The sequence below is a fragment of the Nannocystis pusilla genome (genome assembly GCF_020073745.1).
Taxonomy (GTDB): domain Bacteria; phylum Myxococcota_A; class Polyangia; order Nannocystales; family Nannocystaceae; genus Nannocystis; species Nannocystis radixulma.
Genome location: NZ_JAIRAU010000034.1, coordinates 1 through 41,707 on the forward strand (window position 1 = coordinate 1; position 41,707 = coordinate 41,707).

The 41,707-nt window shown below is 71.5% G+C and carries 32 protein-coding genes; 15 read left to right on the top strand and 17 right to left on the bottom strand.

What is annotated here, in order from left to right:
* Window positions 1–1,425, top strand: a 1,425-nt coding sequence (gene murD, locus K7C98_RS25745; protein ID WP_224194418.1) for a UDP-N-acetylmuramoyl-L-alanine--D-glutamate ligase, incomplete at its 5' end; no start/stop codon positions are given.
* A gap of 12 nt (window positions 1,426–1,437) precedes the next feature.
* On the top strand, window positions 1,438–2,295 hold the full coding sequence (locus K7C98_RS25750; protein WP_224194419.1) for an MBL fold metallo-hydrolase: 858 nt from the start codon (window positions 1,438–1,440) through the stop codon (window positions 2,293–2,295).
* Window positions 2,296–2,598: 303 nt separating this feature from the next.
* Here the strand turns inward: K7C98_RS25750 and K7C98_RS25755 are convergent, their stop codons facing one another.
* Both K7C98_RS25755 and K7C98_RS25760 read right to left on the bottom strand, forming a co-directional pair.
* The gene (locus K7C98_RS25755) at window positions 2,599–2,763 is read right to left on the bottom strand and encodes a hypothetical protein (RefSeq protein ID WP_224194420.1); all 165 of its coding nucleotides are present in this window, start codon (window positions 2,761–2,763) and stop codon (window positions 2,599–2,601) included.
* Between the two features lie 12 nt (window positions 2,764–2,775).
* Window positions 2,776–4,188, bottom strand: coding sequence for an amidase (locus K7C98_RS25760; RefSeq protein ID WP_224194421.1), 1,413 nt, complete (start codon window positions 4,186–4,188; stop codon window positions 2,776–2,778).
* Window positions 4,189–4,335: 147 nt separating this feature from the next.
* On the opposite strand from K7C98_RS25760, the gene K7C98_RS25765 reads away from it, so the two are divergent.
* A complete protein-coding gene (locus K7C98_RS25765; protein WP_224194422.1) occupies window positions 4,336–4,566 on the top strand; it encodes a helix-turn-helix domain-containing protein in 231 nt (76 codons plus the stop codon).
* Window positions 4,567–4,626: 60 nt separating this feature from the next.
* Here the strand turns inward: K7C98_RS25765 and K7C98_RS25770 are convergent, their stop codons facing one another.
* Together K7C98_RS25770 and K7C98_RS25775 are read right to left on the bottom strand one after the other, a co-directional pair.
* A complete protein-coding gene (locus K7C98_RS25770) occupies window positions 4,627–6,255 on the bottom strand; it encodes a proprotein convertase P-domain-containing protein (protein ID WP_224194423.1) in 1,629 nt (542 codons plus the stop codon).
* Window positions 6,256–6,392: 137 nt separating this feature from the next.
* Window positions 6,393–7,205, bottom strand: a complete 813-nt coding sequence (locus K7C98_RS25775) for a hypothetical protein (RefSeq protein ID WP_224194424.1) — start codon at window positions 7,203–7,205, stop codon at window positions 6,393–6,395.
* Window positions 7,206–8,440: 1,235 nt separating this feature from the next.
* Between K7C98_RS25775 and K7C98_RS25780 the strand changes: the two genes are divergently transcribed.
* On the top strand, window positions 8,441–10,135 hold the full coding sequence (locus tag K7C98_RS25780) for a metallophosphoesterase family protein (protein ID WP_224194425.1): 1,695 nt from the start codon (window positions 8,441–8,443) through the stop codon (window positions 10,133–10,135).
* Between the two features lie 6 nt (window positions 10,136–10,141).
* Here the strand turns inward: K7C98_RS25780 and K7C98_RS25785 are convergent, their stop codons facing one another.
* Together K7C98_RS25785 and K7C98_RS25790 are read right to left on the bottom strand one after the other, a co-directional pair.
* Window positions 10,142–10,903: a hypothetical protein gene (locus K7C98_RS25785; RefSeq protein WP_224194426.1), complete on the bottom strand. Its 762-nt coding sequence runs from the start codon at window positions 10,901–10,903 to the stop codon at window positions 10,142–10,144.
* A gap of 62 nt (window positions 10,904–10,965) precedes the next feature.
* Window positions 10,966–11,898: a hypothetical protein gene (locus K7C98_RS25790; RefSeq protein WP_224194427.1), complete on the bottom strand. Its 933-nt coding sequence runs from the start codon at window positions 11,896–11,898 to the stop codon at window positions 10,966–10,968.
* Between the two features lie 183 nt (window positions 11,899–12,081).
* Between K7C98_RS25790 and K7C98_RS25795 the strand changes: the two genes are divergently transcribed.
* Window positions 12,082–14,541, top strand: coding sequence for a protein kinase domain-containing protein (locus K7C98_RS25795; RefSeq protein ID WP_224194428.1), 2,460 nt, complete (start codon window positions 12,082–12,084; stop codon window positions 14,539–14,541).
* Window positions 14,542–14,705: 164 nt separating this feature from the next.
* Here the strand turns inward: K7C98_RS25795 and K7C98_RS25800 are convergent, their stop codons facing one another.
* From K7C98_RS25800 to K7C98_RS25810, 3 genes are all read right to left on the bottom strand, one after another.
* The gene (locus K7C98_RS25800; protein WP_224194429.1) at window positions 14,706–15,656 is read right to left on the bottom strand and encodes an ADYC domain-containing protein; all 951 of its coding nucleotides are present in this window, start codon (window positions 15,654–15,656) and stop codon (window positions 14,706–14,708) included.
* A 377-nt stretch (window positions 15,657–16,033) separates the two neighbouring features.
* The gene (locus tag K7C98_RS25805; RefSeq protein ID WP_224194430.1) at window positions 16,034–17,737 is read right to left on the bottom strand and encodes a cytochrome b N-terminal domain-containing protein; all 1,704 of its coding nucleotides are present in this window, start codon (window positions 17,735–17,737) and stop codon (window positions 16,034–16,036) included.
* Complete coding sequence (locus K7C98_RS25810; RefSeq protein WP_224194431.1) at window positions 17,737–18,267, bottom strand: ubiquinol-cytochrome c reductase iron-sulfur subunit; 531 nt, start codon at window positions 18,265–18,267, stop codon at window positions 17,737–17,739. The genes K7C98_RS25805 and K7C98_RS25810 overlap by 1 nt, the downstream gene beginning before the upstream one ends.
* A gap of 123 nt (window positions 18,268–18,390) precedes the next feature.
* Here K7C98_RS25810 and K7C98_RS25815 point away from each other — a divergent pair, with 123 nt between their 5' ends.
* From K7C98_RS25815 to K7C98_RS25825, 3 genes are all read left to right on the top strand, one after another.
* Window positions 18,391–19,296 carry a class I mannose-6-phosphate isomerase gene (locus tag K7C98_RS25815; protein ID WP_224194432.1) on the top strand — a complete coding sequence of 302 codons (906 nt, stop codon included), beginning with the start codon at window positions 18,391–18,393 and terminating at the stop codon, window positions 19,294–19,296.
* A gap of 578 nt (window positions 19,297–19,874) precedes the next feature.
* On the top strand, window positions 19,875–20,762 hold the full coding sequence (locus K7C98_RS25820) for a hypothetical protein (protein ID WP_224194433.1): 888 nt from the start codon (window positions 19,875–19,877) through the stop codon (window positions 20,760–20,762).
* Between the two features lie 409 nt (window positions 20,763–21,171).
* Window positions 21,172–22,065, top strand: a complete 894-nt coding sequence (locus K7C98_RS25825; RefSeq protein ID WP_224194434.1) for a hypothetical protein — start codon at window positions 21,172–21,174, stop codon at window positions 22,063–22,065.
* A 37-nt stretch (window positions 22,066–22,102) separates the two neighbouring features.
* Here the strand turns inward: K7C98_RS25825 and K7C98_RS25830 are convergent, their stop codons facing one another.
* Entirely contained in the window at window positions 22,103–23,134 is a 1,032-nt protein-coding gene (locus K7C98_RS25830) for a synaptic vesicle VAT-1 family membrane protein (protein WP_224194435.1), read from the bottom strand.
* 99 nt (window positions 23,135–23,233) lie between these two features.
* On the opposite strand from K7C98_RS25830, the gene fumC reads away from it, so the two are divergent.
* The 3 genes from fumC to K7C98_RS25845 are packed head-to-tail and all read left to right on the top strand — an operon-like array spanning window position 23,234 to window position 26,390.
* Entirely contained in the window at window positions 23,234–24,649 is a 1,416-nt protein-coding gene (fumC, locus tag K7C98_RS25835) for a class II fumarate hydratase (RefSeq protein WP_224194436.1), read from the top strand.
* 7 nt (window positions 24,650–24,656) lie between these two features.
* Window positions 24,657–25,772, top strand: a complete 1,116-nt coding sequence (locus K7C98_RS25840; protein WP_224194437.1) for a glycosyltransferase family 2 protein — start codon at window positions 24,657–24,659, stop codon at window positions 25,770–25,772.
* Window positions 25,773–25,790: 18 nt separating this feature from the next.
* The gene (locus K7C98_RS25845) at window positions 25,791–26,390 is read left to right on the top strand and encodes a class I SAM-dependent methyltransferase (protein ID WP_224194438.1); all 600 of its coding nucleotides are present in this window, start codon (window positions 25,791–25,793) and stop codon (window positions 26,388–26,390) included.
* Window positions 26,391–26,821: 431 nt separating this feature from the next.
* On the opposite strand, the gene K7C98_RS25850 is transcribed toward K7C98_RS25845, so the two are convergent.
* Window positions 26,822–27,757, bottom strand: coding sequence for a ketopantoate reductase family protein (locus tag K7C98_RS25850; RefSeq protein WP_224194439.1), 936 nt, complete (start codon window positions 27,755–27,757; stop codon window positions 26,822–26,824).
* 113 nt (window positions 27,758–27,870) lie between these two features.
* Here K7C98_RS25850 and K7C98_RS43895 point away from each other — a divergent pair, with 113 nt between their 5' ends.
* From K7C98_RS43895 to K7C98_RS25860, 3 genes are all read left to right on the top strand, one after another.
* Window positions 27,871–27,993, top strand: a complete 123-nt coding sequence (locus K7C98_RS43895) for a hypothetical protein (RefSeq protein ID WP_263429815.1) — start codon at window positions 27,871–27,873, stop codon at window positions 27,991–27,993.
* A gap of 258 nt (window positions 27,994–28,251) precedes the next feature.
* Window positions 28,252–29,607, top strand: a complete 1,356-nt coding sequence (locus K7C98_RS25855) for a hypothetical protein (RefSeq protein ID WP_224194440.1) — start codon at window positions 28,252–28,254, stop codon at window positions 29,605–29,607.
* A 6-nt stretch (window positions 29,608–29,613) separates the two neighbouring features.
* Window positions 29,614–31,650 (top strand): tetratricopeptide repeat protein, encoded by a 2,037-nt coding sequence (locus tag K7C98_RS25860; protein WP_224194441.1) that lies wholly within the window; start codon window positions 29,614–29,616, stop codon window positions 31,648–31,650.
* Window positions 31,651–31,805: 155 nt separating this feature from the next.
* Here the strand turns inward: K7C98_RS25860 and K7C98_RS25865 are convergent, their stop codons facing one another.
* Window positions 31,806–32,441 (bottom strand): GIDE domain-containing protein, encoded by a 636-nt coding sequence (locus tag K7C98_RS25865; protein WP_224194442.1) that lies wholly within the window; start codon window positions 32,439–32,441, stop codon window positions 31,806–31,808.
* A 195-nt stretch (window positions 32,442–32,636) separates the two neighbouring features.
* Entirely contained in the window at window positions 32,637–34,073 is a 1,437-nt protein-coding gene (locus K7C98_RS25870; RefSeq protein WP_224194443.1) for an SBBP repeat-containing protein, read from the bottom strand.
* A 280-nt stretch (window positions 34,074–34,353) separates the two neighbouring features.
* Between K7C98_RS25870 and K7C98_RS25875 the strand changes: the two genes are divergently transcribed.
* A complete protein-coding gene (locus K7C98_RS25875; protein ID WP_224194444.1) occupies window positions 34,354–34,530 on the top strand; it encodes a hypothetical protein in 177 nt (58 codons plus the stop codon).
* Window positions 34,531–34,650: 120 nt separating this feature from the next.
* Here K7C98_RS25875 and K7C98_RS25880 read toward each other — a convergent pair whose 3' ends face one another.
* From K7C98_RS25880 to K7C98_RS25895, 4 genes are all read right to left on the bottom strand, one after another.
* The gene (locus tag K7C98_RS25880; protein ID WP_224194445.1) at window positions 34,651–36,090 is read right to left on the bottom strand and encodes an SBBP repeat-containing protein; all 1,440 of its coding nucleotides are present in this window, start codon (window positions 36,088–36,090) and stop codon (window positions 34,651–34,653) included.
* A gap of 265 nt (window positions 36,091–36,355) precedes the next feature.
* Window positions 36,356–39,862: a serine/threonine-protein kinase gene (locus tag K7C98_RS25885; protein WP_224194446.1), complete on the bottom strand. Its 3,507-nt coding sequence runs from the start codon at window positions 39,860–39,862 to the stop codon at window positions 36,356–36,358.
* A 64-nt stretch (window positions 39,863–39,926) separates the two neighbouring features.
* Window positions 39,927–40,574, bottom strand: coding sequence for an RNA polymerase sigma factor (locus tag K7C98_RS25890; RefSeq protein WP_224194447.1), 648 nt, complete (start codon window positions 40,572–40,574; stop codon window positions 39,927–39,929).
* Between the two features lie 11 nt (window positions 40,575–40,585).
* A partial coding sequence (locus K7C98_RS25895) for an oligosaccharide flippase family protein (RefSeq protein WP_224194448.1) occupies window positions 40,586–41,707 on the bottom strand: 1,122 nt, incomplete at its 5' end.

The following is a 41,707-nucleotide window of genomic DNA, read 5'->3' on the forward strand; positions in this document are numbered from 1 at the left end:
GTGACCCGCGAATCACTCCCGCCTGTCGGCTCCGCCGGCCCCTCCGATTCACCCGCCGACCGCGAATTCGCCCGCACCACCGCGCTCGTCATCGGCGCCGGCGCCAGCGGCCGCGCGGCCGCCGAGCTCATGGTCTTCCTCGGCGCCCGCGTCCGCCTCTACGACCAGAACCCCGACGCGACCGTCCCGGCCGGCGTCGTCCCGCTGCTCGGCGCCGCCGACCTCCCGCCCGGGGCCCTCGCCGGCGTCGACCTCATGGTCCTGAGCCCCGGCGTCCCGCCCGCGCGGTTTCGCGCCGCCCAGCAGGAGTTCGCCCCGAACGCCCGGGTCCACGGCGAGATGAGCCTCTCCCTGGCGATCGCCGCCGCCCGCTTCGGTCGCCTGCCCACCGTCCTGATCACCGGCACCAACGGCAAGAGCACCGTCACCGCCCTGACCGGCGCCCTGCTCGCGGCCGGCGGCATGCGGCCGTTCGTCGGCGGCAACCTCGGCGTCCCCCTGGCCGCGGCCCTGCTCGAGCTGCTGCGCAGCGGCGCTCCCCGGCCCGACGCCCTCGTCCTCGAGTGCTCCAGCTTCCAGCTCGAGACCCTCGACCGGGCCGCCACCGACGTGGCGATGGTCCTCAACATCACCCCCGACCACCTCGACCGCTATCCCACCCTCGCGGACTACGCCGCCACCAAGGCGCGCGTGTTCACCGGGCTCGACGGCGGCGGCCTGGCCCTGCTCGACGCCGGCGACGGCTGGACCCCCTTCCTCCGCGAACGCGTCGGCGCCGGCCGCCTCGTCCTGGTCGACGACCCGGACGGCGCGCGCGTCCTCGGACCTGGCCCCGGGGACAGCCTCGTCCTGCCCGGCGGCGACGCCGTCCCGCGCCGCGCCCTGCCGATCCCCGGCCGGCACAACAGCAAGAACGCGCTGTTCGCCCTGCTCGCCGCCCGCCACCTCGGCGTCGGCCTCGACGCCTGCGTGCGCGGCCTCGAGGGTTTCCACGGCCTGCCGCACCGCATGACCTTCGTCCGCGAGCGGGCAGGTGTCCGCTTCTACGACGACTCCAAGGCGACCAACGTCGCCAGCGTGCTCGCCAGCCTCGACGGCTTCGACCGCCCCTTCGTCCTGATCGCCGGGGGCCGGGCCAAGGGCGACGACCTCACGCCCCTGCGCGACCTCCTGCGCCGCAGCGGCCGCGCCCTGGTCGCCATCGGCGAGTCGGCCGACGCCTTTCACGCGCTCGCCGCGGGTGTGGTCGAGGCGCGGCGGGCGACGTCGATGGCCGAGGCGGTCGAGGTCGCGGCCGCGCTCGCCGGTCCGGGCGACGCCGTGATCCTCTCCCCCGCGTGCGCCAGCTACGACTGGTTCAAGAACTACGGCGAGCGGGGCGACACCTTCGCCCGCCTGGTGCGGGCGCTGTCTGCGGAGAAGTGATACACCGCCCGCATGCGGCTCGACAGCGTGCGCGGCAACACCCAGAGGCTCGACGGCGGCGCGATGTTCGGCAACGTCCCGCGGGCCATGTGGCAGCGCTGGGCCCCGCCTGACGACCTCAACCGGATCTTGCTGGCCTGCCGCTGCCTGCTGGTCCGCGACGACCGCGGCCGCACGATCCTCTTCGAGGCCGGCATCGGCGCCTTCTTCGAGCCCAAGCTGCGCGACCGGTTCGGCGTCGTCGAGCCCGAGCACGTCCTCCTCCGCTCGCTCGCCGACCTCGGCGTCCGCCCGGACGACATCGACATCGTCGTCCTGTCGCACCTCCACTTCGATCACGCCGGCGGACTGTTGACCGCCTGGTCCGAAGGACAGGCGCCCGCCCTGGTGTTCCCGCGCGCCAGCTACGTCGTCGGCGAGGACGCCTGGCAGCGGGCCCTGCACCCGCACGCGCGCGACCGGGCCTCCTTCATCCCCGGCCTGACCGACCTGATCCTCGCCACCGGCCGGCTGGAGCGGGTCCGCGGCGAGACCAGCGAGCTGCTCGGCCCCGGCTACACCTTCACCGTGTCCAACGGGCACACACCGGGCCTGCTGCTCGCCCGCATCGACACCCCGCACGGCCCGATCACCTTCATGGGCGATCTCGTGCCCGGCGTCCCGTGGGTCCACCTGCCCATCACCATGGGCTACGACCGCTACCCCGAGCTGCTCATCGACGAGAAGGAGGCGCTGCTCGCCCGGATCCTCGCCGACGACGGCACTGTCTTTTTCACTCACGATCCGAATGTCGCGGCCAGCAAGCTCACCCGCGACACCAATGGCAAGTTCACCGCGACATCACCGGTCGCCGAGCTCCACTGGGTCTGACATCGCTGTCACATCGGGCGCTGTCAGAGCGACATTTTTTCACTGCGCTTCGTCGGGGCGGAGCGCGTCGCCCCGGATCACACAAGGGCCCGAGACGGCCGACGAGCGGCCGCCGCGGGGTTTCAAGGCTAAGCGAGCGCCAGCAGCTTCTTCTGCAACCGGCGGACCGAGCGCGGCGCCGTCATGAGGTAGTAGACGCCGGTCAGCACGTAGAGGGGCAGCTTGGAAGCATTGGGGGGGGTCATGGCACGTTCTCCGCGATAAGGTCTTCGTCGTTGTAGCGGCACCGAGCCGCTTCATGGATCACTCGACGTCCGACACCATGCTGATCTCGCACGCCTCGATGGTCTCTTGCAGATCACGCATCGAGATGGCGATCGGACTCAGTCCAAACGCCTGACATTCCCGTGAGCTTCCACTGAAAATTTCTGCCGGGCCGAGGTGACGGACGGCGCGGCCGGCGGCCATTTAAACAGGCCGTTACGACATGGCTGGAGAGACAGGTACTCGCGGCCGCCCGGGGAACAGCGCCTCGACCTCGCGGGCGACCGCCAGGACCCGGTCCTCGCGGCCGAGCGGCCCGACGAGCTGGACCGCGATCGGCAGGCCCTCGCGCGAGCGGGCCACCGGGAGCGCGATCGCCGGCTGTCCGGTGATGTTGAACGGCGCCGTGAACGCCCCGTAGACCGCGTAGGCGCGGAACACCGCCTCGCCGTCGGGTCCGCCCCAGGCCCCGATCGGCGGCGGTGGTCCCACCACCGCCGGCGTCAGCACCAGCTCGGCGTCACCCACCCACGCGAGCACGCGCTCGCGCAGCGCCTCGAACGCCGCGCGCGCCAGCGCCGGCGAGTTGCGCCGACCGGCCTCGACCAGCCAGCGCGTCGCCGGCTGCAACCGATGCGCGCGCACCATCGGCACGTCGGCCAGCAGGTGCTGGTAGATCGGCAGGAAGTCGTCGACCGAGCCGCGCGCCATCTCAAACTCCTCGACCCGGTGTCCCACCTCCGCCAGCGCCTTGCCGACCGCCCGCGCCGCCTCGGCCCACTGCGGCTCGGCCGCGGCGATCGGCGAGTCGACCGCCAGCTTGATCCGCAGCCGCGGCGACGGCTCCGTCATCTGTCCGTAAGGACATGGCGGAGGAGACAGCCAGTGCGGCTTGCCGACGGTCAGCCCGGCCATCACGTCGAGCAGCGCCGTCGCGTCGGCGACCGAGCGTGCCAGCGGGCCGCAGGTGTAGAGCAAGCGGCGGTCGTCGCGGCCGAACGCGTTGGCCACCCGCCCGCGCGACGGCTTGATCCCGACCAGCCCGCAGAACGCCGAGGGGATCCGGATCGAGCCGGCGCCGTCGCTGCCCTGCGCCCACGGCAAGAGCCCGGCCGCCACCGCCGCGCCCGAGCCCCCGCTCGACCCGCCGGCCGTGCGCGACGGATCCCACGGGTTGCGCGTCGGCGGGTGCGTGTCCGGCTCCGTCACCGGCAACGCCCCGAGCTCCGACGTCGCCAGCTTCCCGAGCACGACCAGCCCCGCGCCGCGCAGCTTCGCCACCGTCGCGTCGTCGACCGGCGAGACCAGCGGCCACACCCCGTGCGAGCCCATTCGCGTCCGCGAGCCGCGGACGAAGTTCAGGTCCTTCACCCCGATCGGCACCCCGAGCAGGGGCGGCACCGAGGCGAGCGCGCCGCGCCGCGCCGCGCGGTCGAGCGCATCGTCGGCCACCTTCGCCGCCCGCCGCGCGCGCCCGTCGAACACCGACACGAAGGCCGACAGCGCCGGGTTGAAGGCGGCGATGCGGTCGAGGTACAGCGCGACCAGCTCCTGGCTGCGGATCTCGCGGCGCCGCAGCAGGCGCGCCTGTTCGAGGGCAGATGCGTGGACGAGTTCGGCGAGCGACATCGGCCGCGCAGTCTTGCGCCGGCGGACCCCGCGATCAAGCTCCATCCTCGCGGAAGCGAGCCCTGAGGCGCCAGAGCCCGCCCGGGCGGCCATTGTGTGGCCGGCGCGGCTTGGGTAACGTCACCGCGGGGAACGGGGAGGGTACCGATGGTCCCGCGTGGGGATAGAAAAAGCGCGAAGCCTCGCTCAGACAACGCCGCAGCGCTCGACCTGCTCACGGTCGACGAGGTCGCGAGCATGCTCAAGACCAGCCGCAAGGCCATCTATCACCGCATCAGTCGCGGCCAGATCCCCTCCGTCAGGCTCGGGCGCAGCGTCTTCATCCGCCGCAGCGACCTCGCCGCCTGCCTCGTCCCCGGCGCCTTCAACGACCCCTGAACCCTCGCGGCCCGTCCCGGAGCTCCCCCTCTCCTCGCCGGCTTCGCCGACTCGCGGCCCTCACTTCGCCCGCGTCAGTCGCAGGCGCGCCAGCTGCAGCGTCGCCGTGAAGCCGCCGCAGCTGTCGCCGACGCACACCTGCCACTCGCCCGGCGCCGGCGAGCCGGCCAGGCTCGCCAGATCGGGCCCGATCGCCGCGCCCGGGTTCGGCGTATAGCTGCAGGCGTTGTCGTCCTTGCAGATCGTCCCGTCGGTGTCGAGCCCGTCGCCCATCAGCTCCGCGTCCTTCTTGCCCTGCAGGCCGAACGTCAGCGGCGCCGCGGCGCTCAGGTTGGAGTTGTCGCCGCTGCACTGCGACCCGTCGTCGGCCGCCTCGGCCAGGCCCGGGCGGCTCACCAGCGTCACCGTCTCCGCGGCCGGCGAGATCAGCTTGATCGTCAGGTCGCCCGCGTAGCCGGTCTGGACCCCGACCTCGACCTCGACCGCCTCGACCACGTCGAACCCGCTGGCCGGCACCGTCAGCGTCGCGCACGCCATCGACGCCGGCGTCCCGTCGTAGGCGCCGTCCTCGATCGCCGCCCCGAGGTCGACCTCCGCGAACTCGTCGACCTCGGTCACCCCCGGGCAGTCCTCGGGGTCGACCACCATCTCCGGGCACAACGGCTCGAGCGCCTTCTGCAGCGCCGCCGCGTCCTCGTCGTCGGCCGTGACCGTCGCCAGCGCCGCCGCCAGATGCGACAGCATCGTCACGAAGTCCGCCGACGTGATCGGCGCCCCGCCCAGCATCTCGTTGGTCACGCCCATGTGCACCGGCTGCATCGCCCGGCACGGCGTCGCCGCGCCGACCCCCGGCTCGAGCCCCGGCGGCGGGTCCACCTCCCCGCCGTAGACCGCCGGCCCGTCGACGCCCGCCAGCTGTCTCACGAGACATGTCTCGAAGCGCACCTCATCGGCGCCGGCGAAGAACCCCGACAGCGTCGCGTCGCCCAGCACCCCTGCCAGCCACGAGTCGACCAGCGCCTGCAGGCCCGGCTTGCGACCGAGGCGCTGGTACAGCGTCGCGTCGCTCCCGGCGTCCTCGACCACCTCGGCCTCCAACGCCGCCAGCGCGCCCGTGAGCGCCGCCTTGTCGGCGTCGGTGAGCAGCGGCGCCGAGCCAGCCTGGTGGCTGTCGAGCGCCGTCGCCACGTCGGCCACGAAGTCGGCGAAGTCGATCGCCGACACCCCGAGCTCCGCGTGCGCCGCCGTCATCCCCTTGCAGGTGTAGGTCGCGCCCGGGCAGCCGGCGATCGTCGCCAGTTGGTCGACAAGGCAGTCGATGAAGCGGCCGCCGTCGAACTCGGCGTTGAGGAAGTAGGCGTTGATCCGGTCGTCGGCCACCACCGCGCCGGCGATCGCCACCGCCAGCGCCTCCGCGCCCTGGGGCCCGCCCAGGCGCAGGCACAGCTCGGCGTCGACCGTCTCGGTGGTGCTGCCGATCGTCGGCTCGCTCGCGCTCGTCGCCTCGCCCTCCGTGGTCGTGCCGACGCTCGACGTCACCGGCGGCGCCGTCGAGTCCGTGGGCCCGCCCGAGGTCGTCGTCGTCGACGACCCCTCCGAGGTCGTCGGCTCACCTGTCGGTTGGGCCAGGTCATCGGCGCAGCCGGCGACCAGCGCGAGGACGAGGACACGCGCGGCGGTGGACGGCATCGCCTCATCTTTGCACGAAGCCCGCACGCGCGCCGCCGGCAAAGCCTTCGTGCTGCCCCCGCTCGCTGCGTCGGCCGGCCGCCCGGCCTTCCGACTCGCGAATCAAATTCAATTCGCGGCCCCCGCCGCCGCGGCGCTCAGCCGGCGGCCACCAGCAGCGGCGCCGACGCCCGCGAGCGTTCGCGCCGCATGTCGCGGAACACCAGCGCGTAGTGGGCCCGGTCGGCGTGGACCCGGAGCCAGGCGTCGAGGCTCGGCTGCACCTGCGCGTCGAGCATCTGCCGCATCGCCGCCACCACGCTGTCGTGCAGCTCGGGCGGCGTCAAGAACCCGTCCATGTAGCGGACCAGCGCGGGGGCCTTGACCGCGCTCTGCTCGCGCAGCCCGAGCCACTTGTCGCTCGTGAACTCGACCGACGAGTCGCAGTGATCGGCGACCAGGCGGGCCAGCTGCGCCCAGTCGCCCTCCTCGGCGAGCTTGCGGATCTGCGTCCCGATCAGCGCGAACACGTCGGGGTGGATCGCCAGGATCTCGTGCGTCGGCTCGGCCGACAGCCACAGGTCGGGCTCCTCGACGAACACCGCGCCGACCAGGCCCGAGGCCAGCGGCAGGGCGCAGGTCAGGTGCTGCAGCCCGAAGCTGATCGCCCGCCAGCGGTCGCGGATCTCGTGCTGCCACAGCGTGTTGACCAGCGGGGCCAGCTGGTCGGGCGCGGCCATCATGCGCGCTACCCGGCGCTGGCTCGTCCCGATCGTCGGCCGGTACGCCTCGTGGACGCGCGGCTGGCTGAACAGCAGGCGCCACTCTCCGCTCAGCAGCTCGATGCGACGGAAGTCGCGCCCGATCAGGTCCAGGACCTGTTCGCGGCTGGCCGTGGCCAGTTGGTGCAGCAAGACCTCCTCGATGTCGAGGTAGCGCTCGCTGCGTATGAGGTACGCGTGGCAGCGCAAGGCGCAAACGCTACCAGATTTGCCGCCCGACCTCAGCATGAAGACCTCGGGTCGTGAGCCCCGACCGCGGCCCGGTCGCTCACCGTGGTTTTCCCGGCGAACGGCCGCCATCGCCGCCGCAACCGCCGTGCGCGCGGACGACGGCGCCGCTGCCCCGCGCCCGGCGCGACGCCCGGCCCGGCATTGCCACGGGGGCGGCCGTGCAAATCACCGCCATACCGGGAGATCGCACATCCGCGCATCGCCTCCCACCGCGGCGAGCCCGCCCGGCCGGTCACATGTCCATGCGGACATGCTCCCAAGTTCCCGTCCTCGACATGCCCGATCCGACATGTCCTGAACATCACCCACGCGCTCGCGGCGACCGCAGCGCCCCGAGCGTCCTCGGCCACGCCAGCCCCCGACCACGCATCGCCCCGCCCCGACGCGTCACGCCACCCTCCGACGCGGCGGTCCGTCCACGACATGCCCCCTCGCTGCACCCGCAACACCCGAGCATCCTCAAGCCGCGACCAGCGGCCCCCGCCTCGACGCGAACCACGGCGCGGTCGCTCGACCTCCGTACGGCGGTCCAAACACGGCATGTCTCTTGTAACATGTCCCATAAGCCATCCACGCCTGAGCCGCGCGGCGCCGCGGCTCGCCCGCCAGCGCCGCCCCGGCAGCTGTCGCGGCCGGTGGCGGCGCGAAGCCCTCGCGCGAGCCCGGCGAGCAGGCCGCCGCGATGCGCCGCAGCTGGAGGTCGCCGTGATTGTCTGCGCCCGAAATGACACGCCGTGAATGACCCCAGAAAGCGTCTGTTCGGCGGCCAGCCCTGGCCGTCGAACAGGCGCAGACAACCTGCGCGACGGGACATCCGCCAGCGGAGCCCACGACGGCGTGGCGGCCTCTCACGGCTGCAGCCGTGCCAGGGGTCCGGGGAAGGGTCGGCGACGAATACGAGGCAGGATGGGCGCGAGGAACGAGCGTCCATCCCGACGCTGAACTCGTCGCCGACCCTTCCCCGGACCCCCCGCGAGGCGCAGTCGGCAATTCGCGAAGCGAGCACCCCCCACGCCGCCTGCGCCTCGGCGAAAAGTCACTCCTCCCTCGCCCGCGCCGGCGAACCGCGTATCGCCGCGCCAGCCCCCCCGCGGCCCTGTGCGCGGATCTGCACACCCCTCACCCCGTGCGTGCCCGGGAGCACCCGGGTCCGCCGCGCGGGCCGCCCCGGGATATTCTGCGCCGGTCGCCCCATGATCCAGCTCCACTCCGATCCCTCCGTCGCCGAGCAGCAGATCGAGGCCCTGATCTTCTACCTCACCACTCTGGGCTACATCGACAGCGAGTTCGACATCCGGGAGAAGGCGTTCGTGCGCGCCTTCCTGCGCGAGCTGGTGACCGCGCGGATCGACGCCGGCGGCCCGCTCGACGCCGAGCTGCGGTTCGAGCGGATCGAGAACCAGCACGAGCACTACGTCCAGCGGTTCCAGGAGATCGACCGCGAGATCAAGAACCTCTTGACCGAGGCCGTGGCCGACGGCGAGGACCCGCAGCGTTTCGTCGTCTCGCAGCTCAAGCTGCGCTGCTTCGAGATGTTCCAGGGGCTCGATGAGGACAACCGGCAGCACCTGCTCGAGGTCGTCGACCGCTTCATCGCCGCCGACGGCCAGGTGCACCCGGACGAGGCCGCGTTCCGCAACGACCTCGCCGAGCTGCTGGGAGCCGAGCTGATCCTCGAAGACGCCGCGCTCGAGAGCGTGGGCGTCGAGGTGCGGGAGCCGACGCAGCTGAGCGTCCCGGCGCAGGACAACCACCCGTTCTTCGCCAAGTTCGAGTACCACTACTCCGCCGACCCCGCGCAGCTGCAGCGGCAGTTCGCCGCCGACCTCGCGCTGCTCGACAAGGTCGAGGAGAAGTGGGAGGAGTACCGCGTCCGCGGCCGCGGCCGGCTCGAGGGTCGCGCCAGCGTCGCCGACTTCGTCGGCGGCGACGAGTTCCTCGACGAGCACGTCTACGTGTTGCCGGCGAAGCCCGGCCGCAGCTACGAGCTCATCGTCCTCGGCGACCTGCACGGCTGCTACTCGTGCCTCAAGGCCGCCGTCCACCAGAGCAACTTCATCGAGAAGGTCCGGCGCTTCCAGGCCGACCCCGACAACAACCCCGACGTCCGCCTCGTCTTGCTCGGCGACTACATCGACCGCGGGCGCTTCAGCTACAACGGCGTCCTGCGCACGATCTTGAACCTCTTCCTCGCCGCGCCCGACCACGTGTTCGTCCTGCGCGGCAACCACGAGTACTACATCGAGTACCAGGGCCGCGTGTACGGCGGCGTCCGCCCGGCCGAGGCGATCAACAGCCTCACCCCGCACCTCGGCGCCGACGTGTTCGGCCGCTTCCTCGACTTCTTCGACGCCATGCCGAACATGCTGCTGTTCGACCAGATGCTGTTCGTGCACGCCGGCATCCCGCGCGACAGCCTGATCGCCGACAAGTGGGCCGACCTGGCCAGCCTCAACCGCGAGGACATCCGCTTCCAGATGCTGTGGAGCGACCCGAGCAAGGCCGAGATCGTGCCCGACGAGCTGCAGAAGGCCTCGGCGCGGTTCGCCTTCGGCCGCCAGCAGTTCCGCAAGTTCATGCAGCGGATCGGCTGCAACGCGCTGGTCCGCGGCCACGAGAAGGTCAACGCCGGCTTCAAGAACCACTACAGCGACGCCGACATCCGCCTGTTCACCCTGTTCTCCGCCGGCGGCGCCGACAACGACGACCTCCCGCCCGACAGCAACTACCGCGACGTCCGGCCGATGGCCCTCACGATCACCAGCAAGGACGGCCTCGTCGAGGCCACCCCGTGGCCGATCGACTACGCGCGCTACCAGGATCCGCGGCTCAACAACTTCTTCAGCAGCGCGCCCGAGATCGACATCAGCCCGCAGCACAGCAGCTGACGCCGCTCAGCCGACCGTCTCGCCGTCGCAGGTGATCATCACCTGCGGCGGCAGCTCGTCCGGCCCGGCGATCGCGAGCGCCGCGAACGTCGAGCCGACCACCGACGCGTTCAGCGGCGTGACGATCTCGCCGTCGACCTGCCCGCAGTAGAAGTCGGGCGCGACCAGCGACCCGCGCAGCAGCAGCGTCGCCGTGACGTCGCCGCCCGTGATCGGGTTGGCCGCCCCGATGACCATCGCCAGGCCCATGTCGAGCTCGAACGCCCCGTCGACCACCGGGATCGCGTCGAACACGATCGGGTCGCCGACCGGCGTGCGCGGCGCCAGCACCTGGCCCTGCGAGAGCGCCAGCGGCTGCAGCTCCAGGCGCAACGAGTGCGGCTCCGGCCAGCCGGTCCACGTGCTGGTGGCGATGAACTGGAACGGCAGTTCGGGCGCGATCACGGTCGAGACCGCCAGCAGCGCCTGAAACTCGTGCACCGCCTCGCCGCTGGTCGCGTCGGACGTCACCACGCTGGTCACCGGGTCGCCGGTGTCGAGCACCGTCGTCGCCGCCGGCCCGGTCGTGTCGTCCGGCCCCGTCGTGCTGGTCGGCGGCGGTACCGGCTTGTCGTCCGGCCCCGTCGTCGTCGTCGACGAGCTCGCGGCCCCGCCGTCGCCGCTGCCCGCCTCCGTGTCGCTCGCGCTGTCGAGCGGCTCGCGCACGCTGCAGCCCGACGACCCACACACCACCGCAACGACGATTCGACGATACAAAGCGAAGTTCATGCCGCGATCGTATCGGCGCGCGCACCTCCGCGCAAGCGCCCCGCCGCCGCCGGCCGCCGCATTCACCCCCACGGCAGCGGCGCGCAGCAGCCGGCCGCGCAGAACATGTCCTGGCCACAATCGGACCCGCCGCCCGCCGTCACGCACTCCTGTCCCTCGGGACAGGCCGCCTCCGCGCAGCCCGGCGGCGGCGCGGACTCGCCGAAGCACACCTCGCAGAGGTCCGGCCGGCAGGAATTCTCGCACCCCGGGTTCTTCGTGCACTGCGCACATTCGTCGAGGTTCGCCAGCGAGCAGTCGGGATCGCCGAGGTACACGGCGCCATCGAGCCCGAAGGCCGCCAGCGAGCAACAGCCGAAGCAGTCACAGCCGTTCGGCGCCCGGCACGCGACCAGGCACTCCGCGCCCTGCTCCGCCGGGCAATCACGGTCCGGATCGTACGCGCACTTCCCCGGCCCCGGGCGCGCCGGATCGCAGCGCAGGTCCCAGCGGCAGCCGTCGTCGCCGGGCCCGGCGTCGCCGTCCCAGAAGCAGTCCAGCGCGCACGACTTGCCGCCCGCGCTCCCGGTTGCGAACACGTCCTCACGCGCGTCGCACGGCGACAGACACTCCGGATCGTCGAGGTCGATCGCGCCGTCGCCGTCGTTGTCGAGGCAATCTCCGCAGGCCTGCACCTGCCCGCCGCAGCCCTTCGGCGCGCAATTTCCGTCGACCTCGCCGGCGTTCGTCGTTCCGCCGGCCGTCCCGCCGATCGATGATTCCACCGCCCCGGTCGCCCCGGCCGCCCCGCCGGAGCCCGACGTCGGCGCCCCCGTGGTCGTCGTCTCGCCGCCCTCGGTCGGCCCGCGCGAATCGGTCGGCCCGGACGAGCCCGACGGCCCGCCCGTCGGCAACGTCGTCACGCCCATGCCGCGCGTCGCCGTCTCCTCCAATGCGTCATGGCGATTGCAAGCAGCGAGGAATGCCCACAGCAGCAGCCCCGCGCGTATCACCATACAGCTGAACAATGCGACGGATCGCAGGAAGGGCCATGTAATTGACGCGAATCTTATGGCGGTGTCACGCCCACACCGGGGCGGGCCGACCCCACGCGGGTTTACTTCGTTCCTGTTTCCAGGGTACTTCCCAGCTGTCGCTTGCACAGGCTCGAGATCCGATCCTAGTGTTGTTATCTGTCGGTGCTGCTGTCCACGACGAACGCAGACCCTCCCTCCGACGCCGTCGCCGATCCCAGCGAGGTCGTGCGGATCGGTCGCTACGTCGTGCTCGGACGTCAGGGCGCGGGCGCGATGGGCGTGGTGTACCGCGCCTACGACGAGGCGCTCGACCGCAAGGTCGCGCTCAAGCTGCTGCGCGCCCCCGGGGCCGATCACAGCCAGGCGCGCGCCCGCCTGCTGCGCGAGGCCAAGGCGCTGGCCCAGCTCTCGCACCCCAACGTGGTCCAGGTCTACGACGTCGGCGAGTGGGGCGGCCTCGACTTCATCGCCCTCGAGTTCGTGCAGGGCCAGACCCTTCGGACATGGCTCTCGGAGCAGGATCGGAGCTGGCGGGAGATCTTGCAGGTGTTCGCGCAGGCCGGTCGCGGTCTGGCGGCCGCCCACGCGGCCGGCCTGGTGCACCGCGACTTCAAGCCCGAGAACGTCCTCATCGACGGTCAGGGCCGCGTGTTCGTGGCCGACTTCGGCCTCGCGCGCTCGGCCGACAGCGCGCTGCCGGAGCCGGCGCTGCCGCCCGCCTCGCGCTCGAGCCCGTCGCTGCCGCGGCTCACCGCCATGGGCTCGCTGGTCGGCACGCCGAAGTACATGGCCCCCGAACAGTTCATGCGCGTCCCGGCCGACGCGCGCAGCGACCAGTTCTCGTTCTGCGTCGCCCTCTACGAGGCCCTGTTCGGCCGGCGCCCGTTCGCCGGCGAGACCGTCGAGGAGCTGCGCCAGAGCGTCCTGCTCGGCAAGCTGCTGCCGCCGCCGGTGCTGTCGATGGTGCCGCAGTGGCTGCAGGACCTGACGATGCGGGGCCTCACCCGCGACCCCACGCACCGGTTCCCGTCGATGCACGCCCTGCTGGCCGAGCTCGACCGCGTGCGCGGGCGCAGGCGCCTGATCGCCGCCGGCATCGCCGCCTTCAGCCTCGGCCTCGCCGCCTTCGTGTTCTCCCAGGCCTCGCCGGTGTGCCACGGCGCCGACGACAAGCTCGCCGGCGTGTGGGACGAGGCCCGCAGCCGGTCGCTGCGCGACGCCTTCCTCGCCACCGACCTCGCGTTCGCCCCCGACACCTTCACCCTCGCGCGCGACGCCCTCGACGACTACGTCGACGACTGGAAGACGATGCACAAGGAGGCCTGCCTGGCCCACCACCGCGGCGAGCAGTCCGACGCGGTCCTCGACCTGCGCATGTCGTGCCTGCAGCGCCGGCGCACCGAGCTGGCCGCGCGCGTCGACGTGCTCGCCCAGGCCGAGCACAACACGGTGATCCGCGCCCTCGACGCGGTCCGCTCGCTCGCCCCGGTCGCGGCCTGCGGCGACCCGGCGCAGCTGCTCGAGCAGTGGCAGCGCATCGGCGCCCCGCGCGACCCCACGGTCGCCACGCGCCTCCATACGCTGCGCGGCAAGCTGGCCCAGGTCGAGGCCCTCGAGGGCTCCGGGCAGCTGCAGGCCGGCCTGGCGCTCGCCGAGGAGGCCGTGCGCGACGCCCAGGCGATCGACGTCCCGGCGGTGCTCGCCGAGGCCCACCTGCGACGTGGCTCGCTGCTGGCCGAGTCCGGCGACCTGATGGCCGCCGAGTCGGAGCTGTGGCGCGCCATCGTCACGGCCACCCGCAGCGACAACGAGGAGGTGCTGGCCCGCGCGATGATCAAGGAGGTCTTCGTCCTCGCCCACGCCACCGGCTCGTTCGGCGCCGCCGATCGCATGGCCGAAAGGTCAGCTGCCCTGCTCGACCGGATCGCCCCGCGCAGCCGGCTCGTCGGCGAGCTGCGCAACAACCTCGCCGTGCTGCGCTTCCTCGAGGGCCGCCACGCCGAGTCCGAGGCGCTGCACCGCGAGAACCTGCAGTTCCGCCGCTCGATCCTCGAGGCCGACGACCCCGACATCGCGATCACGCTCGGCAACCTCGGCGTCGACCTGCAGGAGCTGCGGCGCTTCTCCGAGGCCGGTGACCTGATTCGCGAATCGCTCGAGGTCTTCAGCGCCGGCTTCGGGGCCCAGCACCCCTACGCCCTGCAATCGCTGGCCAACCTCGCGCTCGTGCAGTTCGACAGCGGCGAATGGGACAAGGCCCGCGAGTCGCTGGCCGGCTCGCTCGCCGACTGGATCGCCATCGTCGGCCCCGACAGCCCCCTCACCGCCGAGCATCAGTGCGTCGCCGGCCTGCTCGACATCGACGCCGGCAACATCACCGGGGGGCTCGCCACGCTGCGCCGCGCCCAGGAGCTCGGCGAGGATCGCGGCCCCACGGCGGCCCGCTATCGCACCCGCCTGTCGCTGGCGCAGGCGCTGTGGGACCACGCGCCGGAGGAGCGCTCGCGGGCGCTCGAGCTGGCGCACGCGGCCGAACACGACGCCATCGTGCTCGGCGACGGCCACCGGCGGACCGCCGCGCGGCAATGGTTGCTCGCGCACGAGCACGGCCCGGCGCGCTGATGTGATATGTCCTCCGGGACAGGCTCCGACGTCTGCACTTGCGACATTTCGCCGATCCTCGCAAGCTGGGAGACGCATGAATCAGCGGGCGCGTCCTGACCTCGCCCCCGGGACGCGGGCCCCCACACCGCGTTCGCGGCCGGCGGCCCGCTCCCGCGATCGCGTCAGCTCGGCAGCGCCTGCGACATCAACAGCCCGCCGTGCTCGCCGGGCTCGCTCTGGTTGCAGTACGGCAGCGAGCCGCGGCCCGCCGCCTTGCACTCCGCGATCACCTTGGCGCGCGAATGTGACAGTTTGCGCGGCTGATTGAGGCATACAGCCCCGTGCGGGCCCCACTTGGCCTCGATCGGCCAGTCCGTCTCCGGCTCGAGGATCGCCGGCGACAGCCCGTCCGACACGTCGATCACCGTCCCGTTCTCGGTGTGGGACACATTGTTGCCGCAGTAGTCGGCGCGGACCATGCGGGTGCAGGCGCGGTAGTGATCGGCGAGCGATATGCCGCCCTGCTTCGCCCACATTCGGTAGCCCCATTCGAGGCACTTGCCGGCGGCCGTGCCGCGGCAGGCGACCGCGAGTTCGCCTTGCTCGCCCGGCAGCCAGTCGGCCGTCTGGGCGTCGAAGTATCCCGGCACCACGATCGCCTCGGTCGGCTCGCCCTCGCCGTCGGTGCAGAGGGACTCCCACGCGCCGTCGCCGAAGCGCACGTCGAGGTCCGTAAAATAGATATCAGGTCGGTCCCAGCTCTGCGTCACCCCGGCGATCCGCACCTTCACCTCTTGCTGCTGCTTGCCGTCGTCGACCAGCCAGTGCAGCCGCGCGCCGACCAACTCGTCGCCGCGGAGCAGCTCGCCGGCGCTGCTCCACGCCTGCAGCTCGCTCGTGCCCGGCACCAGCGACCAGCCGGTCAGCGACTTCTTCGTCGTCCCCTCGACGAGCTGGGCCAGGATCAGCCTGATCCCATTGAACCAAGTTCCATTGAAACGCGTTCCATTGAACCGGGTTCCGTTCAGCTCGATCCCGTTGTCGTGGCACGCGCGCATCTGGATCGACCCGTCGCCGACGTCCTCCGGGACGACCATGTCCACCGCGTCGCAGGCCGATGCGACCAGCGACACCGTCATCGCTTGTATATGCCGACACCTCCGCATCTTCGTGTTCCCCCTGTTCCACGAAGGTACCTGCAGTGCGATGAATCATCGCCCCGGCGCGAGCCGACCGGAGGTCGCCCGGACCGGCGAGCGCGTCACGATTGACATTTCATGCGGAGCCCTCTTTGATGATTCACATGAATGTCGCTGGAGACACCAGATCTGCGCGGCAGCCGCGACAAGCTCAGCCATTTGCCCTGCGGCGCCCGCCCCGCGGCGATGCGAGCCTGACAGCGCCGCCGGGCTCGAAATTACCCTGATCTCGAGACGTCGAATGTTCGTCCGCCGCGTCGAAGGACGCGGCGCGAGCGGACGACACGAACGCGACTACAGGGAGATGCTGATCACCGCGCCCCACGCGACGTCACGAATTGCGCGAGCGCGTCGATCTGCTCCGGCGTCAGCTTTCCGGCGAACTTCGGCATCTCCGCGGTATCGCCGTACAGGTCTTTCTGTCCGCTGTCGCTGATGATCCGCGCGACCCATGCCGGCGAACCACGACCTGCCAGCGTCGGGCCCGTGCTGTCCTTGCCGGCCTCGAGCTCGTGGCACGACGAGCACTCGAGCTTCTTGTCCCAAAGCTCCTTGCCGCGAGCGACCATCGCCGCGTCCACGCTCGCCGCCGCGCTCGCGCCGGACAGGCTGATCAGGTATTCCACGACCGCGGCCAATTCTTCGTCGCTGGCCGCCTCGGTGGTCAGCGGCTCCATCGTATTGTGCTTGGTCGCCCCGTAGAAGCGCCTGTCTCGGGGGTTGCGGACCAGCGCCGCCAGCCACTCCCGGCTCGTGAAGCCGTCGAGCACCGGCGCCTCCTCGGCGCCCTTGCCCTCGAGCGTATGACAGGACGCGCAGTGCTCCTTGAACAGATTGCGGGTCTTCTGCTCCGGGTCGTTGTCGAACACCGCGACGCCGCCGACCGGCGACACGCCCTCTCGCGCGAGCTCGCGCGCCCGCGTCGCCTCGGCGTGGGCCTGCTCGACGCCGTGCTGGAACGATTCGTTGTTGCCGTCCTCGACGATCGCCACCGCCGTCAACGCCGTCACGCCGGCCATCAACAGGCCGACGCCGGTCAATACCGACCAGCGCGAGCGCACCGCCCTCGACTTCGCGCGGTCGACGAACGGCAGCGCAAACAGGTAGGCCGCCGCCGCGCCCGGCAGCAGCACCGTCGCCACGATCGTCAGCGGCCCCTGGAAGTACTTGAGCAGCTGGAACAGGAACAGGAAGTACCACTCCGGCCGCGCTACGAAGTTGCTGGCCGGGTCGGCCGGCGCGAACAGCTCGGCGCCGTGGGTCGTGACGGTGAGGCCGACCAGCACCGCCGCGCACACGGCCATCGCCAGCACGTCGAGGAACAGCTGATTGGGCCAGAACGGCTGCGTCATGCGCTTCAGCTCCGCCTCCGGCAGATCCGGCGGCGTCACCCCGTGCTTGCGGAACAGCAGCAGGTGCACCCCGAGCAGCCCCGCCAGCGCGATCGGCAGCACGAACACGTGCAGCGCGAAGAACCGCGTCAGCGTCAGGTTGCCGTACTCCGGGCCGCCCTGGACGAACTGCTGCAGCGGCTCGCCGCCCGGCACCGAGCCCATGATCCCGGTCGCCACCTGCGTCGCCCAGTAGCCCTTCTGGTCCCACGGCAGCAGGTAGCCGGTCAGCGCGAACGCCAGCACGATCGCGCCCATCAGCAGGCCCGTCCACCAGTTGACCTCGCGCGGCTTGCGGTACGCCCCGGCGATCACCACCTGCAAGAGGTGCAGCACCACGACCACCACCATCGCCGACGAGCCGTGGTGGTGCAGCCCGCGCAAGAACCACCCGGACGTCACCTGATCGTTGAGGTACGCGGTGCTGGCCCACGCGTCGGTGGCCGACGGGCTGTAGTAGAACGCCAGCAGAATGCCGAGCACCACCTGTTGCATGAACAGGAACACCAGCACCGAGCCGAACACGTAGCGCAGCCGCGCGCCGCCGGGGACGTCCTCCTCGAGCATGAGGCGGGTCGCCGAGCGGATCCCGGTGCGTTCGTCGAGCCAGTCGAGCAGCGCCATCAGACCGGCTCCTTGTCCGCCACGCCCTGGCGGTAGCGGACCAGGCGGATCGCCACCAGCCCGTCCTGCTCCTTGATCTCGAGCGAATCGAGCGGCCGCGGCGACGGTCCGGCCTCGACCGAGCCGTCGAGCCCGAACGCCGATCGGTGGCACGGGCACTTGAACTTCTGCGCCTCGGCGTCGAAGTCGACCGCGCAGCCGAGGTGCGGGCACACCGTCGAGAACGCGTGCAGCGCCCCGTCGCGCTCGAGCACCCAGCACGAGCCCAGCTTCACGTCGGGCGTCTTGTTCCACGCGTCGACCTTGTCGGCGTACAGGTCGACCCGCACCGGCGTCGCCCCCGCGAGCGCCGAGCGCTTGCCCGCCGGCAGGAACGCCGCCTCGCCGCCCTTCGAACCGCTCGGGAACAGCAGGTAGCCGATCGCCGGCGCCGCCGGCACCGCCGCCAGCCCGAGCCCGAGCGCGCCGATGCCGAGCTTCAGCACCGCCCGCCGCCCGCCGTCCGGCTCGCCCCCTGCCCCTGGGGACATGTCCCGAGAATCATCTCCGTGTCCTGCTCCGTGACCGCGATCTCGGCTCGACATGGCCCCCCTGCCGCAGGTGCGGCGACCCCAGGATACCCGACCGGCGCCGACTCGCGCTACCCTCCGAGCATGACTGCCGCCGTCCCCGCGCTGCTTCGCCCGGAGCTCCGCGCCGAGACCATCAAGGAGACCCGCTGGGGCGGACGTCGCCTCGCCGAACTGCTGAGCGACAGCGGCGCCGCGCGCAATCTGTTCGGCGCGCGCAAGATCGGCGAGACCTGGGAGTTCTCGACCCTCCCCGGGCACGAGAGCCTCTCCTGTGGTCGGCGGCTGGACCAGGTCCTCGGCGGACCGCTGCCCTTCCTCGCCAAGCTCATCGACACGGCGCTGCCGCTCAGCGTTCAGGTCCACCCTGACGATCGCCCCGACCCTGCGCGACCGGGCGCGACGTTGCCCGGCAAGGAGGAGGCGTGGATCGTCCTCGACGCCGACGCCGGCGCCCGTCTCTGGGCCGGAGTGCGCCCCGGCGTCGGCCGCGACGACCTCGCGCGCGCCGCCGCCGAGGGCACCGTCGTCGCCTGTCTCGAAGAACATGTCGCCGAGCGCGGCCTCGTCGTCCTGGTCCCCGCCGGCACCGTGCACGCGATCGGCGCCGGGCTCCTGATCGCCGAGATTCAGCAGCCCAGCGACTGCACCTATCGCCTGTACGACTACGGCAGCGGTCGCCCGTTGCATGTCGAGGCGGCGCTGGCCACGCTGGACGTCGCCGCGAGACCTCAAGTGTGGCGACCCGGCGACGCTCCTGCGCGCATGCACGGCGCCCACGTCGACCTCGAATTGCTCGGCCCCGGCGAACACCGGCGAGAGATCGCCGAGCCGACCCTGCTCGTCGGTGTGCGCGGCACCGCGATCGCCCGCGCCGACGCCAGCGAGGAGGAGTTCGGCGCGGCCCGCCTCCTGCTCGCCGTCCGCGGCCCGCTCGACCTCCGCATCCGCGAGCACGGCCTCGTCGCGCTCGGCCGCGTTCACCCGTAGCGCCGCGGCCGGGCCATTTCGAGCAGCCCGCGACGCTCCCTCCTCGCGCTCGACGTCGACGTCGCTTGGAACAGGCGCCCAACGTGCGGTCGAAGCGTCGCCCCCTCGTCGCCAGCCACGACGAGGCGATTCGTCATACCATCCATTCCACGAATCACTCGATCGGCGCTCCGAGCACCGCAGCACCATCCTCTTTAATTCGGTCCTGCTTCGCCGCCGCCGCGATCACCACCGACTTCCCATCAGCCGCGCGGGCCTCTTCGCGGCGACGCGGGGACAGCGACCCCGGCGATTCGAGCGACGGTTGCGAATACAACCGCCTCACCCGCGGAGAGACTGTCATGAGCGTCGCCCGCCGACGGCGATCCGCGATCGCTGTCCGGGTGACCGCGAGTCGACGCGACCTACGGCTCCGCCTCACCCTCGGGCGACGCTCCCGCCGGGTCGACGCTCGACCTGAACTTTCGACCAGATTCGCGCAGCTTCGCCCCGGCCAGCGAGCCCTGCCGGTCCCGCGGGCCCGCGGCCGGCTCCGGGGCGCGATTCGCCCGGCCCGGCCCCCCGTCGTATAGTGAGGTATGCCCTTCGCCTATCGCTTGCGCTCCTGCGGCCTCCTGCTCGTCCTCGCCTGCAACAAGGGCGGCGGTGCCGGCACGGACACCGACGCCACCGACGCCACCGCGACCCAGCCCCCCGTCACCACGACGACCACCACCACGAGCGGGCCGACCACCGACGACACCGCCACCACACCGACGACCACCGACGCCACCGCCACCACCGACGAGAGCGCCACCACCGGCGCGCCGGCGCAGTGCTCGATCTACACCGACGAGAGCGCGTGCGGCCAGAACGGCTGCGAGTGGGCCCAGATCCTCGGCTACACCCACGGCACCCAGGGCTGCCTCGGCAGCATCCGCGACTTCTGCGTGCCCAAGCAGGTCTCGGGCGGCCTCACCAGCGTGTGGCGCGACGACGACGGCGACATCGAGGTCCTGCAGTTCCCCCACAACCCCACCGACCTCGGTCCCGAGTGGAGCGTGTGCGACTGCGACGGTCCGCTCGCCTGTCTGTGCACCTCCCAGACGCTCGACTGCCCGGGGCGCATGGACGAGTTCTGCGGCCTCATCGGCAGCGACGCCGGCTGCACCAACGCCGCGTCGGGCGGCAACCTCGTGTGCGGGTGGTTCAACGTCTCGAAGGAGGGCCCGCCCGACCCGAGCTGCGACGACTCGCCGTCCGAGGATCGCTGCCTGCCGGGCACCAACCTCGGCGCCGACGACTGCCCCAAGCTCGCCCTCCCCTACCCCAACGTGTGCCAGGGCGAGCAGAACCCGATCTTCTGGCGCGAGGTCGACGGCGTCGTCGAGGTCATCAACGTCTGCGGCCCCGAGCCGATCGGCTGGAGCCGCTGCGTCGCCGACGACCCGAACCAGCCCGAGGACTGCAAGTGCCGCTGCCTGTGAGCGCCACGACCGGCGCGTCTCGACCTCCTCGCAAGTTCTCGGCCGCGCCGTGCCGGCCTGTCGATCGACGCGCCGGGAGATCGAAGCGCCCCGTTCGCGCCGCTCGCCGGCCGCATGTCTTTTTCGCCATGTCCTGATCGCCATCTCATCACCCGCCTCGCCGCGCGTCGCCTGGCGCCGCGCACGAGCTGCTTCTTCGGACAGCTTCGCGCGGCTTCGCCCTGGTCCGCGCACGCGGGCTCTACCGCGGCGCGCGAGCGAGGGTCGTCGCGCCCGCGCCGCCCGGCGCCCAACCTGACGCCGCTGTCACTTCGCGGGCCGCGGCCTCGATCCTCGACTCGCGCGGCGGCAGCCTCGGCGCCGCGCGGCGTACTCGCGCCGGCCGGGGGCGCTGGCGTATAGTGCCGGCATGCCCTCCCCCTATCGCCTACTCACGTGCGGCCTCCTGCTCGTCCTCGCCTGCGGCGACGACGGCAACGCCACCACTGCCAAGCCGGACACCGACTCCACCAGCACCTCGACTCCGCCCGTCACCACCACCACCACGGGCGAGCCGACCTCCACCGGCGCCACCGAGACGCCGACCTCCACCGAGGCCGCGACCTCCACGACCGAGGGCAGCACCACCGGCGAGCCGGCGCAGTGTGCGATCTACACCAACGAGCTCGAGTGCGCCCAGAACGACTGCAAGTGGGCCCAGATCCTCAGCTACACCCACGGCACCCAGGGCTGCCTCGGCGGCATCCGCGACTTCTGTGTCGCCAAGCAGACCTCCGGCGGCCTCACCAGCGTGTGGCGCGACGACGACGGCGACATCGAGGTCCTGCAGTTCACCCACAGCCCCACCGACCTCGGCCCGGAGTGGAGCGTGTGCGACTGCGACGGTCCGCTGGCGTGCCTGTGCACCGCCCAGACGCTCGACTGTCCCGAGCGCATGGACGAGTTCTGCGGCACGATCGTCAGCGAGAACAGCTGCTCCAACGCCGCGGCCGGCGGCAACTTCGTGTGCGGGTGGTTCACCGTCTCCCGCGAGGGCCCGCTCGACGGCATGTGCGACGACCCGCCGTGGCAGTCCCGCTGCCTCCCCGGCACCGATCTCTCCAAGAAGACCTGCGACCCGATCGAGCTGCCGTACGTCGACCAGGGCTACTGCCAGGGCTGGACCGACCCCGTCTTCTGGCGCGACAACGACGGCATCATCGAGGTCACCACCTCGTGCGGCCCCAAGCCGACCGGCTGGAACCCGTGCGTCGCCGACGACCCGACCCAGCCCGACGAGTGCAAGTGCGGGTGCAAGATCTAGCGCCGCGCCCCGCGGCCGCAATCGTCACACCTGTCCCTCAGGTCAGCAGCACCAATTTCCCGACGGTGCGCCCCGACTCGAGGTCGCGGTGCGCCTGGGCCACCTGGTCCATGGGATAGGTCGTCACCGGCGGCGGCCGCAGCTCGCCGGCCGCCAGCCCGTCGGCGATCGCCGCCATCCCCGCGCGCAGCAGCGGCGCGCGGTGGAACATGTACGACAGGTTGAAGCCGAGCACCCCGCGGTTCTCGTTGGTCAGCGCCAGCGGCGAGAACCACGGCGTGCGCAGGTAGGCCAGCGCCAGCTTCAGCTTGTTGGGCTTCCCACCTGTCCTCGGGAGCATGGTGTGAAAGCCATACACGATCAGGCGCCCGCCCGCCGCCAGGTGGCGGTAGCTCTGGCGCAGCGTCTCCGGGCCGTTGGCGTCGCAGGCGACGTCGACCCCGTCCCGCGCGGCCGACCTGACCGCCGGCCACAGCGCCGCGCGCGACTTGTCGATCACCACCTCGGCCCCGGCGGCCTGGGCCGCCGTCACCTTGTGCGCTCCGCCGACCACGCCGATCACCCGGCAGCCGGCGCGGCGGGCGAACTGACACAGCGCGCCGCCGACTCCGCCGGCAGCCGAGTGGACGAGCACCGACTCGCCCGCGCGCGCGTGCGCCAGCGCGTGCAGCGCGTACCAGGCCGTCAGGTACACCGCGGGGACCGCCGCCGCCTCGGCGAGGCTGAGGCCCGGCGGCACCGCGAACACCTGGTCAGCCGGCACGCACAGCGCCGTCGCGTAGCCGCCGAAGCGGGTCACCGCGATCACCTCGGCCCCGACCGCGAGGTCGGTCACGCCTTCGCCGAGCGCGTCGACGACCCCTGCGACCTCGAAGCCCGGGGTGATCGGCCAGCCGACGAACTCCTGCGCCGAGGCGTACAGGCCCATGCGGACCACGCAGTCGGCGTAGTTGACCCCGATGGCCGTGACCGCGATCCGGACCTCGCCGGGCGCCGGTCGGGGCGCCTCCGTGTCGACCAGCGTCAGCCGCTCGTGCCCGCCCGGGGCGGCGATCACTACCTTGCGCATGCGCCGACCCTCGCCTGCCGCGCGGGCGCGGTCAAGCCGTCAAGTCGTGACGACAAAGGCCCACCTCTGTGACGCCGATGGTGCTAGCTTGCCCCCCGCATGACCGCAGGCGACAAGGCCGAGAGCCGCACCGAAACCGACAGCATGGGCCCCATCCAGGTCGCCACCGACCGCTACTGGGGTGCCCAGACCGAGCGCTCGCTGCACCACTTCGACATCGGCGACGACCGCTTCTCGCGGCCGATGATCCGCGCTCTCGGGATCCTCAAGAAGGCCGCCGCGCTGGCCAACGGCGAGCTCGGCACCCTGCCGCAGGACAAGGTCGACCTGATCGTGCGCGCCGCCGACGAGGTCATCGCCGGCGACCTCGACGCTCACTTCCCGCTGCGCGTGTGGCAGACGGGCAGCGGCACGCAGACCAACATGAACGCCAACGAGGTCATCGGCAACCGCGCGATCGAGCTCGCCGGCGGCGTCATGGGCAGCAAGAAGCCGATCCACCCCAACGACGACGTCAACCGCGGCCAGTCGTCGAACGACACCTTCCCCACGGCGATGCACATCGCCGCCGCCGAGCAGATCGTGCATCACCTGCTGCCGCGGCTCGACGCCCTGCGCAACGTCCTCGCGGCCAAGAGCGCCGCCTTCGCCGACATCGTCAAGGTCGGCCGGACCCACCTGCAGGACGCCACCCCGATCACCCTCGGGCAGGAAATCTCCGGCTGGGTGCAGCAGCTCGACGACGCCCGCCGCGCCGTCGAGAGCGCCTTGCCGCGGGTCTACGAGCTCGCGCTCGGCGGCACCGCCGTCGGCACCGGCCTCAACACCCACAAGGACTACGCCGTCACCAGCGCCAGGCAGATCGCCGCGCTCACCGGCCTGCCGTTCGTGACCGCGCCCAACAAGTTCGCCGCGCTGGCCGGGCACGAGGCGCTGGTCGCCCTCCACGGCGGGCTCAAGACCCTCGCCTGCGCCCTCACCAAGATCGCCAACGACGTGCGCTGGCTCGCCTCCGGCCCGCGCTGCGGCTTCGGCGAGATCACCATCCCCGAGAACGAGCCCGGCTCCTCGATCATGCCCGGCAAGGTCAACCCGACCCAGTGCGAGGCCATGACGATGGTCTGCGCCCAGGTGCTCGGCAACGACGTCGCCGTCAACATCGGCGGCATGAGCGGCAACTTCGAGCTCAACGTCTACAAGCCGCTCATCATCCACAACACGCTGCACTCGACCCGCCTGCTCGGCGACGCCTGCCGCAACTTCCGCGAGTTCTGCGCCGAGGGCATCGAGCCGCGCCGCGACAAGCTGGCCGCCAACCTCGAGCAGAGCCTGATGAACGTCACCGCGCTCAACCCGTACATCGGCTACGACAACGCCGCGAAGATCGCCAAGAAGGCCCACAAGGACGGCACCTCGCTCAAGGAGGCCGCCGTCGCGCTCGGCCTGCTCTCGGCCGAGGAGTTCGACCGCTACGTCCGCCCCGAGGCCATGATCGCGCCCGAGGGTGGCCGCTAGGATCCCCTTGAGCAACCAGCCCTACATCTCGATCCTCATCCCGCTGTTCGACGAGCTGAGGTCGATCCCCGAGATGCACGCGCAGGTCACCGACGCCTGCGTCAAGCTCGGCCGCACCTACGAGATCCTCTGGATCGACGACGGCAGCCGCGACGGCTCCGCCCACGCGCTCGACGAGCTGGCCGCTCGCGACCCGCGTTCGCGCGTGGTCCACTTCCGCCGCAACTTCGGCAAGTCGTCGGCGCTGGCCGCCGGGTTCGAGCGGGTGCGCGGGCAGATCGTGCTGACGATGGACGCCGACCTGCAGGACGACCCGGCGATGATCGACGACTTCGTGCGCCGGATCGAGGCCGGCGCCGACCTCGTCTCGGGGTGGAAGAAGACCCGCCACGACCCGATCGACAAGACCCTGCCGTCGCGGCTGTTCAACGCCGTCGTCAGCCGCCTCTCGGGCGTGCGGCTGCACGACTTCAACTGCGGCTTCAAGGCCTACCGCGCCGACTGCGTGCGCGAGCTGTCGGTCTACGGCGGCTTCCACCGCTTCCTGCCCGTCCTCGCCCACCACCGCGGCTATCGCGTCGAGGAGCTGATCGTCAACCATCGCGCGCGCAAGCACGGCAAGAGCAAGTACGGCGTCAAGCGGATGTTCGACGGCTTCATGGACCTGCTCACGGTCCTGCTCGTCACCCGCTACCGCACCCGCCCGCTGCACTTCTTCGGCATCCCCGGGATGATCCTCGGCGGCCTCGGCGTGCTGACCCTGACCTACCTCAGCTTCCTGTGGCTGTTCGGCTACGCGATCGGCGAGCGCCCGCTGCTCACGCTCGGCGTGCTGCTCACCATCGTCGCCATGCAGTTCGTCGGCGTCGGCCTGCTCGGCGAGCTGCTGGTGCGCACCACCATCCGCTCGCAGGAGGTGTTCTCGATCCGCGAGGAGCGCGAGGCCCCCGCGGCCACGCGCGCCGCGATCTACGCCCAGCCGAGCCCCGTGCTCCCGCCCTCCGCCCCGCCGATGAGCGGCCGCCAGCTGCCGGTGTCCCTCGCCGAGGGCGACCAGGTCAGCGAGGAGGCGCGCACCGTCACGCGGGCGCAGAACCAGAACCAGCCGGCGCGCCGCCCCTGACGAACCTCCGGGACCCGCATGACCAGCGGCAACAAGCAGAAGCACGAGAGCAAGAACCCGATCCAGCGCGCCCTCATCGCCCGCTTCAAGCGCGAGGCCGCCGCGCTGGTCCGCCGGGCCGCCCCGCGCACGATCCTCGACCTCGGCTGCGGCGAGGGCTTCATGATCGAGGCCCTGCTGCAGGCCGGCATCGCCGCCGAGTTCACCGGCATCGATCTGTCCCAAAGTGCGATCGCCGACGCGCGCGCCCGCCTCGGCGACCGCGCCCGCCTCGACGTCATCGACGCCCGCCAGCTGGTCGACGACGGCCGCAGCTTCGACATGGTCATGATGCTCGAGGTGCTCGAGCACATCCCCGACCCCGCGCAGATGCTGCCCATCCTGCGCCGCCTGGCCCGCCGGCACGTCCTGCTCAGCGTCCCGCGCGAGCCGTTCTTCTGCGCCCTCAACTTCATGCGCGGCAAGAACCTCACGCGCCTCGGCAACGACCCCGAGCACGTCAACCACTGGGGCCGCGCCGGCTTCCACCGCTTCCTCGCCCGCGACTTCGAGGTCCTCGCGGCGCCCGGCGTGTTCCCGTGGACGATGGTGCTCGCACGGCCGCGCCAAACCGCGTAGCAGCGAGACCGCGGCCCGGCGGCTCGGGATCGTGCTTCGCGAATTGCCGACTGCGCCTCGCGGGGGTCCGGGGAAGGGTCGGCGGCGAGTTCAGCGTCTGGATGGACGCTCGTTCCTCGCGCCCATCCTGCCTCGTATTCGCCGCCGACCCTTCCCCGGACCCCTGGCACGGCTGCAGCCGTGAGAGGCCGCCACGCCGTCGTCGGCTTCGATGTTCGGATGTCCCATCGAGCAGGTCGTCTGCGCCTGTTCGACGGCCAGGGCTGGCCGCCGAACAGACGCTTTCTCGCGTCAATTACGGCGTGTCATCCCCGCGCGGCAGACACTTACAGCGACCTCCGCCTGCACGAGCATCGTCAGCCCGCACGCCCGAGAGCTTCCCGCGCCGCGACGTGCCCCGCCACCATCGCGTCCGTCGACGCGTCGTGATGTCAGCCCGCACGCCCGAGAGCTTCGCGCGCCGCCACCAGCCGCGCCACCGTCGCGTGCGTCGGCGCCGTCAGCCCGTGCCGTTCTGCCAGCTTCGCCACCGCCGCGTTCAAGAACGCGATCTCGGTCGCCGCCCCGCGACGCAGGTCCTGCAGCATCGCGTTGTGGTTCGCCCGCGTCTTCTCGGTCGAGGTGAACACCCGCTCGAGATCCGCGTCGGCCAGCGCCACCCCCTCGGCCACCGCGACCGCGCGCGCCTCGACCAGCAGCGACTGCGCCAGCGCGCGCAGCTCGGGCACGTCGAGGATGGCCCCGTTCGCCGCGTCGAGCAGCGCGCACGGTCCGCTGACCGCCAGGTTCCACAGCGACTTGCGCCACTCGCAGGCCGCGATCGACGTCGCGCAGGCCACCGGGTAGCCGCCCGCCGCCAGCAGACCTTGCAGTTCGGACATGTGCGAACGAGCAGGTTCGGCGTCGGCCGCCAGCTCGAGCTGGAACACCCCGGCGACGCGCACCGTCGTCGGCCCGACCAGCCCCGCTCCCAACCAGCACGCCACTCGCACCCGCGCCGTCGCCGGCGCCAGCTCGGCCGCCAGCGCCGCCACCCCGAGCCCGTTCTGACACAGCCCCAGCACCTGCCCCTGCGTCATCCGGGGCGCCAGCGTGCGCAGCGTCTCCGCCAGCTGCGTCGCCTTCACCGCGACCAGCACGATCGCCTCCGGCGGAAGCGTCCACGCCGCCTCGGCCGCGACCACCGGCACCCGCGCGCGCCGCTGCTCCGCCCCCGTCACCTCGAAGCCGTCCTCGGCCAGCGCGCGGGTCCGCGACCCGCGAGCCACCAGCGTCACCGCGGTCACGTCGGCCAGCCGCGCCGCGAGGTGCAGGCCGACCGCGCCGGCGCCGACGATCCAGATCGGTCGAGGGTTGCTCGTGAGCATCGCGTCCACGCGTTTAGCACATGACGCGACGTCGGGTGAACCGGCGAAAAACCTTCGCGCGCCCGCGAGGCCGCGCCGATTCAACCTCATCAGCGTCCAGAGGTACCGCGCTCATGTCGCTGCTCGCGTTCTCCACCTTCTCGATCCTCTCCATCGTCGCGCTCTACAACGGCCTCCTGCTGGCGGTCCTCGCCGTCTACCTGTGGAAGTGGCGCGGCCGCCCGTGGCACCGCTGAAGCGATCGACTCGCCACCATCCGTTCGTCGGCGAGACGACGAGCCGCGGGTACAGTCGCCCCGAAGTCCTTCAGCGGTTCGATCGACGGCCGCGTCGCGAACACCACGCTCGGCTGCAACTCGTACTGACGCTCGTTCGCACGCCGAACGCGCAAGCTGCGCTCCCCAGTGGGCATCCGTGAAGCAATGGTCCGCTTCCCCTCCCGCGGAGCAGGCGTTCGCGCCACCAGGCGAGTTCTGGCATGCTGCCCGGCAGTCATGCCGTCCGACGCCGACAACTTCCTAGTCGACGAGATCCCGATCCCCGCGAAGAGTCGCCGTGACATGAAAGCCGCCTGTGACCTCCAGTTCGAGCTGAAGGGCAAGGATCTGGAGCGCCTCCGCGTCGACCTCGCCGACGTACGCGGTGGGCGAGTGCTCGACCAGATCGAGGGCGACATCCGTGACGCGCGGAGGGCGGCCTACCGGACGGTGCTGTTCAGCGGCCACGTCGGCAGCGGCAAGACCACCGAGCTCCGCTGGCTCACGCATGAGCTGGAGAAGGAGAAGGAGGGCCGCTGCTTCCATGTGCTGTGGGTCGACGCCCTCGAATATCTCGACATCAACTCGGTGCAGCTCCCCGAGTTCCTGGTCGCCGTCTTCAACGCCATCGCCGAGGATCCGCTGCTACGACCGCTCCTCGGCCCGTCGAAGACCGCGAAGAAGCTGTGGGCCAGCGTCCGCGGCTGGCTAAAGTCCATCGACGTCGACCTCGATCTCGAGATCCCCGTGGGGGTGGCGAAGCTCAAGGCCAAGGTCAAGACCGAGTTCGGCCTCCAGAAGCGAATGCGCGAGACCCTGCGCGAGCGCGTGACCGAGCTGATGACCGACCTCTCCGACCTGCTCATCGATCTCCGCGCCGGGCTCGCCAGGGGCGGCATCGACGACCTCGTCATCGTCGCCGACAACCTCGAGAAGATCGTCTTCGCCGAGCTGGATCATCAGAGCGCGAAGAACACCCACGACCTCTTCTTCATCGAGCAGCTCCCGACCGTGCAGCGGCTCGGCGCGCACATCATCCTCACCGTGCCGGTGTCGCTCCACTTCGCCCATGCCCGCCTGCGCCAGGTGTTCCTGAACCCGACGGTGAAGGTCCTGCCGATGGTGCCCGTACACCAGGCACGCGTGCCGACGAAACCCCACGAGCGCGGCATCACGGTGCTGAAGTCGCTCCTGTCCAAACGGGTCGACACCGCGATCCTCTTCGCGGACGACGCCGCGTTCGCCCGGGCCATCGAGCTCTCCGGGGGCGTCATCCGCGACCTCTTCCGCATCGTGCTCGAGTCCCTCTCGCTCAAGCCCGCGATGGGGCTCACCGTCGCGGACATCGAGGCCGGCGTGCGGGACATCGTCAGCAGCTACGAGCGCATGCTGCAAGGCAAGCCCTACCTCCCGGGACTGCACGAGATCGCGGCCTGCAGCTGCTTCCCGGTCGGCTTCGACGAGGCCGCCCGCAACGCCCTGCTCCACAGCATGGTGGTGCTCGAGTACAACGGCGAGACCTGGTACGACGTGCACCCGCTCGCGCGGAGGACCCGCGCCTACCGGAGCGCCGCACCTGCCGCGACCTCGTGAGGCCCGATGCTCGACATCGACCAGAACGGGCGGCTCGAGGCGCTGCGACTGGTCCTCCAGGACGCGGTCCGCTTCACGCTGATCTTCATCGAAGTGCCGATGGGACCCGCCCGGGACGAGCTGCTCGCGCGCCTGGCGGCGTGGTCCGGTCACGACGAGGTGCCCCCGCTGCGATTCGTCACGCTCGGCCCCTCGCAGCGCCCCTGGGACGCGCTGCAAGCCCTGGCCCTCCCACCCGATGAGCGGGTGGGCGTGGTCCTCACGGGCCTGGAGCAGTACAGCATCGGCGCGACGCTCGCTCCCGCCGTGCATTCGCTGAACCTCGCCCGCGACCTGCTCTCTCGCACGGTGCCGGGGCCCCTCGTGATCGTGGCGGACGCGGACGTGCTCCGCGCGATCTCGGAGCAGATGCCGGACCTCTACTCGTGGCGCAGCTTCGAGACGCACGTCGAGAGCGCCGAAGATCAGGCCCCCACGTCCGGAGGTGACCTCGCCGCCGAAGGGCCGCCGCCCGAGACGGCCCTGGAGGAGCTCGAGCGCCTGCGGGGCCTGGTCGCCGCGCTGCCGAACGACGCCGAGAACGCTACGGCGCTGCGCCTGCGGTTCGCACATGCCGCGTTCAATGCCTTCGACACCGACGAAGCCGCGTCGATCCTGACGGCGCTGGGCGAGCCGTCGTCGGAGCCAGACCCGGCGCTCGCGGCACGGTGGTTCGAGCTCTCTGGCGGCATCGCCCTGCGACGCTCCGACCACGACGCCGCCCGCGTCCGCTTCGAGCAAGCCCTCCCTCTCTATCACGAGATCGGAGAGCACCTCGGCGAGGCCAACTGCATCCTGGGTCTGGGAGGCATCGCCCTCCGGCGCTCCGACCACGACACAGCACGCCTCCGCTACGAACAGGCCCTCCCTCTCTTTCGCCAGGTCGGCGACCAACTCGGCGAGGCCAACTGTGTCAAGAGCCTGGGAGACATCGCCCTCCGACGCTCCGACCACGACACTGCCCGCCTCCGCTACGAACAGGCTCTCTCCCTCTTTCGCAAGGTCGGCGACCAACTCGGCGAGGCCAGCTGCATCCGACGCCTGGGGGACATCGCCCTCGGGCGCTCCGACCACGACACCGCCCGCCTTCGTTACGAGCAGGCCCTGCCTCTCTACCGCAAGGTCGGCTCTCTCTTCGGCGAGGCCAACTGCATCCTGAGCCTGGGAGCCGTCGCCCTGCGGCGCTCCGACCACGACACCGCTCGCCTCCACTTCGAGCAGGCCCTCCCCCTCTTTCGCAAGGTCAATGACCAGCTCGGTGAGACGAACTGCATCAAAAGCCTTGGAGACATCGCCCTCGCGCGCTCCGATCACGACACCGCCCGCCTCCGCTACGAGCAGGCCCTCCCCCTCTATCACAAGGTCGGCTCCCTCCTCGGCGAGGCCAGCTGCATCAAGGGCCTGGGCGACGTCGCCCTGCAGCGCTCCGACCACGACACCGCCCGCCTCCGCTACGAGCAGGCCCTCCCTCTCTACCGCAAGGACGGCTCCCTCCTCGGCGAGGCCAACTGCACTCAATGCCTGGGAAACATCGCCCTGGAGCGCTCCGACCACGACGCCGCTCGCCTCCGCTTCGAGCAGGCCCTCCCTCTCTACCGCAAGGTCGGCTCCCTCGTGGGCGAGGCCAACTGCATCCTGAGCCTGGGAGACATCGCCCTGGAGGGCTCCGACCACGACACCGCCCGCCTCCGCATCGAGCAGGCCCTCCCTCTCTATCGTAAGGTCGGCTCCCTCCTCGGCGAGGCCAACTGTATCAGGAGCCTGGGAGACATCGCCCGGGAGCGCTCCGACCACGACACCGCCCGCCTCCGCTACGAGCAGGCCCTCAGCCAGTATCAACGCATCCCCGAGCCCTACTCCATCGGCTACACCCATCATCGGCTCGCCGCGCTCGCAACCACTCCCGACGAGCGAGACCGCCACCTCCGCCTCGCGCGCGAGGCCTGGACCGCCATCGGCCGCGACGACCTCGTCGCTCGATTCTTGACCCCGTCCGGAGACTGACGCCCGGCGCGGCGCAGTCGAGGCCTGTGATGCCTTCCCGCCTGTGCCGCGGAACGCGGACGATGCAGGGAATCGTGAAGCGCGACGGCCGTGTGCGACGCGCCGCCCTTCGCCGCGCACGCGACACGATCAAACACGAAGCGCCGGCGACTCGCTCACCTGGTCACCGCGCGCGGGTCGTCGCTCAGCAGCAGCGGCCCGTCTTCGGGCGCGTCGAGCACCAGCACCCGCTGGCCGTGGCGGATCTCCGCGCGCACCAGGCCCATCGCCGTCACTTCCTCGCCCGGCTCGATCGCCCCTTCCTCGTAGCGGATCGCCAGATTGAGCCCGATGAAGTTCGTGCTCTGCAGCCCGTGGCGGCGCAGGAACGCCTCCTCGATCTCGCTGGCGTCGTCGAACGTGCCCGAGCGGGTGTGCAGGTCGCGGACCACTGCCACGCGCACCAGGCCCATGCTCACCTCGATCCGCGCCGTTCCGTCGTCGATCGCGAACTCGACGTGACGCTCCTCGCGGGCGACCTCTCGCCAGTGGTTGCGCCCCGTCTGCTGGTCGACCGTCGCCAGGTAGTGCACGCACGCGCGGCCGGACAGCGGCGCCTCGAGCACGCGTTCACCGGCGATCACCCGCCCGCGCACGCGCACCACCTCGCCGTCGCGGAGCCCGCGGATCGGCGTCACCGCCCGCTTCTTCAGCGCCCGCCGCGTGCGCGCGTCGGTCGAGAACACGTAGGACAGCCCCAGCCCGGCGAAGACGGCGGCGGCGGCGGCGAAGGCGACGATCGGGGCAGGCATGGCGGCGGGCATCGTACCACGATCGCCGGCCCCCGGCGCCCGCGCGTCCGCGCCCACGCTCCCCCGGCGCGGCCCATCGGCCGCGGCGAGGCCCGCGGTGTCGCCGGCACGATCGGCGTCGGGCTGCGTGAATCGACATGACCATCAGGGCATGTTCACGAAGACATGCCCTGATCGACATGCTCGAAAGGACTGCTAGACCCAGTACAGGCGGACCAGCGTGATGAGCGCGTCGTAGCTGCCGCTCAGCACCGTGTCGAACGCCCCGGTCGTGGCGACGTTGGCGCTGGACGCCGTGCCGCCGACCACCACCGCCACCCCCGACGAACTGGACGCGACGCCGTACGCGCCGTCCCACGCCGTGCCGCCGTTGTAGCTGGCGTACAGCAGCGAGCCCGCGGCGTTGAAGGACGCGAACAGGCCCTCGCTGCCGCCGACCGTCGAGTCCCACGCGCCGCTGGTCGCGAGCCCCGCGCCGGCGCTCGTGCCGGCCAGGTAGATCGTCCCTGCAGACGAGACATCGACGCTGTAGAGCGACTCGTACCCGCTGGAGCCGAAGAACGTCCCCCACTGCCGGACGCCCGAGGCGTTGAACTTGGCGATGAACCCGTCCCCGCCGCCGTTGTGCGTGATGTCGTGCGTGCCGCTCGTGGCGATGAAATTCGTGGACTCCGTCACGCCCGCGACCACCAGGTTGTCGGACGGAGCCAGGGCGACATCGAAGATCTGGTCGTAGTCCGACCCCCCGTAGTAGGTGGCCCACTGCCGCGCGCCGTCGGCGTCGAACTTCACCACGAAGCCGTCGGTGGCGCCGCCGTTGTAGCTGTTGTCGTGGCCGCCGCTGGCGATCCCGTTCGTCGCGGACGTGAAGCCGCCGACCAGGACGTTGCCGGCGCTGTCGACCGCGCAACCGGTGGCGAAGGTCTGACCGTCGGTGCCGCCGTAGTACGTCGCCCACTCGAGATCGCCGTCGCCGGAGAACTTGGCGACGAACGCGTCCGTCGTGCCCCGCCGCGTGGTCTGGTGCGCGCCCGCGGTGGCGATCTGCGACGTCGAGGTGGTCGCGCCGACGATGTACACGGAGCCGTCGCCGCCGACGCACACGGACTGGTCGGGGTTCGCGCTCTCCTCGTTACCGGGCCCGCCGAAGTACGTGCCCCACACCCGGTCGCCCGTATCGTCGAACTTGACCAGCATGACGTCGACGGTGCCCGACAGCGACGTCTGATGCGCGCCGGTCGTGGCGATCCCGCTCGACGACTTCGTCGAGCCCACCGCGTAGATCTCGTCGTCGCCGTTGACGACCACCTTCCGGAAGTAGTCGTCACCGGCCCCCCCGTAGTACGTGCTCCAGATCCGGCCGGACGTCTGGTCCCATAGCGAGACGAACCCGTCGATCGCCCCGTTGAAGCTCGTGTCGAACACTCCGCTCGTCGTCATCCCGGCGGTGGACGTCGTATAGCCGGCCACGACCATGTAGTTCCACGAATCGAACGCGACGTCCTCGGCGCTCTCGGTGCCCGTCCCGCCGTAGTACGTGCCCCACTCGCGATCCGGCAGCGCGCTCGCGTGCCCGACCACCCCGACCATCGCCACCGCCACGCTGCCGAACATCCAAAATACTCTCGTCATCATACCGGCTCTCCCCATTCCCTCATGATTCAAGCGCTGTCACGGCGTCCGTCACCGCGGACGCCCGGCTCAGCCTATCACTGCGCTTTCGGTGACCCGGACCGACGAGCAGTGACGTTTCTCCGCGCTGAGCCGCCCGGCGATTTCACGGGCTCCTGCCCGGATGGGTGTCTACAAACCCCCGCTCGGCGGCAACGATGCACCTGTCACCGGGGCCCGCCGGAGCGGTAGCCGCTTGTTCGCTCCGACGCCGAAAGCACGCGTCGAAGAGCGCGCGCTCATGACATATCCGGCGGTGCGGATCCGTCGCGTCGAGATCACGCCGACGATCCGCGCCACGAGGCGTGCGAATGAACCTGTCCTTCAGGTCATGTCCTGGCCAGCCCCCGTCGACGCCGACCCGCGCAAGGTCGAGCACGTCGACGCCATCGAGCTCGTCGCGGCAAGCTCACGCTGAACACCCGCGGCGAGGCCGGCGGCGCGAGGCCGTCGACGTCGACCTGTGCGAATTAACATGTCGTGAAGGTGATGTCGTAAATGACATGACCTTCACGACATGCTCGCCAGGTCCGGCCCGTCACACGAAGAACAGCCGGACCAGCGTGATGAACGCGTCGGTCGGCCCGGACAGCGCCGTGTCGAACGCCCCGGTCGTGGCGATATCGACGGTCGAGGCGGTCTGGCCGACCATCGCCGCGACCCCCGACGAATTGAACGCGACGCCGAACAGTCCTTCGCCCCCGTTGCCGCCGTTGTAGCTCGAGTACACCAGCGCGCCCGTGGCGCTGAAGGTCGCGAACAGGCCTTCCCAGCCGAGCACCGTCGCGTCCCACGCGTCGGTCGTCGCCAGCCCGGGGAACGAGGTTTGACCGGCGATATAGATCACCCCGGACGGCGAGACATCGACATCGTGGAAGTAGTCGTCCGTGGCGGTCCCGAGGAACGTGCCCCACTGGCGGACGCCCGCCGAGTTGAGCTTGGCGACGAACCCGTCCTTGCCGCCGTTGTGCGTCCAGTCATGCGTCCCGCCCGTGGCGATGAAGTTCGTCGACTCCGAGTGGCCCGCGATCACCAGGTTGTCGGACGGAGCCAGGCTCACGGCCGCGATCGTGTCGGCCTCCGACCCGCCGTAGTAGGTCGCCCACTGGCGCACGCCGGAGGCGTTGAACTTCACCACGAAGCCGTCGGACGCGCCGCCGTTGAAGGTGTTGTCGTGGCCGCCGGAGGCGATCCCGTTCGTCGCGGCCGTCTCCCCGCCGACCAGGACGTTGCCGGCGCTGTCGACCGCGCACCCGGTGGCGATGGTGTGGCCGTCGGTGCCGCCGTAGTAGGTCGCCCAGCTGCGAACGCCCGCGCTCGAGAACTTGGCGATGAAGGCGTCGGTCGTCCCGCTCTTCGACGGCTGGTGCGATCCCGGCGTGGCGATCTGCGACGTCGAGGTGGTCGAACCGACGAGGTATACCGAGCCGTCGCCGCCGACGCACACCGCCGGGTCGTTGCCCGATCCGGCGACCTCCACGCCGGGTCCGCCGTAGTACGTCGCCCACAGCGGATCGCCCGCGTCGTCGAACTTGACCAGCATGACGTCGTTGGTGCCCGACAGCGACGTCTGATGCGCGCCGCTCGTGGCGATCCCGCTCGTCGACTTCGTGGAGCCCACCGCGTAGATCTCGTTGTCGTCGTTGACCACCGCGTCGAGGAAGTAATCCTCGGCGGAACCGCCGTAGTACGTGCTCCACACCCGACTGCCCGCCTGGTCCCACTGCGAGATGAACGCGTCGACGGCCCCGCCGAAGGTCGTGTCGAACGCCCCGCTCGTCGCCATCCCCGCGCTCGACGACGTCGAGCCGACCACGATCAGATAGCCGAAATTGTCGAAGACCACACCCGGGGCCGACTCGCCGCTGCTCCCGCCGTAGTACGTGCCCCACTCGCGGTCCGGCAACGCGCTCGCGTCCCCGACCACCCCGAGCATCGCCACCGCCACACTCCCGAACATCCAAGAGACTCTCGTCATCAACCTGTCCTCCCCGTGCACCCACGATTCAAGCGCTGTCACGTCGCCCCGTCACCGCGGATGCCCGGCCCAACCTATCACCGGGCCCTCTCACGCGTCCAGGCGGCCCTGACGGCCATGCACGGGCTCGCGGGCCGGCTGCGCAGTCTAGTGCCCAGATTCCTCCGGTACGACCCATCAATCACCATGGTCTCCCGGAGGGAGGACACCTCATTCGCTCCGACGGCAAGAATACGCGCTCGCGGCACGCGAACAAACATGTCCTTCAGGGCATGTCTTTGTCGCCAGCCGCCGCGCGCAGCCACGCGTGCAGCGGCGCGCCCGCGGCCGGCAGCCGGTCGGTGAACTGCAGCACCTCGCCGGTGCCCGCCAGCAGCACCAGCCCGCCCTCGACCGCGGCGAGCTGCGGCCGCACGCGCCCGCCCGTGGCCGGGCGCATCGGCGCGTGGACACCGGTGGCGAGGTCGACGATCACGACCGCGCTGTCCCCCCCGACCACCGCCAGGGTCTCCTCGTCGAGGAACTCGAGGTCCTCGCCGCGCAGGCCGGCGACCTGCACCGGCGCGTCGGGGCGGGCCAGCGACCACGCCTGCAGCAGGTCGCCGTCGAGCACCGCCAGCGCCTGTCCCGTCGGGCTCCAGCGCAGCGGCGTGAACACCGACTCCTCCTTGCTGGTGCCCGCGCCGGCGAGCGGAGTCGTGGTGCCGCGCGCGACATCGACGATCTCGACCGTCGGCTGCCCGTGCCGGAACAACGCCAGCCTCGTCCCCGTCGGCGCGAACGCCAGCGCCGCGCGCTCGCCCGCCTGCTCGCCGGCCGCGGACCCGCTCACCAGCTGCTTCGCCGCACCGGCGCGATCGATCACCGTCACGCCGCCGTCCCCATCGAGCGCCGCGAGCACGCTGCCGTCGTCGGCGTAGCGCAGCTGGTGCAGGTGCTCGCGCACCGGCAGCACGCGCGACGCCTCGGCGCCGTCGATCCACTCGTGCAGCTCCCCGTCGGCGTACCCGACCGCGAACCGGTCGGGTCCCAGCCCCACCGCGGGCACCGAGTGATGACGCAGTTCGAAAATGTCCGCTCGACCATGTCCCCAGAGGCACACGTCCTTGCCGACATCGACGACGAGCACCCGTCCGTCGTCGCCGATCGCCGAGAGCTGCCGGTGATCGTTCCATGGGCCGCACGCGGCCGGCAGCGCCTCCTTCGCGCCCGAACGCAGGTCGAGCCGGAGAATCCGGCCCCCGTCTCGCACCACCGCCCAGCCCCCAGCAGACGCCAGTCTTCCCTCCGAGTGCGGCTCGGCCGGCGCCGGCCAGCGCGACTGCCACACCGCGTCCGTCGCCTTCATGCGCCGGTACCCGCCGGGCCCGTGGACCAGCAGCTCGTCGTCGCCGAGCACCACGTTGTCGACCAGCGACCGCTCCTGCAAATGGATCCGCGTCCCGCTGGCGACGTCGATCACCTCAGTGGCGAGGCCGAAGCCCCACGAAACCACCCGGCCGTCCGGGCTGGCGTACACCATGCTCACGAAATCGTCGGACCTGTCCGTTCGGACATCTCGCGTCCACAGCCGGCGCCGCGCCAGATCCTCGGCCCACGCGATCGTCCCCCCGGCGCGGTGAGCGATGAACACCAGAGCGTCGCGCGCCGCGACCACCTGGCTCGCCTCGACCACGCGCGCCTCGCCGTCGGTCCACGCGAACACGCGCTCGCACGCCGGCGACTCGTCCTCCGGCCGGCAGGCCTCGCTGCGGCACGAGGCCACGAACCCGCGGCCGTCCGGCGTCCAGCTGGGGTTGATGGCGTACCTGCACGCCAACGGCTCCACGTCGACCGTCCCCGCCTCGCGGTCCCACACCACCAGAGTCCGCCCGTCGCGCAGCCCTGCGAGCCGCGAGCCGTCGGTCGTGCCGATGAGCGACACCCCGGCCACCGCCTTCGGCGCGTCCGCGTCCGGCAGCGCGCGCTGCTCCCCGGTGTGCAGGTCGAGCTCGAGCGCCGGCTGGCCCAGCACCGACCACGCCCACAATACGCCCCCATCGGGGCGCAGGCGCCAGACATAGAAGCTCGCCGGCTTGGCCGTCTTCACCGTGAAGCGCCGCGGCTCGGCCGCGTCCGGCGCATACACCGAGACCTCGGCCGACTCGCGCGTCAATTGCCGGACCTGCGCCCACGTCCGCCCGTCGAGCGTCGCCGCCAGCAGCGTCCCCTCGCCGAGCTTCTCCCCCTCCTGCGCCCCGGGCCGCCAGCGCCACGTCTCCTGCCACGTGCGCCCGATCCATGTCCCATCGGCCAGGCGGATGCCGCCGATCAACGACTCGTGCGGGCCCTGCATCACCGGCCCCGTCGTCCCGGGTCCCGCGACCGCCAGCGCCAGCGCCCGCACCGCCCCGTCGCGCGCCGGATCGGGCTGCAGCTGCGCCAGCAACGGTACCACTTCCGAGGGCTGGGCCTCGACCGCCAGGCGGGCCTGCGCCAGCAACAGCTCGTCGGCCCGGCGATCCGCAGTCACGCGCGCCGCCTCGGCCTCGCTCGCCCGCAGCTCCGCGACACCCTGCGCCATCTCGGCGGCCGCGCGCTGCTCCTCGGCGACGTCACGCGCCTCGCGGACCCGCGCGAACGCCACCACCCCGAGCGCCGCGAGGGCAGCCACCGACGCCGCCGCCACCGTGGCCGCCGCCCGGTGCCGCCGCAGCCACAGGCGCCCGACCTCCGCCGCCGAGTACGCGTGCGCCCCGACCAGCTGCCCGGCCTGGAACCGCCGCAGATCGTCGACCAGCGCCTCGGCCCCGGCGTACCGCTTACCTGTCTCCGAGGACATGGCCTTTTCGACAATTGCGATCAGCGCCGGCGGAGCCGCGGGCGCCAGCTCGGCGAGCGGGCGCGGGCGACCCGCGAGCACGTCGTGGACCAGCTGCGCCGAGCGGCGGTCGTGGAACGGCGCCACCCCGGCGATCACGTGGTAGAGCACCGCCCCCAGCGCGTAGACATCGCTGCGCGCGTCGACCCCGTCGCCGCGCGCCTGTTCGGGCGGCATGTAGCGCAGCGTGCCGAGCAGCGAGCCCGCCGCCGTGAGGTCGGAGATCACGCCGTCGCCGCTGTCCGGGTCCGCCGGTAAATCTGTCCCTTGAGACATGTCCTTGGCCAGCCCCCAGTCGATCACCACCGCCTCGCCGAGCGCTCCGACCAGGATGTTGGCCGGCTTGAGGTCGCGGTGGATCACCCCATCGCGGTGCGCGTAGGCGATCGCCTCCGCCGCCGCGATCACGTGCGGCACCAGCTCGAGGCGCCCCCGCAGGTCCGACGCCTCGGCGATCCGCTGCTCGAGCGACGCCCCCTCGACCAGCTTCATGCACAGGAACGGCCGCCCCTGCTCGTCGCGTCCGAGGTCGTACAGCGGCACGATGCCGGGGTGCTGCAGCCGCGCCGTGATCGCCGCCTCGCGCACGAACCGCTGGACCGCGCGCTCGTCGAAGCGGAGCAGCTGCTTCACCGCCACCGTGCGCCCGAGCTTGCGGTCCTCCGCGCGGCGCACCGCACCCAGCCCGCCGCGGGCGAACACCGCCCCGAAGCGGTAGCGCTCGGCCACCGGCGTCGGCTCGCGCCCGACCTCCCAGTCGCCCTGCGGGCCGAGCCACGACACGTGCGTGGGCGACGGGCCGGCCTCGGTGGCCTCCTCGCCGAGGCGCGACAGGCCGGCGAGCAGGCGGGCCTGCGCGCGCGCCAGGATCTGGGGGTCGGGCGAGGACTGGGGCGGGAGCTCGGGCTTCATCGCCGGTCGAGTGCTGGTTGCGGCGAGTTTGATCGGTGAAAAAGTTCGCGCGGTTTCGCCCGTCTCAACGTCGACCGCGCAGCCAGCCGTCGATCTTGTCGCCGATGCTGCGCATCGCGCTGTCGAGGTCTCGCACCGAGCTGTCCCGAAGTTCAGGTCGAGCCAGCAGCCGCTCGGTCGCCTCGCGCAGGCGCTGGCGGGCGCGCGCGATCCGCCCCGCCATCGTCCCCTCGGGCACCGCGAACAGCTCGGCCAGCTCGCGCGCCGTCAGCTGCTCGTACTCCTTCAGCTCGAGCACGATCTGGTCGTCGAGGCTGAGCCCGCGCAGCGCCTGCGACACCACGTGCTCGATCTGCCGCTCGCCGAGCAGCGACGACAGCGACCCCTCCGTCTCCGGATCGACCACGCTGTCCTCGGCCGGGTCGAACGTCGGCCCGCGGCGCGACCGCGCGCGGATGTGCTCGAGCAGCTTGATGCGGGCGATGCCGAACAAGAACCCCTTGAACGACGCCTCGCCGCGGAACGCCTCGCGCCGCCGGCACACCACCTCGAATGTCCCCTGGGTCAGGTCCTCACACGCGTCGCCGCTGACCTTGCAGAAGAAGAAGCGGTACACGCTCGCGTAGTGGCGGGCCACCAGCGCCCGGCCGGCCGCGACGTCGCCCGCCTGCCAGGCGCGGAGGAGCGAGAGGTCGTCGCCTGGCTGCGCCACCGCTCCACCTCTTACTCGATCGCCGCCGGCTCGTCACGCGGCGGCGGCTTCAGGCCCGCCGACACCGACCGCGGCGTGATCCCCTCGGCCAGCACCAGCGCCGCCAGGTACGTCCCCATCGACGCCGCCGCGGTCACCAGCGCGCGCGCCAGCGGCATTTCCTCGAGGCCGCCCGCGAGCGCCCGCACGCCCGCCCCCGCGGCGATCGCCAGACCTGTCCACAAGACCAGGCGGATCAGCGAACCGACGTACCGGCCGACATCGATCTCGAGGTGGCGCAGCGCGAAGCGCAGCAGCACCGCGAACGCCAGCGGGTAGCCGAGCACCCACGCCCACGCCACCGAGGCGTAGCCGAGCCAGTCGCCGAACAGCATCGCCGCGACCGCGAACCACAGCGGCATCGTCACCGCCGCCACCGCCATGTACGTCAGCGTCAGGCTCGGCCGCCCGATCCCGTCGAGCAGCGGAGGCACCACCGCGCTGAGCGCCCGCAGGAGCGCCGCGATCGCCAGCACGCGCACCGCCACCGCCGCGCCGACCCACCGCTCGTCGAGCAACAGCAGCAGGTCGGGCGCCGCCGGCACCACGATCACGAGGAAGCCCGACACGACGATGAAGCTGAGCCGCGACAGCTTCAAAAATTGCTCGGCGAGCGCGGCGGGGCGGTCGCGGGCGCGCGAGAACGCGGGGAAGGCCACCGACACCACCACCGTGCTGATGATCCGCGCCGGGTCGAGCGCGAGGTCGGCGGCCGCCTTGTACAGGCCGAGGGCCGCGCGGCCGAAGAAGTGGCCGACGACGTAGAAGTCGAGGCCGGTGTAGACGAAGAAGAGGATCCGGCTGAGCGACGTCTTGAGCCCGAACAGCACCGCCTCGCGGGTGGCCGCCCAGTCGAACAGCAGCTTCGGCAGCCACGGCTGGAAGTACTGCACCCCCGCGGTCGTCACCAGCGTGCGACCGAGCGCCCCGGCGATGAAGCACCAGATCCCCACCAGCGGCGCCGCGACCAGCAGCGCCACGTTCTCGGCCACGCTGGCGAGGAAGCGGATCAGCGAGAACTCGCGGAAGCGCAGCTCGCGGATCATCAGCGCCCCCGGCACCATGTACAGGTTCTGCAGCAGCAGCTTGAAGCA

Excerpts from the sequence above, each read along its gene's own strand:
- K7C98_RS25760 (WP_224194421.1), bottom strand. The coding sequence starts at position 4,188 with ATGTCGCTCGCCGAACTCGTCCACGCATCTGCCCTCGAACAGGCGCGC.
- K7C98_RS25855 (WP_224194440.1), top strand. The coding sequence starts at position 28,252 with ATGCCGTCCGACGCCGACAACTTCCTAGTCGACGAGATCCCGATCCCC.
- K7C98_RS25865 (WP_224194442.1), bottom strand. The coding sequence starts at position 32,441 with ATGCCTGCCCCGATCGTCGCCTTCGCCGCCGCCGCCGCCGTCTTCGCC.
- K7C98_RS25765 (WP_224194422.1), top strand. The coding sequence starts at position 4,336 with ATGGTCCCGCGTGGGGATAGAAAAAGCGCGAAGCCTCGCTCAGACAAC.
- K7C98_RS25785 (WP_224194426.1), bottom strand. The coding sequence starts at position 10,903 with ATGAACTTCGCTTTGTATCGTCGAATCGTCGTTGCGGTGGTGTGTGGG.
- K7C98_RS25755 (WP_224194420.1), bottom strand. The coding sequence starts at position 2,763 with ATGGCCGCCGGCCGCGCCGTCCGTCACCTCGGCCCGGCAGAAATTTTC.
- K7C98_RS25790 (WP_224194427.1), bottom strand. The coding sequence starts at position 11,898 with ATGGTGATACGCGCGGGGCTGCTGCTGTGGGCATTCCTCGCTGCTTGC.
- K7C98_RS25825 (WP_224194434.1), top strand. The coding sequence starts at position 21,172 with ATGCCCTCCCCCTATCGCCTACTCACGTGCGGCCTCCTGCTCGTCCTC.
- K7C98_RS25805 (WP_224194430.1), bottom strand. The coding sequence starts at position 17,737 with ATGGCGCTGCTCGACTGGCTCGACGAACGCACCGGGATCCGCTCGGCG.
- K7C98_RS25810 (WP_224194431.1), bottom strand. The coding sequence starts at position 18,267 with ATGTCCCCAGGGGCAGGGGGCGAGCCGGACGGCGGGCGGCGGGCGGTG.
- K7C98_RS25875 (WP_224194444.1), top strand. The coding sequence starts at position 34,354 with ATGACATATCCGGCGGTGCGGATCCGTCGCGTCGAGATCACGCCGACG.
- K7C98_RS25885 (WP_224194446.1), bottom strand. The coding sequence starts at position 39,862 with ATGAAGCCCGAGCTCCCGCCCCAGTCCTCGCCCGACCCCCAGATCCTG.
- K7C98_RS25820 (WP_224194433.1), top strand. The coding sequence starts at position 19,875 with ATGCCCTTCGCCTATCGCTTGCGCTCCTGCGGCCTCCTGCTCGTCCTC.
- K7C98_RS25870 (WP_224194443.1), bottom strand. The coding sequence starts at position 34,073 with ATGACGAGAGTATTTTGGATGTTCGGCAGCGTGGCGGTGGCGATGGTC.
- K7C98_RS25845 (WP_224194438.1), top strand. The coding sequence starts at position 25,791 with ATGACCAGCGGCAACAAGCAGAAGCACGAGAGCAAGAACCCGATCCAG.
- K7C98_RS25880 (WP_224194445.1), bottom strand. The coding sequence starts at position 36,090 with ATGACGAGAGTCTCTTGGATGTTCGGGAGTGTGGCGGTGGCGATGCTC.
- K7C98_RS25780 (WP_224194425.1), top strand. The coding sequence starts at position 8,441 with ATGATCCAGCTCCACTCCGATCCCTCCGTCGCCGAGCAGCAGATCGAG.
- fumC (WP_224194436.1), top strand. The coding sequence starts at position 23,234 with ATGACCGCAGGCGACAAGGCCGAGAGCCGCACCGAAACCGACAGCATG.
- K7C98_RS25750 (WP_224194419.1), top strand. The coding sequence starts at position 1,438 with ATGCGGCTCGACAGCGTGCGCGGCAACACCCAGAGGCTCGACGGCGGC.
- K7C98_RS25815 (WP_224194432.1), top strand. The coding sequence starts at position 18,391 with ATGACTGCCGCCGTCCCCGCGCTGCTTCGCCCGGAGCTCCGCGCCGAG.
- K7C98_RS25830 (WP_224194435.1), bottom strand. The coding sequence starts at position 23,134 with ATGCGCAAGGTAGTGATCGCCGCCCCGGGCGGGCACGAGCGGCTGACG.
- K7C98_RS43895 (WP_263429815.1), top strand. The coding sequence starts at position 27,871 with ATGTCGCTGCTCGCGTTCTCCACCTTCTCGATCCTCTCCATCGTCGCG.
- K7C98_RS25850 (WP_224194439.1), bottom strand. The coding sequence starts at position 27,757 with ATGCTCACGAGCAACCCTCGACCGATCTGGATCGTCGGCGCCGGCGCG.
- K7C98_RS25770 (WP_224194423.1), bottom strand. The coding sequence starts at position 6,255 with ATGCCGTCCACCGCCGCGCGTGTCCTCGTCCTCGCGCTGGTCGCCGGC.
- K7C98_RS25860 (WP_224194441.1), top strand. The coding sequence starts at position 29,614 with ATGCTCGACATCGACCAGAACGGGCGGCTCGAGGCGCTGCGACTGGTC.